Here is a 54546-nt window from a genome sequence, read left to right as displayed (position 1 = left end):
GACCCGCAGCGCTGGCGGGAGCATGACTTTGCCGGCAGGCTTGTCGAATATTTTGAGAAATATCCGCAGGCCGAGCGTTTCGATCAGGATTTTCTTGCCTGGCTCTTCGATGGCGCATGGACGGAGCTGAGCCCGCGTTTCAATTTTCAGGCGTCGGTGCTCGGTTTCGGTATGTTTGCGGCAATTGATCCGGTGTTCGTGCATTTCTGTCAGTATGAAAAGCCCTGGTTTGACCGGCGGGGCGACGCCGCGACCAATATCGATGAAGCCATCATCGATGTGTACGATGCGCTTCTCGAAGAGGCTGGCTGCGACGCCGCAGCGCTGGCGCGCCCGCTCACACTGACGGGGCCGCAGCGCTTCAAATTCTGGCTGCGCAGAAAGATGGCGGCGCACGGTTTTCCTTCACGCAAGGAGCGGCGCGTGGGGCGGGAACGGCAGCGCCGCATCGGTGTGTTCGCCGACTATGTTTCCGCGCGCCTTTCCGAAGGGCGCTTCGCCGACATGGCGGCCAAGGCGCTGCCCGATATCCGCGACGAGACCTATTTCGATGGCCGCTTCTTCAGGACCCGTCTCGACAGGGATGCGCTGCTTGCGAAGCAGAGTGCGTCCTGAACGCTCCCTCTCCCTAGCCACGCCCCCTGTAGGGCGGGACGCCCTGATCAGGGATCCACACGCCCTTTGGAGGTTCTCCGGTCTGGTAGAACACGTCGATGGGCATGCCGCCGCGCGGATACCAGTAGCCGCCGATGCGCAGCCAGTGGGGTTCCAGAAGGTCGCAGAGGCGGCGGCCTATGGAGACGGTGCAGTCTTCGTGAAACGCGCCGTGATTGCGAAATGCGCCGAGATAAAGCTTTAGCGATTTGCTCTCCACCAGCCAGCCGGCCGGCACATAATCGATCACCAGATGGGCGAAGTCGGGCTGGCCCGTGAGCGGGCAGAGCGAGGTGAATTCCGGCGCAGTGAAGCGCACGGCGTAGAGCGCATCCTCCTGCGGGTTGGGCACGCGTTCGAGCACGGCTTCTTCGGGGGATGCGGGCAGTTCGGTCTTGCCGCCCAGAAGGGTCAGATTGTCGTAGATGGTCTTGTCGGTCATTGCGGTCGCTTCCTTTCAGACGCCGCGCCGGTTGCCCCACAGGAGCACGTGAAGCTGCGGCAGGATGTGGGGGGAGAACCAGCGGTCGGCAACGGTGCGGTCCACCAGCCAGCGCATGCGCTCCAGAACGCCTTCCATGTCGATGGCGGCATCCTCGGCCTCGGTCTCTGGCGGCGGCGGGGTGTGGTTGCAGGGCTGGAGGTAGAGGGGCAGGGCGGGGTAGCGGTCCGCCACATGCCGCGCCCAGCGATAATCGGCCTCGTCGAAGATGACGATCTTCATCGCCATGGGCGCATTGCCGGCGGCGGCGATGCAGGCGTCGAAACGCTCCCAGTTCACCGTCTCGCCGGAGGAGGGCGGCTTGGGGCTCAGAACCAGCATGTCGAGCTTTGCGAACCAGTCGCGGGCGACGGAGCCCTGTGTTTCGAGCGCGAAGCGATAGCCCTCGGCGCGGCCCGTATCGATCAGCCGTTCGAAGGGCTGGATCGCCGGGTTGCCGCCGGACAGCGAAACCATGACGGGCGTGCCGCCGGAGAGGTCCCTTATGCGGTCCATTACATCCTGGCTCTGCATTGGCAGCCAGTCATGACGATAGACGTTGTCGACGGCGTGGAGGCTGTCGCACCAGCGGCAGCGATAGTCGCAGCCACCGGCGCGGACGAACACGGTCGGCATGCCGATCAATGCGCCTTCGCCCTGGATCGTGGGGCCGAAAATCTCGGCGATGCGCAGCGTGCTCATGGCCGGTATTCCGCCCAGGTCTTGGGCGTCTCGCTCACGCGCACCGCCGTCACCTCGCTCCAGCGCGTCCGGCACCAGTCGAAAAGCGCCTTGGCCAGAAACTCGGCGGTGACGCCGTCATGGCCGAACACCTCGTTCAGGTGCCGGTGGTCGAGCGTGTCGTCGATATGGTCTTTAAGGGGCTTGAGCTCGCGGTAGTCGCGGACGAAGCCGTGATTGTCGAGCCGCTCGCCGGACAGTTCCACCACGACGATGTAATTGTGCCCGTGCAGCCGGGCGCAGGGGTGGTCGTCCGGCAGGTTCGTCAGGCGGTGCGAGGCGGAGAAGTGAAACTCCTTGCTGACCCTATACATGGTCTACCTCCCCGGTGGCCCTTTGTGTGGCGGCAAGCCAGAAGTCCGGATCGTCATAGAGGGTGGGGTCTGGAACGCCGGCCTCGTGGAAGGCCTCGCGCCGCTCCACGCAGGTGCCGCAGCGCCCGCAATGGTTTTCGCCGCCCTTGTAGCAGGACCAGGTCTCGGCAAAGGTCGTTTCAGCGCGCGCGCCCTCGCGCACAATGTCGCCCTTGGAGCCGTTCACGAAGGGCGTGTAGAGGCTGACCGCGCCCATGCCTTCGAGCGCGGCGTCCTGCATGGCCTGAAACGCATCGATGAAGCCCGGCCGGCAATCGGGATAGATGAAGTGATCGCCGCCATGAACGGCGGCGGCCACGGCATCGGCCCCGCGCGCTGCGGCAATGCCGAAGGCGATGGTGAGCATGATGGCGTTTCGGTTGGGCACCACCGTCACGCGCATGGTCTCCTCGGCATAGTGACCATCCGGCACGTCGATGGCGTCGGTGAGGGCGGAGCCCGCCAGATGCCGGCCGATGGCGGAAATGTCGAGAAGGTCGTGGGGGACGCCGAGCCGGGCGGCTGCCTTTGCCGCGTAATCCAGCTCCTTGCGATGTCTCTGGCCGTAATCGAAGGAGATCAGGCCAATAAGGTTTTGTTCCCGCGCCACCTTGTGGGCAAGGGAAACGGAATCGAGTCCGCCTGAGCAGACGACGAGCGTTTTCATGATCGGGTTCCTTGTTTTAATGACCGGGTAGGCTGCGACCGGTGCCGGAACTCTCCGGCGGCTGGAGGCGTATCAGACCTTCAGCCCAAAGAAAAGCGGCGATCGGTTTCCCGACCGCCGCCTGGTTTTGTGAGCCTCTATCCGCGCAGCTGCGCGGTGCGCGGCAGGTCGGAGAGGATCTCCGCACCGTCGGCGCGCATGATGACGATCTCTTCCAGCCGCAGGCCGAACTTGCCGGGCAGATAGATGCCGGGCTCGATGGAGAACACCATGCCTTCGTCCAGAACCGTCTCGGAGGTGGCGGTCATGTAGGGCGGCTCGTGAATGTCGATGCCGAGCCCGTGGCCGGTGCGGTGGGGGAAAAAGTCGCCATAACCGGCCTCGGTGATCACGTCGCGCGCGGCCTTGTCGATGGTCTTTGCGGTGACGCCGGGCTTCGCAGCGGCAAGAGCCGCGGCAACCGCCTGCTCGACGATGGCGTAGACCTTCTCAAACTCCGCATCGGGCTTTCCGTAGTAGCCGACGCGCGTCATGTCGGAGGGGTAGCCGTCCAGCCGGCCGCCGGTGTCGATGAGAACCGCGTCGCCTTCCTTCAGCTTCGTGTCGCCGGTGTGGTGATGCGGGAATGCGCCATTGCCGGCAAAGCAGACGCTGGTGAACACCGGCACCGCACCCGCCGCCTTGTAGACGTCGCGGATGGCTGCGGAAATTTCCAGCTCGGTGACGCCGGGCTTCAGCGCATCGAAACCGGCCATGGCGGCCTTGTCGTTGAGCACCGCGCTCGCCTTCAGGCGCTTGTACTCGTCTTCGTCCTTGCGGGCGCGCAGATGGCCGACCGTGTCGTCGGTGAAGCGGCGCTTTGCGCCCGGCAGCGCGTCGAGCAGGAGCAGCGCGAAATCGGCGCGCATCGTCTCGTCGATCACCACGCTCGGGGTCTCCGGCAGGTTCGATGCCTTGAGAAGCCCGGCAAGGGCGGCGTCCGGGCCGTCATCGTCGCGCCAGGGGAAGAAGGGCAGGCCGGTCTTCTGTCGCGAGCTGTCGACATTGAGCGCGGGCATCAGGAAGCCGGCATGATCCTTCGAGATCAGAAGCATGACGGGGCGTTCGTCGCCGTGCGGGTCGAGGCCGGCAAGGTAGACCATGTGGCTGGACGGGCCGATGGCCACCAGGTCGGTGCCGGTTTCGCTCATGCGCTGGCGCAGTGCCTCAAGCCGCCGGGCGGAGGTGTTGGACATCAGAAACTCCTGAAAAGAATGGCGCTATGCAAAGGAAAGAGGCCGCCCCGGCTGGCGGGGCGGCCTCGATTGGTGCGGCGTTCGTCAGTCTTTCGTGACGAGCCGGTAGTAGACGAAGTCGGAGGTGGCGCCGTTGACGTAGCCGTTCACCTTCTCGTCCATGGCGACCTGGTAGGCAGCCTGGAACATGATGACGATCGGCGACTTGGCCTGCACTTCCTTCTGCAGCTCGACATACATCTCGTTGCGCTTGTCAGCGTCGGATTCGGCCAGAGCGGCAGCGGTCTTGTCGTTCATCTCCGTCGGCACGGCCCAGGCGTTCCGCCATGTGGTGGTGGCCTGGTAATTGTCGTCGGAATTGTCGCGGTTATAGGCGAAGGCCTTCGCGTTGGAGTGCGGATCCATGAAGTCCGGGCCCCAGTAGAGCAGCATCGCCTCGTGGCTGCGCTCACGGTACTTGGTGATGACCTGCGAGCCCGTGCCGGGGATGATGTCGAAGTTGATGCCGGCTTCCGCAAAGCTTGCCTGCAGCGACTGCGCCATGTCGGTGAACGGCGTCGAGTTGATGACGTCGAGCGTGACCTTGATCGGCGTTTCGATGCCGGCGTCGGCGAGAATCTGCTTCGCCTTTTCCGGATCGTAGGTGTAGGGCGTCTCGTCATAGGAGCCGGGGAAGCCCTTCGGCCAGAAGGCCTGGTGGATTTCCATCTGTCCCTTGAGGAAGCTGTCGGCCATGCCCTCATAGTTCACGAGGTAGCGCGCGGCCTCCCAGACGGCTTCCGGCTGCAGCGCTTCGGTCTTCTGGTTGAAGGACACGAAGTGCACGGCGGCCTGCGGGTAGGTCTCGACCTTGATGTTGTCGGCCTTGATGCCGTTGATCTGGTCCGGCGTCAGGTTGCGGGCCATGTCCACGTCGCCCGACTGCAGGAGAAGCTGCTGGGTCGCTGCTTCGGCCACGTGACGGATGATGACGTTCTCGACCTTCGGCGCACCCTTGAAGTAGTCGGCGTTGGCGCCCATGCGCACCAGCTCGCCCGGGCGGTAGGCGGTCAGCTTGAACGGGCCGGAACCGGCGGAGTTCGCGTTGAGCCACTTGTTGCCCATGTCGCCGTTTTCTTCATGCTCCATGACCGTCTTTTCATCGACGACGGAGGCAGGGCGGGCGGCCAGAACGTTCAGCACGAAGGCGGGGGAGAAGTCGCCCTCATATTTGACGACGACCTTGTCGCCATCGGCGGTGACCATCGCGTCGACATTCTCCGGCGTCCAGCCGAGCTGGGTGAGAATGAAGGCCGGGGTCAGGTTCAGCTTGATGACGCGGGCGAACGAGAACGCCACGTCTTCCGCACGGACCGGATTGCCCGAATGGAAGGTCGCGCCGTCGCGCATGGTGAAGGTGATTGTCTTGGCTTCCGGATCGGCTTCCCACTCGGCTGCGAGGCCGGGAGCGAGCACCGTCGGGTCTTCGGCGTCGTACTGCACGAGACGGTCATAGATGTTGGTGACCAGCTCGCCCGACGAGAACTCGTAGGCCTGCGCCGGATCGATGGCGACGATGTCGTCGATGTTCTGCGCGACGACCAGAACATTGTCCGGCGTGGCTGCGAGCACATGCTGCGACAGCGGCATGGTGAGAGCGGCGGCAAGGAGCGCCGTTTTGAAGAGCTTCATTGTTTTCTCCTCCTTATGGATCAGGAATTGCTCTTGGTCTTGCTGGTTGACGAACCGGTTCCCGACCGGGAGCCTTTGGGGCTGCCCTTGTCCGGAGAAACCAGTTCAATGCGGTTGGTCGCCTGGCCATTGGCGCCGAACACGGTCAGCGTGCCGGTCCACAACAGGCGTGCGGGACTGTCGGTGCCGTTCTTCCAGGCGTGCGGGGTGTTGCCCCGGTAATGCAGGCTGTCGCCGGCCTTCATCTCCATCTCTTCGCCATCGAGATACTGGGTGATGGAGCCTTCGAGGACGTAGATCATCTCTTCGCCCTCATGGCTCACCGTCTCCGAGGCGTAGCCGGGCGGTACGGTGAGCAGGAAGGAAGAAAGCTGGCTGCCGGGAAACTCGGTCCCGAGCCGCTCATAGACGATGGGCGATCCGGCGATGGAAAACTGCGGGCGGCTTTCGGCCCGCGTCAGGCCGTCTTCGGCGCGGGGCTGGGAGACGAAATAGTCGAGGCCGACGCCAAGCGCGCGGGCAATGCCGGCAAGCGAACCGAGCGTCGGCGTGGCGTTGTCGCGCTCCACCTGGCTCAGATACCCAACGGAAAGACCGGCCGCCTTGCCAAGCTGCTGAAGCGTGAGGCCGAGCTGGCGGCGGCGTGCACGAATAAGCACACCAATCCTGGTGTCGACTTCGGGTGTGGCGCGGACCGTTGGGCTGCTCAAAGATTTTTCCCCCACAAAAATTTTTTTGATGTAATCAGATTTTTTTGTATGATCCAAGCACTTTTTTGACTGACTTGGCAGGGCGCGGGACGAGTTTGAGCGCCCCAAAGTTGCATGAAAACAAGACGTTGGCGTCTGGTTTGTCTCACGGCAGGCCTGCCGGCCAGCCAAGGGACAGGAGGCGCGTTTGGGGCGTCCATCAACAAAAACAGCGGCCAGAGAGCAAACAAGCCATGGCATTTGAACCATCCACAGGGGCTGCCAGCGCGCGTTTGAGCATGCTGGCCAGCCGTGCCTGGGAAGGCGTTGCGAGCGTCCTGCGTTTCGCTGTCGTCGTCGCCGGCACTTTTCTCGGCCTTCTGGCCATCACCTTCTTCATCGGTCGTGTTGTGCCGATCGATCCCGTGCTCTCGGTCGTTGGCGACCGGGCGACACAGGAAGTCTATGAGGCGGCGCGTCAGGCCATGGGGCTCGACCGGCCGCTCATCGTGCAGTTCTTCGCCTATGTGGGCGACGTTCTGACGGGCGATCTCGGCATGTCGATCTCCACCGGGCGTCCGGTGGTCGACGATCTGGCGCGCGTCTTCCCCGCGACGCTGGAAATGGCCACCATCGGCATCATCATCGGCGTCGTGCTGGGCGTGCCCATGGGCGTTGTCGCCGCCACGCATCAGGGCAGCTGGATCGACCAGGTGATCCGCGTGCTCGGCCTGCTCGGCTATTCGGTGCCGGCCTTCTGGCTCGGCCTTGTCGGTCTGGCGATATTCTATGCTGGGCTTGGCTGGGTTGCCGGTCCGGGCCGCGTCGATATCTTCTATGACGGCCTGCTCGATCCCGTGACCGGGCTCTATCTGGTCGACAGCGTGATCGCCGGTGAGTGGGATATCTTCTGGAACGCGCTCGACCATCTGATGCTGCCGGCGTCGATCCTCGGCTTCTTCTCGCTGGCCTATATCGCCCGCATGACGCGCTCCTTCATGCTCGACCAGCTCGGGCAGGAATATGTGACGACCGCGCGGGTTAAAGGCGTGTCCGAGCGCCGCGTCATCTGGCGGCATGCGTTCTATCCGATCCGCATCCAGCTCATCACCGTGATCGGCCTGTCCTATGCGGCGCTGCTGGAAGGTTCGGTGATGATCGAGACCGTGTTCTCGTGGCCGGGCATCGGCAACTATCTTACGACCGCGCTTCTGACCGCCGACATGAACGCCGTTCTCGGCGCGACGCTGGTGATTGGCGCCGTCTTCATCATGATCAACAAGATTTCCGATGTGCTTTACCGCATCCTCGACCCGAGGGCACGCCGATGATTGACTGGCTTCTCGACGATTCCCCGACTTCGCGCCTGCAGGCCAATATGGGCCGCGCATGGCGCGTCTGGACCGCACTGTTACGCAATCCGCTCGCCGTTGTCGGCGCGCTGATCGTGCTGGTGCTGGTCGTCATGGCGATCTTCGCACCGCTGATTGCGCCCTACTCCCCCGTTGGGCAGGATCTCGCAAACCGCCTCATGCCGCCCTCCGCCGAACACTGGATGGGCACGGATGAGCTTGGTCGCGATATCTATTCGCGCGTCGTCTACGGTGCGCGCATCACGCTCTTGATCGTCACCATGGTGGCCGTCATCGCCGCTCCCATCGGCCTCGTGGTCGGTGCGGTGTCCGGCTATTTCGGCGGCTGGGTCGACCGCGTCCTGATGGGCGTGACCGATATCTTCCTGTCGATGCCGAAGCTCATTCTGGCGCTTGCCTTCGTGGCGGCGCTTGGACCGGGCATCGAAAACGCCATCATCGCAATCGCCATCACCGCATGGCCGGTCTATGCGCGCATCGCACGCGCGGAGACGATCACCTTCCGGGATTCGGAATTCATCTCGGCGGTCAGGCTGCAGGGCGCTTCTGCAACGCGGGTCATTCTGCGTCACGTGCTGCCGCTCTGCGCGTCCTCGACCATCGTGCGCGTGACGCTCGACATGGCGGGCATCATCCTCACCGCCGCCGGCCTCGGCTTCCTCGGCCTCGGCGCGCAGCCGCCGCTTCCCGAATGGGGCGCGATGATCTCGCGCGGGCGCAACTTCATCCTTGATCAGTGGTGGGTCGCCACCATGCCGGGCTTTGCGATCATTCTCGTCAGCCTCGGCTTCTGCTTCCTGGGTGACGGTCTGCGTGACGTGCTCGATCCCAAGCAGGGAGAAAAGCAATGAGCGCACCGCTGCTTGAAATCGAAAACCTGACAGTCACCTTCCCGACGTCCAGGGGACCGGTCGACGTGGTGAAGGGCATTTCCTTCTCGCTTGGCCGCGAGCGCCTGGGCATCGTCGGCGAATCCGGTTCCGGCAAGTCGATGACGGGCCGGTCGATCCTGCGGCTCATCCGCAAGCCGGGCCGCGTGACGGCGGACCGGATGACCTTCGACGGCATCGACCTTCTGTCGCAGAGCGAACGGCAGATGCGCGAGCTTCGCGGCGCGCGCATCTCCATGGTGATGCAGGACCCGAAGTTCTCGCTGAACCCGGTGATGACCATCGGCGAGCAGATTGGCGAGGCGCTGCTCACCCACAAGAAGCTGCCGCGCAGCGAGCTGAAGGCGCGGGTGCTTTCCATGCTGGAAGCCGTGCGCATCAACGAGCCGGAGCGGGTGGCGAACCTCTATCCGCACGAGGTTTCGGGCGGCATGGGCCAGCGCGTCATGATCGCCATGATGCTCATCCCCGAGCCCGACCTTCTGATCGCCGACGAGCCGACTTCGGCGCTCGACGTTTCGGTGCAGGCGCAGGTGCTCGACATCATCGACGATCTCGTGACCGGCAAGGGCATGGGGCTGATCCTCATCAGCCACGATCTGAACCTCGTCTCGCGCTATTGCGACCGCATCCTCGTGATGAACAGCGGCGAGATCGTTGAATCGTGCAAGGCCAGCGATCTGCACAAGGCGACGCACCCCTATACGAGGGGGCTTCTTGCGGCCATGCCGCGCATGAACGAGGACCGCGACGAACTGCCGGTTCTCGACCGCAGCACCTGGACCACGGGAGCGGGCACATGAAGAACGCCGCAATTCATCTCGAAAACCTGTCGATCAGCTACGGCAAGACGCCGGTGGTGTTCGATGTCAATTTCTCGGTGTCCGAGGGCGAGAGCTTCGCGCTGGTGGGCGAGTCGGGTTCCGGCAAGTCGACCATCCTGAAGGCGATCAGCGGGCTTGCGCCCGACTGGACCGGCAAGATCTCCGTGCTTGGAAAGCCGCGCGGCCATGCGCCGGACCGCGAGTTCGCAAAAGTCTGCCAGATGGTGTTTCAGGATCCGTACGGATCGCTGCACCCGCGCAAGACGGTGGATGACTGCCTGGCCGAGCCGCTTGCCGTGCATGGCATCGGCGGACGCGACACGCGCGTGAAGGACATGCTCGACGCGGTCGGTCTCGACCAGCGTTTCCGCTTCCGCTTCCCGCACCAGCTTTCGGGTGGCCAGCGGCAGCGCGTGGCGATTGCCCGTGCGCTGATGCTGGAGCCGCGCGTGATGCTGCTCGACGAGCCCACCTCAGCGCTCGACGTGTCGGTGCAGGCGGAAATCCTGAACCTCCTGAAGAAGCTTCGCCGCGAGCAGGGGCTCACCTATCTGATGGTGACCCACAACCTGCCCGTGGTCTCCTTCCTCTGCGACCGGATGGCGGTCATGCGTCATGGCCGTGTTGTCGAGATCGCAGAGGTGGATGCGTTGAAGACGGGTCGGCTTTCCGATCCCTATTCGCGCGAACTCTACGCCGCCAGTGGCGGCACGCTCCAACCCGCATAACAGAGACTGAAAATGACCGACTACACCGGCCCGCTGGCCGAATTCGACCGTGCGCTTTCACTCGCCACGACCCCGGATGCACCCTTCGATGCGCTGCTGGAGCTGACGCGTGCCGTGGTCGGCACGAAGCTGTTCACCTTCATGACGGCAGACATGAAGACCGAAACGGCAAGCCGTTCCTACACTTCGCATCCGGAAGAATATCCGGTGTCCGGCACCAAGCCGATCCATTATGACCGCTGGTTCGAGACGGTGCACAAGAAGCGCGAATGCTTCGTCGCCAACACGCTGGCCGACATCGACACCGTGTTCCCCGACGCCACGCTGATCGGTGAACTCGGCTGCGGTTCGGTCATCAACCTGCCGGTGGTGCTGGGCGATACGCTGGTCGGCACCGTCAACATCCTCGATGTCGAGCATCACTACACGCCCGAGCGCGTGGCGCTTGCAAAGGCCTGGCTCTCGGTGCCGGCAAAGGCTGCGTATCTCGCCAGCCGCCAGCTGCAGGGCTGACACTGTTTCCGCCCTCATGGTCAGCCTGTCGGACCATGAGGGCGGAATTTCTTTACGACACCGTGCGGTGTGAAACGGGCATCAGATCCTGGATCGCCCGGAACCGGTCAAAGTCCTTGCGCTCACTTGCCGACCACGCCGTCTCGGCCATGGCGGAGATGCGCGGATAGACCAGATGTGCGAAGAGGCCGGGCGTCGCCAGGTTCTCCGACCAGAGGCACGTCTGCACACCGGCGAGCTGATCTTTCAGTGCATCCGGCCAGTCGCCGCCCGGCTCATAGTCATAGGCGTCGCGCAGCGTCACGGTTCCGGCCCAGCTTGCGCCGGGCTCCCACCATTCCGTCGAACGGGCAATGTCGAGATAGTAATGCTCGGCAGGGGCCAGCACGACCTGATAGCCCTGTTCGGCCAGAGCGCGGCCGCTCTTCGATTCCTTCCATGCGACAAGCAGCGCGCCGTCCACATCGAGACCGCCGCCAAGCGCGGCCTCTTCCCAGACTGCGATATCGCGACCGCGCTCGCGCAGCATCTCCTGCACGCGTTTCAGGAAATAGGACTGCAGCGAGAAGGTCTCGACCTTGCCGAACAGTTTTTCACCCAGTGCGCGGGCGAGCGGGGATTCCAGCCATGCGCCCTCGGCCACTTCGTCCGCGCCGGCGTGGATGTAGCGTGCCGGGAAGATGTCCACCAGCGTGTCGAACACATCGCCGAGGAAGGTCCAGGTGGCGTCGACCGCGGGGTTGAGCGCGTTGTTCGGGAAGTATTGCACCGAGCGATAGTAGATGCGGTTCTCACCCGGATCGCAGAGCTGGGGCAGCGCGCGCAGCACGCAGTAGCAATGGCCGGGAATGTCGATCTCGGGAATGATCTCGATGCCGAGCCCCGCGCCATGGGCGACCAGCGCGCGCATGTCGTCGCCGGTGTAGAAACCGCCGGAACGCTCTGCCGGCGTGCCGAGAAGCGGCGGCAGGATTTCGTTGCCGCCGCGAAACGCGGTGCGCTCTGTCAGCGCGGGCCAGCCCGGAATTTCAAGACGCCACGCCTCGTCATCGTTCAGGTGGATGTGGAAGTGGTTCAGCTTGTTCCAGGCGAGGCAGTCGAGGAAGTCGTTCAGATCCTGCATCGGATAGAACTGGCGGGCGACGTCGAGATGCGCGCCGCGCCAGCCGAAACGCGGCCTGTCGCTGATCGCGCCGCTGGCCGGCAGGGTGAACTCGTCCGGGCGCTGGCGCGCGCCGCGCAGCATCTGTCCCAGCGTGATGAGGCCGTGGCGGAAGCCGTTTTCATCACCGGCGCTGAGCGCGATGTCTTCCGCGTTGAAAGTGATCGCATAGGCGCCATCGCCCAGATCGGGACCGGCCGTCGTCGTCACCACATGTCCGCCATCCTGGCCGAACAGCGGGGCCTCACCGGCGAAGAGGCGGCCTGCAAGCGCGCTGACCACCGAGAACGCTTTCTGCGCATCCGGCGTGGCCCCGGCTGCGAGCACGAAGGGGGCAGCCGTGTCACGCCGGCCATCCACCTGAACGTCCAGCGGTGCGGGAATGACGGAGACGGGGGCCGCCCCTTCCGGCAGCGCGGTCGGCTCGAGTTTCTCCCAGTTCGGCTCGCCGGGAACGCCATTCAGCGTCATTGGTTTGACGTCCACGGGGCAGGTGGTTCCGTCTTTCAGAATGAGATGTGCGCTCTTGGGGCCATAGGTGTAGTGGCGCAGCACATGGCTCAGCCGGTCTGCCCGAATGACCCAGCTTTCGCCCGGCGCAAGCACTGCGCCGCTCGGCTGGAGGAACACGTGGTAGTTGGAAAGCTGGTCGGCAAGCGTCGCCCCCTCGATCTCGCAATCGGGATGAATGCGGAAGAGCGAGGTGGTGGCGAGCTGCGCGCCGCTGATGGGCGCGCCTTCGGTCATTTCGAGCTTCAGCTCGATCACGCGGCGCTCTGCGTCCCAATTGGTCAGCAGGCGGCAGGCATGGCTGTTCGGCATCGGTGTTCCTCCCGAAAAAGAATGCGTGGATTGATGGATTTCAGAGATCGGCGGCGGTGGGCTGGTCCTGCCGCTGCCGGGGTGAGTTGGCGATCCGCAGATGCTCACGCAGGCGCGCGAGATCGGCGGCGAGTTTCTGCGCTTCGGCCTGCCGGTCGGCAGCCTCCGCGCGGGCAAGGGTGAACTCGGCCGAGCGCACCACATCGCGCCAGCGCGGGTTGAGAGGCAGCGTTTCGATCAGCAGATATTTGTCGAGCGTGCGGGTCTGCAGCGATGTCTTGTCGAGGCTGACGCGCCAGATGCCGCTCTCCTCGGCAAATTCGATCCGCTCCTTGCCGGTCACGTCGCGCCACAGGTTGAGGCTGCCCGTCATCACCTGAACGATGAGGGCACGATAGGCTTCATCCGATGCCGGGCCCGGCTCGGCCTGCGCTTCGCCGGCCATTACCGGCAGCGCGCTGTCGATGGCTCCGCGCACCGAAACGAGCAGGTTCTCGGCCTCCAGCGAGGCGTCGCTCAGAACGAGCGCCATACCCGCGCCCGCTTCGGGCTCCAGCTCGAACGCATTGATGGTGAATTCGCGTCCGCCCAGATGCAGCGTGGCGCTGCTTTCGCCATCCACCCGGCACTGGCTGTCGAGCAGCGCGGCCATGTCCGACGGCAGCAGGAGAGACAGGGGCGTGGCGCGGTCGAGCGGGCGACCGAAGATCGTCTCCGCAGCCCGGTTGGCATAGGTGATGATCGTCTTGTCGTTGACGCAGACAAGACCGGCTTCCAGCGCGTCGAGCAGGCGCGCCATGCGGCGCTGCGACAGGCGCAATGCGTCTTCGACCTGGATGCGGCGATCCACCTCGTCGCGCAGTTCCTGATTTTCCTCCGCACGGCTGCGGGCGCGCGAGGCGTCGATCAGGGTGGAGATGCGCGTCAGAAGCTCATCCTTGACGAAGGGCTTCACCACATAGTCGTTCGCACCCGCCTCGAAGCCGGCGATCATGTCGCGCGTGCGGCTGCGCGCCGTCACCATGATGATGGGCAGGTCGATCAGCGAGAACTGGCGGCGCAGCCTGCGCGCCACTTCGAGGCCCGAGAGATCGTCCATCATCACGTCGAGGATGAGAAGGTCGGGCTTGTGTTCCAGAACGGCCTCGATGCCATCGCGGCCATTGTCGGCGCAGATGACGCGATAGCCCTGCGGCAGGAGCACGTTGCGCAGAACCTGTAAATTGATCGGCTCGTCATCCACCACAACGATGGTCTGCGCATTGGCGTCGCCGCGCTCGGAGACGGAGGTCTCGAAGGCATCGAGCGCATTGATGGTCTGGTGCAGGCCGCCGGGATATTTCCCGCGCGCCTGTTCTGCCGCATCGGCGCTGGCGGCGGGAAGCTGCAACACGAAGCGCGAGCCCTTGCCCGGTTCGCTGGTCGCGGTCAGCGTGCCGCCGAGCAGGGCTGCAAGATTGCGCGCGATGGCGAGGCCGAGGCCGGTCCCGCTCTTCTTCTGTGTGACGTCGCCGGATTCGGCCTGTTCGAGCGGCTGGAAGATGCGTTCCAGATTCTCGGGCGAGATGCCGCGTCCGGTGTCTTCCACGGCGACGGAAACCGTCGCGCTGTCGCCTTCACCCTCGTGCCATGCGGTGACGTGGATGTGCCCGTCATCGACATATTTGATGGCGTTGCCGATGAGATTGTAGAGGATCTGCTCAAAGCGCACCGGGTCGGCGATTACCGGCGGCGTCACATCGGGAATGTCCACCCTGAGGCTCACCGGCTCGCCGGAAAGCAGCGGCTCGGAGAGAAGCAGAACCTGGCGCACGCTGGTGGCCACATCGACGCCCTGAATGTCGAGCCGCATGCGGCCCTGACGGATGCGGTAGAGGTCGAGCAAATCGTCCACGAGGCGCGACAGGCGGCGGGCCGAGAAGGTGATGAGCTGAAGCTGGTTGCGTTGTGTCGGTGCGATGTCGCCGGCCGCACCCGCAGCCAGTGTTTCGGAGATGCCGATAATGCCGTTGAGCGGTGTTCTCAGCTCATGCGAGGTGTTTGCGAGGAACTGGTCCTTCATGCGGTCGGCCTGTTCCAGCTCCGCATTCTTCTCGCCGATCTCGCGGATATGCACTTCCAGTTCGCGGTTCTTCTGGCTGATGAGCTGAAGCTGATCGCGCAGCGCATCGCGCATGCGGGCGACGGAATGGGAGAGCCTCGCGAATTCCGTCGGCTTGTCGAATTTCGGCAGGCTCATGTCCAGCGCGCCATCGGCCACGGCCTCTGCCGCATCGGTGACGGATTTCAGGGGGCGGGTCTGCGAGCGGGCGAGATAGTAGGATAGAAGCAGGATCAGCGGCAGCGCGAGTGCGGCCAGCGCCAGGATGAGGTTGCGCAGTCTGGTGCTCGCTGCGAAGGCCGATGCGGCGTCTGCATCGACGGCGAAAAGCCAGGTGGCGTCGGGCAGGAGAAGATGCGTCCATGCCGAAAGGACGGGTGCGCCGAGCAGTCCCGTTTCGAGCATCGTCACACCGCTTTTCGCTTCCATCTCCTCCGGCACGCTGGCGCTCACGCCGGTCTTGAGGGCAGGGGCCGAAGAGGCGATGACGGCGCCGCGCGACGAGATGAGGCTGAGCGTGCCGTTGACGCCTTCATGCCCACCCAGAAGGGCGGCAAGCTTGCTGGCGGGCAGGCGCAGAATGGCCGCGCCGCTGGCGCGTTGATAAAGGCTCACGCGAACAGCGAAATAGGCGGCGAATTCGCCGGTGCGCGGATCGCGCGCAAAATCGTAAAACACGATGTGCCGGTCGTCGGGCGCAGAGCGCAGCTCCATCAGCGCCCTGGAAAGCGTTGAATCGCCTTTGGTCAGGAGGCTGCCCAGATAATCGTCCTTGAAAACGGAATAGACGACCCGCCCGCGCGCATTGACGAGATAGACATTGTCGAACTCGGAGCTTTCAACAAAGGTCAGATATTCTTCGTGGAACTGGCTGTGCGCATTGGCGTAGGCGAGGGCTTCGCGCAGGAGCCGGTCATGGCTGGGCGCTTCGGCCCGCGCCGGCTCGTTCGGCCCGACCTCGAACAGGCTGCGCAGCTCCTCCGCCGCCTGCTCCTCATCGGGCGCCATCTGGCTCATGGCGTAGCTGAAACCGTAAAAATCGCCAATCGAGTAGCGCGCTATGTTGGTCTGGGCGAGGCTTTCGGCCTGCCGCTTGGCGAAAGACACATATTGTGTCAGTTCACTGGTCTTGGCATCGCGCGCAAAGGCGATCTTCTCGAAGGTTTCGCGTGCAATGTTTGCGTTGACGAGGGAGTAGAAGGCGGCAGCGCTGATCGCCAGCGGCACGATTGATACCGCAAGCAAGACCAATAAGAGCCGCGCCTGGAAACCGGCCGGTAAAATCCTGCGCCAATTCATGTAATCCTCCCGAGACGGCAAAAAGCACGCCTTTCAATGAATACGCTAGCGAAAGCCGAAGGCTCCGCCAAGACCGCGAGCCACGCCCGAAGGCGAATGCAACGAAACTGACGAAATTTACGAAATAGACGGTGGCATTAGATTGGTCCTATCTACCAGAATGACTGGACTGTTCTTGCCGGCGCGTGTCGCGCCAGGGTGGAGCCTTTGGCGGAGCAGTAGAAGAGGGCGGACGGTCCGCCCGGACTCTTGAGGGAGGAAAGCATGAAACATTCGTTGACGGCCGGGCTGGTCCTTGCCGCCGGTATTCTGCAGATGCAAGCGGCCGCGGCTGAATCCGTTCTCACGGCCCTGCCGATCCAGCGCACGGCGTGGATTGAAAACTACAATCCCTTCAACCAGTCCTCGCGACTGCCTTCGGTCAACGACTTCATCTACGAGCCGCTGATCATCTTCAATACCCTGAAAGGCGGTGAGCCGAATTATCGGCTGGCGACGGGTTATGAATTCTCCGAAGATCTTAAGACGCTGACAGTCACCCTGCGCGACGGCGTGACCTGGTCCGATGGCGAGCCCTTCACGGCCGATGACGTGGTGTTCAGCCTCAATCTGGTGAAGGAGAACAAGCCGCTCGACATCTATGGTCATGGCAAGCTCGTCGATACGGTCGAGGCTGTGGACGACAAGACCGTCCGCTTCCAGCTGAGCGATGCCAATTCCGGCGCGATCTACTCCATCGTCCGTCTGGCGATCGTGCCCGAGCATGTCTGGTCAAGCGTCGAGGACCCGGTGACCTTCACCAACCCGAACCCGGTCGGCACCGGTCCGCTGACGGAGATCCGCCGGTTCACGCCGCAGGAATACATCCAGTGCCGCAATGAAAAATACTGGGATGCGGAGACCCTCAAGGTCGACTGCATGCGCTTCCCGCAGATCGCCACAAACGATCAGGCGCTGGCGGCTGCCGCCCGTGGCGAACTGGACTGGATGGGCTCGTTCCTGCCCGACATCGAAAAGACCTTTGTCGGCAAGGATCCCGAGAACCACAAATACTGGTTCCCGGCCGGCTCGCTCGTCATGTTCAACGTGAACATGGAATCGAAGAACGAAGGCAACCGCGAAGCGTTCAGCGACGTGGATTTCCGTCGCGCCGTTTCCATGTCGCTTGACCGTGAAGCCATGGTCGACATTGCCGGTTACGGCTATCCGACCATCAACCAGTATCCGTCCGGTCTCGGTCAGGCCTACCACTCCTGGAACAATCCGGAAGTGGATGCCGAGTATGGCAAGTTCACCCGCTATGATGTCGAGGGCGCCAAGGCGCTTCTGGCCGAGGCGGGTTACAAGGACACCGATGGCGACGGCAATCTGGAAACGCCGAGCGGCAAGAAGATCTCGTTCAACATCATCGTGCCGAATGGCTGGACCGACTGGATCAACACGGTGCAGCTGGCGGTGGAAGGTCTGACGGCGATCGGCATCGAGGCCCAGGTGGCCACGCCCGAGCATGCGGTCTGGTCGGAAAGCCTGATCAACGGCAATTACGACATGGCCATGAACGCCTACTTCACCGGTGTCACGCCGCATTACCAGTATGATCTGGGCCTGCATTCGCAGAACCAGGGCAAGACCCGCTTCGGCGCGACGCGTTACTACAATGAAGAACTCGACGGCCTGCTGGACTCCTTCTTCCAGACCGTTGATGCGGAGAAGCAGCGCGCGATCATGAACGACATTCAGATGGAAGTCGGTCGTGACATGCCGTTCATCGCCGTGTTCAACAACCCGCTCTGGTACCAGTACAACACCAAGCGCTTCACGGGCTTCTTCAGCGCCGAGAATCCTCAGGCCAAGCCCGTCGTTCACGACGAGACGCCGGAGCGTCTCCTTCACCTGCTCTCCCTGCGTCCGGTCGAAGATTGATCCGATCCTCGATCTGACTGCATCCTCCCCCCTTCTCCCCGTTCGCGGGGAGAAGGGTTCCACGGAGGGGAAAACCGGGAGCTGACGCGGGGCCTTCGCCCCGCTTTCAGAAAAGGCGCCGTGGCCTTCGGGCCGTCTGACGGCGCACAGAGCAGGGGGACACCATGCGCTTCATTCTGCGCCGGCTGGCGTTCTATCTCGTTGCCTTTTTGGTGGCGGCCACATTCAATTTCCTCATACCGCGGCTGATGCCGGGCAATCCGGCAGACGTCATGCTGGCCCAGGCCCAGGGCACCATTCCACCCGAGGCGCGCGAGGCGCTGATGGAGACATTCGGCTTCATCAACGAACCCCTGTATCTGCAATATCTCAAATATCTGGGCTCGATCTTCACCTGGGATTTCGGCCTTTCCGTCAAATACTACCCGACGCCGGTGTTCGACCTGCTTGCCCGCGCGCTGCCGTGGACACTGTTCCTCACCGGAACGGCGACGCTTCTGGCCTATGCGCTCGGCACGCTGTTCGGCATTCGCGCCGCGTGGCGGCGTGGCAGCGGGTTCGACAGTTTCATGTCCCCGCTGGCGCTGGCGCTGCAATCCATCCCGCCGGTGGTGATCGCGATCACGGCGATGTTCCTCTTCTCCGTCTCGCTCAACTGGCTGCCGGCCGGCTATGCATTCGACCCTTCGCTTGAGCCGTCGCTCAGCGGGCCGTTCCTGTCCTCCGTGTTCTTTCACGCGCTGATGCCGGTCCTGTCGCTCAGCATCGTTCTGGTGGGCGGCTACCTCATCACCATGCGCAACAACATGATCGGCCAGCTCGGCGAGGATTACGTGCATCTGGCGGAGGCGAAGGGGCTTTCGGATGCCCGCGTGCGCTACAATTATGCGGCGCGCAACGCCTTCCTGCCGTCCATCACCGCCTTTGCGATCAGCCTTGGCTCGGTGTTTGGCGGCTCGCTCATCACCGAGGTGGTGTTCAACTATCCGGGGCTCGGAAACCTGCTCTACATGGGGGTGATCGCCCGCGATTTCCCGCTCATTCAGGGCCAGCTTCTCATCATGACGCTCGCCATGCTGAGCGCAAACTTTGCCGTCGATATCGCCTATGTGGCGCTCGACCCGCGCTTGAGGAGGGCGTGATGCTCAATCTCCTGAAGGTCTTCGTGCGCAACCGCAAGGCAGCCTTTGGCGTCTTCATCGTCGTGTTCTACGTGGTGGTGGCGCTGGCCGCGCCGCTCATCACCGACCACGATCCCAACAAGCGCGTGAGCCGTCCGCATCAGCCGCCGAGCGCGGAATATGTGATGGGCACCACCCGCATGGGCCGCGATGTCTACACCCAGCTCGTGTGGGGTACGCGCACTTCGCTCATGGTCGGCATTCTGGCCGGGCTCATCGTCACGCTGATCGGCACCGTGGTGGGCCTGACCGCCGCCTATTATGGCGGCGCGACGGACGAGACGCTCAATTTCGCAACCAATGTGGTGCTGGTGCTGCCGCAATTGCCGCTGCTTCTGGTGCTGGCGGCGTTTCTCGGGCAAGTGGGGCCGCTCTCCATCGCCATCATCATCGGCCTGACATCATGGGCGTGGGGCGCGCGCGTGACACGCGCACAGGCCATGACGCTGAAGAACCGCGAGTTCATTCAGGCTTCCCAACTCATCGGCGAGCCGGTCTGGCGCATGATCCTGGTGGAAATGCTGCCGAACCTTCTGTCGATCATAGGTTTCAACTTCATCGGCAGCGTGATCTTCACCATCATCACCCAGGCCACGCTGGAGTTCCTCGGGCTCGGCGATCCGCTCTCCGTCTCGTGGGGCACGATGCTCTACAACGCAAAGAACGCCTCGGCGATTACCGTGGGCGCATGGTGGGAGATGGCCGCACCCTGCGTCGCCATCGTCATCATCGGCGTGGGCCTGTCGCTGCTCAATTTCGGCGTCGACGAGATTTCCAATCCGCGGCTGCGCACGCTGGGCGCCATCGGCAAGGCCATGAAGCTGCAGAAGAAGCTCGACCGCGCGCGTCTTGCGGAGAAGGAGGCATGAGCATGGAGACCGCAAAGCCACTTCTTTCGGTGCAGAATCTGTGCGTCGACTACCTGACGCCGAATGGCACGTTCCGCGCCGTGCGCAATGTCTCGCTCGACATCGGGCAGAACGAGATCCTCGGGCTTGCCGGCGAAAGCGGGTGTGGCAAGAGCACCATCGCCTTCTCGATCATGCGGCTCCACCGGCCGCCGGCCTTCATCAGCGATGGCAAGATCCTGTTCGAGGGTGAGGATGTTCTCGCCTTTTCACGCCGCCGGCTCGAGGCCTGGCGGTGGAGCGGGGCGTCCATGGTGTTCCAGAGCGCGATGAACTCGCTCAACCCGGTGCTGACGGTGTTTGAGCAGTTCCGCGACATGCTCGCCCGTCACGAGAAGATGGGGCGCGACGCGGCCCGCGTGAAGGCCGGTGAAATGCTGGCCATGGTGGGCATCCCCGAAGACCGGCTCGATTCATTCCCGCACCAGCTTTCCGGCGGCATGCGCCAGCGGGTGGTGCTCGCCATGGCGCTGACGCTCAAGCCGCGCCTCGTGGTCATGGATGAGCCCACCACCGCGCTCGATGTGGTGGTGCAGCGCGAGATCCTGCAGGAGATCGTGGCGCTGCGCAAAACGCTCGGCTTCTCGGTGCTTTTCATTACGCATGATCTGGCGTTGATGGCGCAGTTCGCCGACCGCATCGCGATCATGCTGGAAGGGCGCATCGTCGAGCAGGGCGAGGCGCGCAGCCTGGTGGCCGATCCGCAGCACGAATATACGCGCAAGCTCTGGGCAGCCATGCCGCGCATTGAGGGAGCAGCCGCATGAACGCCCCGCTTCTGTCGCTTGAAGGCGTGTCCAAGACCTTCCATGTGCGCCCGGTTCTGGGCGCGGTGCGCCGCGTGGATGCGCTGCGCAATGTCACCTTCTCCATCGAGCCGGGCAAGGCGCTGGCGCTGGTCGGCGAAAGCGGGTCGGGCAAGAGCACCTGCGGGCGCGCCGTCATCCGCCATTTCGAGCCGAGCGCCGGCACCGTCCGGTTTCGCGGCGAGAACATTTTTGAGAACCGCACCCGCAGCGGAGACCGCGCCTATCTGCGCGCGGTGCAGATGGTGTTTCAGGACCCGTTCTCCTCGCTCAACCCCACCCACACGATCCGTCACCATCTCGAACGCCCGTTGCGGCTGCATGGCGGGACGGCGGATCTCGAAGCGCGGCTTCGCCAGACGCTGGCCGATGTGGAGCTTGATCCCGACACCACGCTTGAGAAGTTCCCGCACCAGCTCTCCGGTGGCCAGCGCCAGCGTGTCAGCTTTGCCCGTGCGCTTGCGGTGGGCGCGGAGCTGATCGTTGCCGACGAGCCCACCTCCATGCTTGATGTGTCGATCCGCAAATCGGTGCTCGACCTGATGCGGCGCTTGAAGGAAGAGCGCAACATTGCCTTCCTCTACATCACGCACGATATCGCGACCGCTCACTACATCGCCGAGGAAACGGCGGTGATGTATGCCGGGCAGGTGATGGAGCGTGGCCCGTCCGATGCGGTCATCCGCAATCCGCGCCATCCCTATTCGCGCCTTCTCATTTCCGCCGTGCCCGATCCGGCGAAGCGTTTCGACGACGCCGATGGCGACGGGCTTGCCTTTACGCGGCAGGCGGAGGCCGTGCGGTCACGTGCGGCGCGTCCCATCTCCGGTTATCGTGAAGTTGCGCCAGACCATTTCGTTGCCTATTCGGATGCAGACCATGACTGATATGCTCGTGCCCCTCTACAAGCTCCCGCCGGCCAGACCCGTGGCCGAGGGCATTGTCATTCGCCGCGCCATCGGGCCGGAAATGCATGTCGTGTGCGATTTCGCCGAGAAGCATTTCAGCCGCAACTGGGCCAGCGAATGCGCCGTGGCCATGGCGGCGCAGCCGGCCAATGTTCTGGTCGCGGTGGAAAACGGAAAGCTTCTGGGCTTTGCCTGCTACGACGCCACGGCGAAGGGCTTCTTCGGCCCGACCGGCGTTGACGAGGCCGCGCGCGGGCGCGGCGTCGGGGCGGCGCTGCTCATGGCCACGCTTCAGGCGATGCGCGATGCGGGCTATGTCTATGGCGTGATCGGCAGCGCCGGGCCGATCGAATTCTACAAGAGCCAGTGCGGCGCAATCGAGATTCCCGATTCCACCCCCGGCATCTATGGCGACATGCTGCGCTGAGCGGTTCGCGCTGCGGCATGAGGTCGTGGCCGGTCAATCTTGCCGATTTGATTGGTCCTGACCCTATGCCTCGCCCGAAAATGATTTATACGTGGCGCCGAAACGCATCCTTTGAACTGGTGGGTGAAAATGTCGAACCGCGTTGCCTGGCACGAACTGTCGAAACTGTCTGCTGAAGAGCGCAAGACGCTCCTCACACGAACGGAAGACGACCTCACCCATTTTCTGGAGAATGTCGCGCCCATCATCGAGGCGGTGCGCAAGGAAGGCGATGTGGCGCTGGCCCGCTTCGCGCGCATGTTCGACAAGGCGCAGGTCGAGCCGGACGCGATCGCTGCGACGGAAGAGGATTTCGACGCCGCGTTCAAGACGCTCGATCCGGAGATGATCGAGACGCTGGAATTCTGCGCCGACAACATTCGCCGTTTCCACGAGGCGCAGCGCCCGCAGGAAATGTGGATGAAAGAAATCCGCCCCGGCGTTCTGGTGGGCGAGCGCGCCACGCCCATTGACAGCGTTGCGCTCTATTCGCCGCGCGGCAAGGGCACCTTCCCCTCCATGACGCTCATGACGGCGATCCCGGCCGTGGTGGCCGGCGTGCCGATGCCCATCGTGCTCACCCCGCCCGGACCGGACGGCAAGGTGGATGCGGCGACGCTGGTTGCCGCGCGCATTGCCGGCGTGAAGCATGTCTACAAGGCCGGTGGCGGTCAGGCCGTTGCTGCTGCCGCATTCGGCACGGACACGGTGCCGCGCTGCGCCAAGTTCGAAGGCCCCGGCAGCCCGTGGATCGCCGCTGCCAAGCGGCTGCTTCAGGGGCAGATCGCCTCGCGGCTTCCCGCCGGCCCGACCGAGAGCATCGTGCTTGCCGATGAGAGCGCCGATCCCGAGATCGCGGCGCTCGACCTGCTGGTCGAGGCCGAACACGGCAGCGACAGCTCCAACTTCTTCGTCACCTGGTCGCGCGAGGTTGCGGAAAAGGTGCGCGATGCGCTGCCGAAATACTGGGCGGAGATGAGCGCCGAGCGCGTGCGCTACTCCTCCGATGTTCTGGGCGGCACAAGCGGTGGCATCGTTCTGGCGGACACGCCGGAAGAGGCGTTCGCCTTCGTCAACGATTACGCGCCGGAGCACCTTCAGATCCTGTCCAAGACGCCGTTCGAATATCTGTCGCACGTGCGCAATGCGTCGGAAATCCTGCTGGGCGAATATGCGGCGGGGTCCATGGCCAATTACGCGATGGGGCCGAACGCGGTCCTGCCGACGTCGGGCATGGCGCGGGCGCATTCGCCGCTCGGCGTGCACGACTTCATGAAGACCTCGTCGATCGGTCACGTGACCGCACAGGGCTATGCCGAGTTTGCGCCTCATACGCTGCGCTTTGCCCGTTATGAGGGCTTCGATGCGCATGGCAACGCCGTTACGCGGCTGCGCAACAACCACGTCGAAAAAGGCGAGTAGGCAAGTGCGGGAACAATGACGGGCGCGCCGGGCTCCGGTGCGTCCTTCGCTCATCGCGCTTCCTTGCCTCGCGGCCAATGGGTGTCCCACATGCTGCCCCTGTCTTCGCTTGGAGAGCGCATAGCGATCCTCGGTCCGTCCAATGCGGGCAAGTCGACGCTGGCCGTCGCCCTTTCTGAAAAACTTGGCGTGCCGCCGGTTCATCTCGATCAGTTGCAGCACCTGCCAAACACCGACTGGCAGCCGCGACCGGAGGCCGAGTTCGCGGCACTGCACGATGCGGCCATTCTTGAAGATGGCTGGGTGATGGAAGGCAATTACTCGCGCCTGATGCCGCAGCGTCTGGCGCGGGCAACCGGCGTCATTCTGGTCACGTCCAGCCCGTGGCTGCGCATTGCGCGCTATTTCAGACGGACGCTCGCCAACCGGTCTGATCGCGCGGGACATCTGGAAGGCGCGCAGGACAGCGTGAAGTGGGCGATGATCCACTGGATCCTCGTGAAGACCCGCAACAGCGACGCCAAATATGCCGAGGTCGTGCGCGGCTCCGGTCTGCCCGCCGTCGAGTGCCACACGGCGGGTGCGCTCAATACGCTTTACAAGGACTGGGATCTACCGGCACCGCGCTAGGCATGCTTCACGCAGCGAACCGTTTTGCGCCCAGCAGGAAGATGACGCCCATCGCCAGATCCACCGCGCTCATGGCGACACCGGCAAACGCGACTTCACCAAGAGACCAGGCGGCTGTCATGAGGCCGAAGAACACGATCTTGCTGACACCGAAGATCACGATCACCGGTGTGTGAAGTGTCGTCGCGCGGGCCTGCCAAAGGCCGACAAGGGCAAACAGCAGAATGTTCGTCGCGATGAAGCCTGAATACAGGAAGGGCACATCCGTGGGCAGCGCCGCCATGCCGCCGAACCGTGCGGGGAACATGAATGTGGCGAAGCCCATGAGATTGTAGAAAAACGTGAAGAACAGCGTGTTGCGCAGAAAGCGTTCAGACATTGCGTGGGTCCGGTTCCGGGGCGAAGGATAAGCGCCGGTGAAAGACGCGGGGGCAGGTTTTTTGTCTTTCACCGGCGGCAGGATCAGGAGGCCATCAGGGTGAGAAAGTTGGGCTGGCCGTTCGATGCGGTCAGGCCGCCATCGACCGGCAGAATGACGCCGGTGATGAAGCTTGCCTGATCGCTGGCGAGAAAGGCCACCGCGTTTGCGACCTCGAAGGGCTCGACGATCCGGCCCATGGGGATGCGATCGGCAAAGGCCTCCAGCGCGCCGCGCTTGCCTTTCAGGCCGTTGACCAGGCGCGTGTTCGCCGTAGCAGGGGCCACTGCGTTGACGCGCACGCCTTCCGGCCCGAGTTCCAGCGCCATGCCCTGCGTCATCAGCGTCACGGCACCCTTCGAGGCGTATGTAGCCATACATGCCCCAGTCGGCGCGCATGCCCGAAACGGACGACATGTTGACGATGTTGCCTCCCGACCGGCGCAGGGCGGGAAGGGCGGCAAGAGAGACGTGACGCAGGCCGCTGACATTGATGGCCAGCATGGCTTCGAAATCGTCGTCGCTCAGCGTGTCCACCGTGCCCGGATTGGCCACGCCGGCATTGTTGACGAGAACGTCGATGCGCCCGAAGCGCGTCACGGTTTCGGCTATCAGGCGTTCTGCTTCCGCCTTCACGGAGATATCCGCAGCGACGGCCATGGCCCGTTCCGGGCCGAGTTTTGCGACCATCTCATCAAGGTTGGACTGTTCGCGGCCGTTGACGACGACCGAGAATCCGTCTTCGGCAAGACGTATCGCGATGGCGCGGCCAAGGCCAGTTCCGCCACCGGTGACGATGGCGACTTTGTTGTCGGACATGATCCTGTCCTTTCAGTAGGGGGTTGGGGGGGGCAATAGGGTTTGAGGGTCTGGTCAGGCGGCTTCGATAAGCTTCCTGAGTTCATCTTCATCGCGGCGGGAGAGCGAGGTCGTGTGGATTCTGCCCTTGCCCCGATAGGCGCTCAGACCGTCCATCACCTTGTCGATTGTCACATCGCGGACGAGCACGAACACCATGGCCTCGTCCTTCTCCAGGCTTGCAGCGACATCGCGCATGAAGCGGTCATCGATGCCGATATCCGTCAGCTTGCCGGCCAGTGCGCCGGTGCCCGCGCCGATCACGAGGCCGGCCAGGGGGGCGAGGAAAAGGAAGCCGATGAGCGTGCCCCACCAGCCGCCGCTCAGGGCGCCGGCCCCGGTCAGGCTGACGGGCTGGTGCAGTTTGGGCTTGCCCTTCTCGTCCTTGGTCACGACGACAATGTCGTCCAGGGCGAGCAGATAATCGGACTGCATGGCAGCCAGATCCGAACGCAGGGCGAAGGCCGTTGCATCATCCTTGAAACTGATCGCGACAAGCTTGGACATTATGATCTCCTTGGTCAGACAATTTCTTCGGCAGCCTCATCGCTGCCCGTGACCTGAAGATCGGTGTTGTCATGCCAGAAAGCCAATTATCGGATTTTTGAATAGGCATAAAATATGTTATGTCTCGAACATGTCGATCACGCATCTGAGAAGCTTCGTCGAAGTCTACCGTCAGGGTTCGGTCAGTCGGGCCGCGCATGAGCTTGGGCTCACCCAGCCAGCCGTCACCGGGCATATCGCCAGTCTTGAAGCGCAGCTTGAGCGCAAGCTTTTCACGCGCCACGCCCGTGGCGTGACGCCGACGGTCATTGCCGACGAACTTGCCAGCCGCGTCACCGGCGCCATCGATGTGGCGGAGAATGTTCTGGCGGAGGTGCGGGCGCGCTCCATGCGCGTTTCCGGCACGATCCATCTGTGCGGCCCGTCGGACATTCTGTCCGATCTCATTACCGACCGGATCAAGACCCTGATGCACAGCAATCTGGCGGTGCAGCTTCACCCCGCCGTTGATGACGAGCCACCCCGCATGCTGGTCGAGGGGCGGTCAGACTTCGCCTTTGCGGTCAAGGTGCCGGACGATCCACGGATCGAGGCTGCGCTCTATGGCCGTGAGGAACTGCTGCTGGTGGCTGCGCCTGAGGTCGTGGAGCGGATCGGGCGTGAAACGGCGCTATCGGAAGCGCTGCAGGAGGTTCCGTTCCTCTCCTATGATCTGCAGCGCTATATGATCCGCATGTGGATCGAGCACAATCAGATGTCCATCGGCAATGCGGAAGAGGCGGTTACGACGCCCGATCTGAGAGCGCTCAGGAACTTCGTGGTTGAAGGGTGCGGATGGAGTGTTCTGCCGCGCTATCTGGTGGCCGTGCATCTGCGCTCCGGTGCGCTGGACGTGATCGCAGGGCCACGCGGCAATCCTGAAATCGCCTATTACCTGCTGTGGCTCAAAAGCGCGATGCGCAATCCCAGAACGGCAAGGGCCAAGGCGCTGCTTTTGCAGCCGCCGGGCGATGGTGAGGTTCTCTAGGCCTTCGCCACGCATGATCCGCAATTGCCGCGGATCTCTATCGTGGTCTTGGCCGGCTTGAAGCGGTGGCTTCTGGCCCAGCCGTCGAGCCGGTCCTTCACGATCTCGTCGGAAAACTCTTCCACCTTGCCGCAGGCCTCGCAGATGGCAAAGGCGATCAGTTCCTGCTCATGGCAGTTGGGGTGTGCGCAGGCGACGAAAGCGTTCAGGCTTTCCAGCCGGTGCACAAGGCCCATCTCGGTCAGCTTGTCGAGCGCACGATAGACCTGCAGTGGCGCGCGCAGGCCATCGCCGCGCAGCCGGTCGAGGATCGTGTAGGCGCTGAGAGGAGCCTCTGCGCCGGAGAGCGTTTTCATCACCAGCGCCTGGTTGCGTGTCAGGTCGGCACTCATGGCTTGGTCTCCGTTGCGCGATCGTCGGTTCCTGCCCGTGGCGACGGCATGAGGCTGACGAGAAACAGCGCCAGCGCAGCCACCACGATGGAAGGTCCGGACGGTGTATCGAATTGCAGCGACGCCGTCAGCCCACCGATGACCGAAAGTGCACCGGCAATGGCGGCCAGAACGGCCATCATCTCCGGTCCTCCGGCAAAGCGGCGGGCGGTGGCGGCGGGAATGATGAGCAGCGCGGTGATGAGCAGAATGCCCACCAGCTTCATGGCGATGGCGATGACCGCCGCCATGAGCAGCATGAAGATCAGCCGCGAGCGCTCGGGTTTCAGCCCCTCGGCCTGCGCGATGTCGGTGTTGACGGTGGCCGCCAGAAGCGGCCGCCAGAGCCAGATAAGCAGCCCGAGAACAACCGCGCCGCCGCCATAGATGACGGCGATGTCGAGTTTCGAGACGGCGAGAATGTCGCCGAACAGAAAGCCCATCAGATCCACGCGCACCCACGTCATGAAGGCCACCATGACGAGGCCGAGCGCCAGTGTCGAGTGCGAGAGAATGCCGAGCAGGGCGTCGGTGGAAAGCGCGCGACGCCGCTCCATGATGATGAGCGCCACCGAGGCGAGCGCGGCCACCAGAAACACGCCGACCATCAGGTTGATTTCCATGACCAGCGACAGCGCGACGCCCAGAAGTGCGGAGTGCGCCATGGTATCGCCGAAATAGGCCATGCGCCGCCACACGACGAAACAGCCAAGCGGGCCGGTTACCAGGGCGAGCCCGACACCGGCCACCAGCGCGCGGGTGAAGAAATCATCGAGCATTGTTTGCTCCCTTCGCCGGCGTGTCGCTGGCGCACGCATGGTCGTGATGGTGGTGACCATCCTCGGGATGGCAGTGCTCGGTGATGGTGCCATCGGCATGGCGCACACGCCCGTCGGCCAGATGCGTGTGGTCGTGGTGATGGCGGTAGAGCGCCAGCGCTTCCGCCGCACGCGTGCCGAAAAGTTTGCGGTATTCGGGGCTGTCCATGACGCTTTGCGGCGCGCCGCGGCAGCACACATGGCCGTTCAGGCAGATCACCGTATCCGTGTCGGCCATGACGATGTGCAGGTCGTGCGAGATCATCAGGATGCCGCAGCCGGTGCGGTCGCGGATCTCGCGAATGAGTTCGTAAAGCGCGGCCTCGCCGGTAAAGTCGACGCCCTGAACGGGCTCGTCGAGCACCAGCAGGTCCGGCTTGCGCAGCATGGCGCGGGCCAGAAGCGCGCGCTGAAACTCGCCGCCGGAAAGGGCGGCCACCTGGCGTCCCGCCAGATGCGCCACGCCCGCTGCCGCGAGCGCTGCCTTGATCTCGGCGCTGCCGGCTGGCGCGGTCAGCGTCATCAGGCGCTCGACGGTCAGCGGCAGCGTCCAGTCGATGGCCACTTTCTGCGGTACATAGCCGACCCTGAGACCCGGCGCGCGATGCACATGCCCTTCGTTCGGCTGGATGACGCCGATGGCCGTCTTCGCGGTGGTGCTCTTGCCCGAGCCATTGGGGCCGATCAGCGTGACGATTTCGCCGCGCCGCACCGAAAGGTCGACGCCGCGCACCAGCCAGCGCCCGCTGCGGCTCACGCCGGCATTGTGCATCTCCACCAGCATTTCACCGGCGGTTTCGGGGGAGGGGCTTTGTTTTTTCAGCATGTGATTTTTCCGACTTGTCAGCGGATATGGCACACGTTATAGCGTAACGCAAGGATATGTAATGTCATAACATTCACCGAGGCGGTGAAGGTTGGGCTTGCATGCCATGTCCGTCCGTTCAATGCCTACAGGAGCCTTCCATGAAGTCGTTTCGCCTTTCGCTCGCCGCAGCCGCATCCTCCCTTGCGCTGTTGACGCCGGGCGCATTGACCGGAGCTTTCGCCGCCGACATGGAGGTCGTCACGTCCATCAAGCCCGTGCACTCTCTCGTGGCCGGGGTGATGGAGGGCGTAGGCGAGCCGGCGCTCATCCTGCAGGGCGCCGGTTCGCCGCATACCTATTCGATGCGCCCGTCGCAGGCGCGCATGCTGGCCAATGCGGATCTGGTGTTCTGGGTCGGGCCGGGCCTTGAAGTCTTCCTTGAAAAGCCGCTGGAAACGCTGGCCGGCGAGGCGACGCAGGTGGCGCTTTCCGACAGCGAGGGCCTGACCCTGCTCGAGATGCGCGAGGGCGGCGCGTTCGAAGCGCATTCGCATGACGACGATCATGATGACCATGACGACCATGGCCACGAAGCGGAAGAAGACGGGCATGATCACGCCCATGATCATGGTCCCGACGCGCATCTCTGGCTTGACCCGGACAATGCGAAGATCATGGTGAGCGCCATTGCCGAGGCGCTCAGTGCGGCCGATGCGGAGAACGCGTCTGCCTATGCGGCCAACGCCGCCGCACTCAACGAGCGCATCGCGGCGCTCCAGACCGAGCTTTCCGCCGAGCTGGAGCCCGTCAAAGACCGTCCCTTCATCGTGTTCCACGATGCCTATCAGTATTTCGAAAAACAGTTCGGCCTTGCGGCAGCCGGTTCCATCACCGTCAGCCCCGAGATCATCCCCGGTGCGCAGCGTGTCGATGAAATCCGCACCAAGGTGCGTGAGCTTGATGCGGCCTGCGTCTTCGCCGAGCCCCAGTTCGAGCCGCGTCTCGTGGAGGTGGTCACCGAAGGCACTGACGCGAAATCCGGTGTGCTCGATCCGCTGGGCGCCGAGATCGAAGATGGCAAGGATCTCTATTTCGAGCTGATGCGCGGCATGGCGGCCTCGCTGAAGACCTGTCTCACGAAATAGGTTCAGGGGCATGGAGGCGATTGCTTCCAGGCCCGCTCATCCGGCCGGGTTCCGAGCCCATTACCAGCTCGGCCGGATGACGGCCCCTCGCCAAAACCCTTTCAGTAGCCGCTCGCCTCTGGGGTGGCCCGAGTTTCCAGACTTGCCTGCGCCCGGTTCTCTACCGGGGAGAAAGCCGGCATTTGCTTGTCCAATTCTAGTAACGTTATAACAAATAGGAGAGAAACGATGCGTCCTTCCATAGTCCTTCTGCGTGCAGGGCTTTTGAGCGCAGGTGCGGCGCTCGCCGCGCTGCATCCGGCCCACGCCGATGAGCACGAGGCCTGGCGGCTGTTCGTCGCCGACCATTCCGCGCCGGAGCTTCGTGTGCTCGATGCGGAAAAGGGCGAGACGATTGAAACCTTCTCGCTCAAGTCTCCTGCGCGCGTCTACGCCACGGAGAGCAATGAGACCGTCTTTGCCGTCCAGCGTGACGCCAACACGGTGACGGCGTTCTCCAGCGGCATCCATTTCGACGATCACGGCGATCATGCCGACATGGAAGTCAGCGCTCCCAAGGCGCTCGACGGTTCCGTCGATGGCGACCGGCCGGTGCATTTCGTCTCCCATTATGGCGAGATCGCCCTTTTCTTCGATGGCGAGGGCGTGGCCCGCGTGGTTTCGGAGAAGCAGGTGCAGGACGGCAAGCCCGAATTCCGCGAGCTGAAGACCTCCGCACCGCACCATGGCGTCGTCATTCCCTATGGCGCGCACGCCATCGCGACCGTTCCCAACAGCAAGGACCCGAGCGAGCTGCCCGAGGGTGTGCAGGTGGTGGACGCCAAGGGAGAAGCCGTGGGGGATGCCGCTGCCTGCCCGGGCCTGCATGGTGAAGCCACCTCCGGCAATATCACGGCCATTGCCTGCGATACGGGCCTGCTCCTGGTTTCGGGAAGCCGCAGTGCCGCGCCCGTGATCCAGCATCTCGCCTACACGAAGTCGCTGCCCGAGGATCTGAAGGTCTCGACGCTCGCCGGCGGCAAGGCGCTGCAGTACTTCCTCGGCAATTTCGGCAAGTCGAACCTCGTCCTGATCGACCCGGAAGACGAAGATGCCTTCCGCCTGATCGAACTGCCGGTGCGCGCCGTGCACTTCGTTGTAGACCCGGTGCGTCCGAAGTTCGCCTATGTCTTCACCGAGGATGGCAAGCTGAACCGCATCAATGTGCTTTCGGGCAAGATCGACAAGTCGGTTGAGCTGACGGCAGCCTATTCGATGGATGGCCACTGGTCCGATCCGCGTCCGCGCATCGCCGTCACCGGCGACGAGGTCATGGTCACCGATCCGCTCAAGAGCGTTATCCGTGCGGTCGACGCTGAGACCTTCGAGAAGGCGCGCGACATTGCCGTTGAGGGCATGCCCTACAACATCGTGGCCGTCGGTGGTTCGGGCGAGCAGCACGAAAACCACTGATCCAGGATTGTGTTAGAATGAAAAAAGCCCCGGCATTGCCGGGGCTTTTTGCTTTGGGGCAGGGATGTCTCAAAGCGCGGTTAGTGGGCGCGGTCAGTGGCGCGAAAGCCAGTCGTCGATCTCGCGCTCGGCCTCTTCCTGCGCTTTGCCGTAGCGCTCCTGCAGCTTTCCGGCGAGTTCCCGTCGGTTGCCGCGCACCACGTCGAGATCGTCATTGGTGAGCTTGCCCCAGTTCTGCTGGACCTTGCCCTTGAACTGTTCCCAATTGCCTTCGATCTGATTCCAATTCATGACTTATCCTTCCGCATCTCTGCGGAGTGCACTCCGGTTTGTCTTCATCGGCCTAGGTGTTTCAACAATGCGCGAGCGGTGATGAAGTTCCCGCCTTTTCATCGCCGCGCCCAAATTGAAGCGCAGCGTCGCAGGACCTAAATCAAGCGGGAAAGGAAGCGATCATGGAAAGCCAGCCCGCCCCCTTTGTGCCGCCGGCGCCCAGCCCGCGCACCAAGCCGCCCTCCACGCTCGAGATGATGCGGATCGTCTATCGCAATCCGCTCGAACTGTGGGGCGAACCTTCCTACAACGAGCCGTGGATCAACATCGAGAACACGATTGGCGGGCCGCTGGTCATCGCCAATGATCCGGGGCTGATCCGGCATGTGCTCGTCGACAATGCGAAGAACTACAAGATGGCGCGGGTGCGCCAAAAAATCCTTCGCCCGATTCTGCGCGATGGTCTTCTTACGGCGGAAGGGGCCGTGTGGCGGCGTTCGCGCAAGGCCATGGCCCCGGTCTTCACGCCGCGCCACATTGCCGGTTTCGCAAAGCCGATGCTGGAGCGCAGCCGCGCCTTCGTCGAACGCTATGAAGATGCGGCAGGGCCGGTGGATGTGTCGCGCGACATGACGCTCCTGACCTTCGACATTCTGGCCGAGACGCTTTTCTCCGGCGAAATTGCGGGCGAGCCGGGCAGTTTCGCCGAACAGGTGGATCGCCTGTTTGAAACCATGGGCCGCGTCGATCCGCTGGATCTTCTGGGCGCGCCGGACTGGCTGCCCCGCATCACGCGCCTTCTGGGGCGCAACTCGCTCACCTTCTTCCGCAACATCGTGGCCGAGACCATGGCTCTACGGAAAGAGAAGATGGCGCGCGGCAGCGATGTGCCGGAAGACTTCCTCACGCTTCTCCTGCGCGCCGAAGGGCCGGAAGGGCTGACGCGCGAGGAGATCGAGGACAACATCATCACCTTCATCGGCGCCGGTCACGAGACCACGGCGCGGGCGCTGGGCTGGACGATCTACTGTCTCGCCGAAGCCCCCTGGGAGCGCGAGAAGGTGGAAGCCGAGATTGATGCGGTGCTCGCCCGCGAGCCCGATCCGGTCAACTGGCTCGACGCCATGCCGCTGACGCGCGCCGCCTTCGAGGAGGCGTTGCGGCTTTATCCGCCTGCACCTTCGATCAACCGCGAGGCAATCGCGGAGGATCGCTACCAAGACCTGACCATCGTGAAGGGGGCGCAGGTGCTTGTCATGCCATGGACGGTGCATCGCCACCGGGCGCTGTGGGACAATCCCGAGGCCTTCATCCCGTCGCGCTTCCATCCGGGCAACCGGGAGACGCTCGACCGCTATCAGTATCTGCCCTTCGGCGCGGGGCCGCGCGTGTGCATCGGGGCCACTTTCGCCATGCAGGAGGCCGTCATAGCGCTCGCCATCCTGCTTTCCCGCTTCCGCTTCGACACGCTGCCGGAAACGAAGCCATGGCCGGTTCAGAAACTGACCACCCAGCCACAGGGCGGCCTGCCCATGCGCGTGAGCCGGCGCTGAGGAGGCGCTAGGGGTGAAAACTATCCCCCCTGAAACACATTCTCCACATGGACCGGCCAGCGGCGGGGGAGGATGGCGACGAGATCGAAGCGTAGCGAAAGGCGGGCGTGGTCGGGCTGGCGGCCAAGCCACAGATCGGCGGCGTGTTCGATGCGGATCTGTGCCTGATAGCCGACCGCGTCCATTGCCTGCTCCAGCGTCGGCCGCGCCTTGACCTCGACAATCGCAACCACATCGCCGCGCCGGGCGATCAGGTCTATCTCGCCGAGTTTCGTGCGGTAGCGCCGGGCCAGAATGCGGTAGCCCTTGAGACGCAGGGCCATTGCTGCGAACCATTCGCCGCGATGGCCGAGCCTGTAGGCCTTGCGCCGCGCCTCAGCCGGCATCGCTTTCGGCCTTCAGCGCCAGAAGCCTCTGATAAAGTTCGGATTTGCGGCCGCCCGTCATGCGCGCCGCCTCGCCGGCGGCCTTGGAGGCCGACATTTCGGTGGAGAGCGACAGAAGCAGCCGGTCGACATCCTCGGCGCTCACGCTTTCCTCTTCCTGCGGCGGCTCGATGCAGACAACGACCTCGCCCTTGGGTGCGCCGGTTTCGGCATAATGTTCGGCCAGTTCGGCCAGTGTGCCGCGGCGGAATTCCTCAAAAGTCTTGGTGAGTTCCCGCGCGACGCAGGCGGAGCGGTCCGTTCCCAGTGTTGCCGCCATGCTGGCAAGGCTGTCGCCCAGCCGGCGCGGGGATTCGAAGAAGATCAGCGTGGCCGGCGTCTGGCGGAAGGTTTCGAGCCGCGCGCGGCGCTGGCCTTCCTTGACCGGCAGAAAGCCGCCGAAGAGAAAGGCATCCGTTGGCAGGCCGGAGGCTGAAAGCGCCGTCAGCACCGCCGAGGGGCCGGGAATGGGAACGACGCGCAGCCCCTTTTCAACGGCCTGATCGACAAGCCTGTAACCGGGGTCGGAGACAAGCGGCGTGCCGGCGTCGGAGATCAGCGCGACGCTCTTGCCATCCCCGATGGCGGCCAGCAGGCGGGGCCCTGCCTCGCGCGCATTGTGCTCGTGATAGGCGGTGAGGCTGTGGCTGATGCCATAGCGCGCCATCAGCACGCGCGAGACGCGGGTGTCTTCACAGGCAACGATGTCCGCGCCCGCCAGAATGTGGAGCGCGCGCAGCGTGATGTCGCCCAGATTGCCGATGGGCGTCGCCACCAGATAGAGCGCGGGCTCCAGCGGGTCGGCGCCGATACGGGCGTTGCCGACGACGAAACTTTTCTCCACGCGCGGGTTATCCATAGCTCATTGGTCCTTATTCGCTCATCTCTTTGACATGCCGACATGAGGGTTGCAAAGTCGCGCGCTCAATTTGGGACGGATGCGGTAATGAAGTTATGGACAATGCCCGGTCGCAGGGCCGGGTTTCTCACGGGCGCGCTTGCAGCGCTTCTGGCGCTTGGCGGCTGCATGGGCAGCGATGTGCCTTACGGCGTGCCGCAGACGAATGGCCAGAGCGGCTTCAACCAGCCCTTCGCGGACAACGCCCCGCGTCAGCCGGCCACGGGCGAGGTGATCGGCTCGGGCGATACGCGGGTGGCGCTTCTCCTGCCGCTGACGGGTGAGGGCAACGCAAGCCGCATTGCCGCCGAACTCAAGAACGCGGCCCTGCTGGCGATGGATGACAGCGGCATGCAGACGCTGGAACTTGTCGTCAAGGACACGGGCGGCACGACCGAAGGCGCGACCGCCGCCGCCACGCAGGCGCTGACGGAAGGCGCGTCTGCCGTTCTGGGGCCGCTGTTCTCGGCCAATGTTCGCGCTGCAACACCGGCGTTGCAGGCAACGCAGACGCCGATGATCGCATTCTCGTCGGACCGCGCGGCTGCTTCGCCGGGCGTCTACCTCAACTCATTCCTGCCGCAGGGCGTCGTGAACCGCACGCTCACCTATGCCGCCGGTCAGGGCGTGCGTTCCGTTGTGGCGATCCTGCCGGAAGGGGCGGCGGGCGACCTCGCCGAGGCCGAGGCGCGGCGCACCATGCAGCAAACCGGCGGTGAGCTGACGGCGGTGGCGCGCTACGCCTATGACAACATGTCCGTCTATGAAGCCGTGCAGAGTGTGGCTGATGCCGTGCGGGCCGCCGATGCGGTGTTCATTCCCGATGGCGGCAGCAGCCCGGCGACCATCGTCACCACCATGACGGAAACCGGCATCGACGTTTCCAACAAGAAGATCCTGGGAACCGGGCAGTGGACGAGCGCCAACCTCGCCGATCCTGCGCTTCAGGGCGCGTGGTTCGCCGATACGGATCAGGCGCGCGTCAACACCTACAAGCAGCGCTATCAGGCGCGCTTCGGGGCCGAGCCCTCGCTCACATCGGCGCTCGCCTATGACACGGTCGTTCTGGTGGCCAACATTGCAAAGGGCGGCGGCGGCGTTCAGCGCCATGCGCTTGAAACGCCGGTCGGCTTCAATGGCTATACCGGGCTGTTCCGCTTCAATGGCGATGGCACGACCGAGCGCGGCTATGCGGTCTACGAGGTGCGTGAGGGCCGTCCGCAGGTCATTGATGCCGCGCCAACCCGGTTCGGCGGGGCTTTCTAGATCGGTTTTTGATCGAGCGTCTGCTCAGTCTGCTGCGGCGAAATGCGCGATCTGGTCGGCATGCGCCTTCGCAAAGGCCGGGCGGGCGGTGGCGCGCGCAACATAGGCGCGGCAGGCCGGATAACCCGCCAGCCCGTCGAAACGGTCGACCAGTCGCAGCACATCGGCCATGGCGATGTCGGCGATGGAAAAGCTGTCCGCCAGCCATTCGCGCTCAGCCAGAACGCTCTCCATGTGCTTCAGGCGGGCGTTCAGGAAGTCGTTGAGGGGCTTCCAGCCGGGCGTGTCGCCGGCAAGGCCGTGAAACTGAAAGATCGTCCAGGGCAGGCTTGCCGCCTCGACCGAGTTCAGCGCTGCAAACAGCCAGGCGATGGTTTCACTGCGGCCCTTTTCATCCGTGGGCATCAGCACATCGCTCTTTTCGCCAAGATGCAGCAGGATCGCGCCGCTTTCGAAGATCGAGGTGTCGCCATCCGTCAGCCACGGCACCTGCCCGAAGGGCTGGTGCGAGAAGTGCCCGGGCTGCCGGTCGCTGAACGCTGCGCTTTCCACGCGGTAGGGCAGGCCGGCCTCTTCCAGAGCCCATCTTATCCGCAGGTCCCGCACATAGCCGCGCGGCAGCTCGGGCACCCAGTCGAACGTCGTCAGCGTCAGCTCTGCCATTGATTGTCTCCTCTTCCCAGGCCCCGAGCTATAGCGGGCCACCGGCGAGGCAACAAGGCGAGGCGGCGGCAGGCGCATTCGCTCCTGCCATATGCTGCAATCGGTTTGTGAGAACCGGGAACGCCGGCCTATTCGCGCGCCAGATCGGCCACGACCGCATCCAGTACGATCATGCCCTGCGGGGTGGCGCGCAGGCGGGTGTTGCCGATGGGCTCGACCAGTCCCTCTTCCTGCAACACGGCAATGCGGCTGTTTGAAAGCGCGCGACCGGAAAGCGCCTCGTAGCGCGGAAGGTCGATGCCCTCGACAAGGCGCAAGCCCATCAGCAGGAACTCGTCGGCTTCTTCGTCATGCGTCAGCACCTCGCCGCCGATCACGCCATGGCCCTTGGTTTCCACCCGCTCCAGCCAGGTTTCCGGCATCTTCTCGGTGAAGGTGACATGGCGGCGGCCATTCTCGATGAAACGGCCATGGGCGCCGGGGCCGACGCCGACATATTCGCCATAGCGCCAGTAAACGAGGTTGTGGCGGCTTTCCGCGCCGGGGCGGGCGTGGTTGGAAATCTCATAGGCCGGCAGGCCGTGCGCCGCCGTCACCTCCTGCGTGATCTCGTAGAGCCGCGCGGCGTGGTCGCCATCGGGCATGTCGAGCTTGCCGGCGGCATGCAGAAGCTGGAAGCGCGTGCCTTCCTCGATGGTGAGCTGGTAGAGCGACAGGTGGTCGGCGGCGTGGCCGATGGCCTGTCTGAGCTCTTCGGCCCAGGCTTCCTCGCTCTGGCCGGGACGCGCGTAGATCAGGTCGAAGGAAAGGCGCGGGAAGGTCTCGCGGGCAAGGCCGATGGCCTTCAGCGCCTCTTCCACATTGTGCAGACGGCCAAGAAACTTGAGGTCCCGGTCGTTGAGCGCCTGCACGCCGAGCGAAACCCGGTTGACGCCGGCAGCGCGGTAGCCGCGAAAACGGTCGGCTTCCACGGAGCTTGGATTGGCCTCCAGCGTCACCTCGATGCCGTCGGGAACGCTCCAGTTGGAGGCGACCGCGTCGAGCAGCGCTTCAACCGTGCGCGGCTCCATCAGCGAGGGCGTGCCCCCGCCCAGAAAGATGCTGGTGACGGTGCGCGGCCCGGTACGGGCGCGCATGGTGGCAAGCTCGCGCTCAAAGGCGGCGGCAAAGCGCTCCTGATCCACCGGCTGGTGGCGCACATGGCTGTTGAAGTCGCAATAAGGGCATTTGGCCGCGCAGAACGGCCAATGCAGATAGATGCCGAAGCCCGGCGTCCTATCGAGCGGGGTGATCACGCGGCGCCCAGCCTTGCCCGGGCGAACTTCTGGAACGCGCGGGCGCGGTGGGAGAGGGCGTGCTCGTCGCCGGGCTTCCAGCCGTGCTTCTCCTCGGCCGTCATCTCGCCGAAGGTGACTTCATAGCCCTCGGGCTGGAACACCGGATCATAGCCGAACCCGTCCGTGCCGCGCGGCGGCCAGACCAGATGGCCTTCGGCTTCACCGCGGTAATATTCGGTCTCGCCATCGGGAAAGCACAGGCAAAGCGTCGCCACGAAGCGGCCGGTGCGCTTTTCCGGCGTGTCCGCGCCAGCTTCGGCAAGCAGTTTTTGCGTCTTCTCCATCGCCATCATGAAGTCGCGACTGCCGTCATCCTTCGTCGCCCAGTCGGCGGTGTAGACGCCGGGTGCGCCGTCCAGCGCATCCACGCAGAGGCCGGAATCGTCCGACAGCGCCGGCAGGCCGGTGGCCTCGGCGGCGGCAAGCGCCTTGATGCGGGCGTTCTCTTCAAACGTCGTGCCTGTTTCTTCCGGTTCGGGCAGGCCAAGCTCGGCAGCCGAGCGCACCGTGTAGCCGAACGGGGCCAAAAGGTCTGAAAACTCGCGAAGCTTGCCCTTGTTATGGCTGGCGAGCACAAAGGTCTTGTTGTCGATCGGTCTCAAGTCAGTCCCCAGATGCGCGGTTCGGCGAATTCGAGCGAATTGCCGGAAGGATCGCGGAAATAGATCGAACGACCGCCACCCGGCCATTCGAAATCCGCCTCGATGGCGATGCCGGCCGCTTCGAGATGCGCCTTCCAGCGGGCAATCTCTTCGGCAGTTGCGGCAAAACAGAGGTGGCCCTGTCCGCGCGCGCCGTGCGGCGGCACGGGAAGCCGGGCGTCGGCTGCGGGCGGTTCGGCGGTTGCCGCCGGGTTGAACAGCAGCAGCACGGTCTGCCCGCAGCGAAAGAACACATGCCTGCCCTCGACCCTGGCAATCCGCTCCAGCCCGAGCGCCTCGCCATAGAAGCGCTCGGCTTCGGCAAGGTCACTTACATAGAGCGCGGCTTCCAGTATGGCCGGGGGTTGCATGGCTCGGTTACGACCCTTTCGGGATCAGAGCATCGGACCGAAAGTGGAAACCGGTTTTCGGTCTATTCCGATGCTCCATCTAATGTTCAGATCGTCCTTTGTGCGTCCGAATGGGACGCACGGCGATCCAGCTCAGGAGATTGCCATCTTCTGCATGTCCACGAGCTTGGTGATACCCTTGCGGGCAAGTCCCATCAAGGCTGCGAACTCGTCCTCGGAGAAGGGCTCACCTTCAGCCGTGCCCTGAATCTCCACGATGCCGCCCTTGCCGGTCATCACGAAGTTGGCGTCGGTCTCGGCAGCCGAATCCTCGGGATAGTCGAGGTCGAGAACGGGCGTTCCATTGTAGATGCCGCAGGAAATGGCGGCCACATGGTCCTTGAGGACCTTGTCGCGGCTGACCATCTGGCGTGCTTCCATCCACGAAAGGCAGTCCGAAAGGGCGATGAAACCGCCGGTGATGGCTGCCGTGCGGGTGCCGCCATCGGCCTGGATCACGTCGCAGTCGACGGTGATCTGCTTTTCGCCAAGCGCCTGCAGATCAACGACCGAGCGCAGCGAGCGGCCGATCAGACGCTGGATCTCGAGCGTGCGGCCGCCCTGCTTGCCGGAAGAGGCTTCGCGGCGCATGCGGTCGCCGGTGGAGCGCGGCAGCATGCCGTATTCCGCCGTCACCCAGCCCTGGCCGGAATTGCGCAGCCATGGCGGAACGCGCTCTTCAAGGCTGGCCGTGCACAGCACATGGGTGTCGCCGAAGCGCACCAGACACGACCCCTCAGCGTGCTTGGAAAAGCCCCGCTCGAAGCTGACGGCACGCATTTCATCGGGTTCGCGTTTGGAAGGGCGCATGGGCGGTTCTCTCCAGTGTCATTTGGTGTTGGCGGCTTGTAGCTTCGCGGGTGCGTCAACGCAAAGGAAATCCGGAAACGACTGGAAATCCAGCTGTGCGCGCACCTTCATGACTGTTGCCATCCATGGGATGCCGCTTATATTCGACATATCAGAGGCCGCGAATGACGAAACCAGTCTTGGACAGAGATTTTCACGAACACGCACTGCAATCGCTGGATTCCCGCTCCCGCGAGATTTTCCGCGTCATCGTGGAATCCTATCTGAGAGACGGCGACCCGCTGGGTTCGCGCAGCCTTTCGCGCATCCTCTCCACGCAGCTTTCGCCGGCCACCATCCGCAATGTGATGAGCGACCTGGAGCATCTGGGCCTCATTTACGCGCCGCATGTTTCTGCCGGCCGCATGCCCACGCAGCAGGGGTTACGCTTCTTCGTCGACGCCTTCATGGAAATCGGCGACCTGTCGGACAATGAGCGCCGCATCATCGAAACGCAGGTCAAGGCGTCGAGCAGCGGTCATTCGCTCGATCACATGCTGACGGAGGCGAGCCAGCTTCTGTCCGGCCTTTCGCGCGGTGCGGGACTGGTGCTCGCCACAAAGTCGGAAGCAGCGCTCAAGCACATCGAATTCGTGCAGCTTGAGCCGCGCAAGGGGCTTGCCGTGCTCGTCTCGCAGAATGGCGACGTGGAAAACCGCGTCATCGATCTGCCGGAAGGCGTCACCATCTCGCAATTGCATGAGGCGTCCAACTTCCTCAATGCGCATATTCGTGGCCGCACGCTCGCCGAAACGCGGACCGAGCTGTCGCGCCTGCAGGAAGAAACACGCGCCGCGCTCGACACGCTCTCGCAGGAGCTGGTGGAGCAGGGGCTTGCCGTGTGGGCGGGGACCGAGAGCGGCCAGCCGGCGCGGCTGATCGTGCGTGGCCGGGCAAACCTTCTGGAAAACCTGACGGCGGAGGCCGATCTGGAGCTTCTGCGCCGGCTGTTCGAAGATCTGGAGACCAAGGAAGGTCTCATCCAGCTTCTCGACATGGCCGAGGAAGGGTCGGGCGTGCGCATCTTCATCGGTTCGGAAAACCGGCTCTTCTCGCTTTCCGGCTCGTCGCTTGTGGTTGCGCCCTACCGTGATCAGGAATCGCGCGTGATCGGCGCGCTTGGCGTCATCGGCCCCACGCGGCTCAACTATGCCCGCATCGTGCCGATGGTCGACTATACGGCCCAGATCGTGGGGCGCCTTCTGCGTTAGCGGATTAAGTCACACCGGAAGCCAGTACGCGATTGCGTCAGCCCACCCCTTGATTTTGCCCGCACGAACCTCGATATCGGACGCAATATCCGAACAATTCTAGAACCATAGACGGACTGTCATGACCAATCAGGCTAAGGACAACGAAGCAACCAGACCCGGAACGGCCGAGGAGCAGGACCTGAAGGCGTCCGAAGCGCACGCCGGCGGCGAGGCGGTTTCGGAAGAAGACGTCCTGGTGCGGCTGGCCAGGGAAAACGAGGAGCTGAAGGAGCGCGCCCTTCGCCTCGCGGCCGAAATGGAAAACCTGCGCAAGCGCACCGCACGCGACGTCGCCGAAGCGCGCAGCTATTCGATCGCCGGCTTCGCCCGCGACATGCTGACGGTTTCCGACAATCTGCGCCGTGCGCTCGAAGCGGTGCCGGCGGAAGCCCGTGCGGCTGCCGAGAGCGGACTTGCCTCGCTGATGGAAGGCGTCGAGATGACGGAGCGCTCCATGCTCTCCACGCTGGAGCGCCATGGCGTTAAGCAGCTCGACCCGAAGGGCGAGCGTTTCGACCCGCATTTCCATCAGGCAATGTTCGAGGTGCCGGACCCGACAACCCCTGAAAACACCGTCGTTCAGGTGGTGCAGCAGGGCTTCGTGATCGGCGAGCGCGTTCTGCGCCCGGCCATGGTCGGCGTCGCCAAGGGCGGCCCGAAGGCCGGCGCGGTGCAGAATGGCGAGAATGCTTCGGCAGAGCCCGGTCCGCCCAATCCGCAGGCCGAACGCGACGCGTAAGGCGTGATTTGTTCATCGCCGCGGGGCATCGCGCGCCCGCGGCGACAGACCTCTCCTGCACCTCTTTCCGGGCGCAAAAATCGCTTTGTAGCGGCGCTTGCTTCCTATTCATCCGCCCTTCGGCTATCCAGAGTGCCGGGGAGGGCCAGATGGATCCTATTCAGCTTCTCGATTATGCGGGTGTTGCGGTGTTTGCCGCCACAGGCGCGCTTGCGGCCTCACGCAAGGAACTCGACCTTATCGGTTTCATGTTCCTGGCCGGTGTGACGGGCACAGGCGGCGGCACGCTGCGCGATCTCGTTCTGGGCGTTCCGGTCTTCTGGGTCGAAAACCACATCTACATCGTCGTCTGCGCCGTCGTGGCGCTGCTCGTCTTCTTTGGCGCGCCGCTGGTGGAATATCGCTATCGGCTGCTTCTGTGGCTCGATGCCGCCGGCCTTGCCGCCTATTCGGTGCTGGGCGCGGCCAAGGGGCTTGAAGCGTCCGGTTCGGCCATCGTGGCGGTGGTGACGGGCATGCTCACCGCAACATTCGGCGGCGTGTTGCGCGATGTGCTGGCGGGCGAACCGTCGGTTCTCATGCGTCCGGAAGTCTATGTCTCTGCCGCACTCGTCGGTGCCAGCGTGTTCACCGTGGCCGATCTGGCAGGTGTGCAGGGCGCTGTGGCGGCCCTGATCGCCGTCACCGCCGCTTTTCTGGTGCGCGGCGGCGCCCTCAAATTCGGCTGGACGATCCCGCGCTATCGTTCGCGGCCGGGCCGTCCGCCGGAAGAGCTAGAGTAGTGCCCTAGATCAGGCCAGCCTGTTCGGCCTCGTAGCGCAGGTCTTTCTGCGGGCGCGGGCCATACTGCTGGATGACCAGACCGGCGGCGAATGAGCCCAGCCGGCCGCAATCGGCGAGGCTGCGCCCGTTCGTGTAGCCGTAGAGAAAGCCTGCCGCATAGAGATCGCCTGCGCCGGTGGTGTCCACCAGCTCGTCGATGGCAATGGCGTCGACCGGGATCGTCTCATCCCTGGTGACGATGATCGAGCCCTTCTCGGAGCGGGTCACGATCGCCATGCTTGTGTCTCTGCGGATTTCTTCCAGTGCACTGTCGAAGGACGCGGTCTGGTAAAGCGACAGAAGCTCGTGCTCATTGGCGAAAACGATGTTCACGCGGCCTGAACGCATCAGTTCCAGAAACTCGTCGCGGTAGCGGTCGACGCAGAACGGGTCGGACAGCGACATGGCCACTTCACGGCCTGCGGCATGGGCCGCGTCGGCGGTCATGCGGATCGCTTCCTTGGCGCGCGGCGGGTCCCACAGATAGCCCTCGAAATAGGTGACCTTGGAACCGCTGGCCTTTTTCTCTTCCACGTCTTCCGGGCCAAGCTCCACGCAGGCGCCCAGATAGGTGTTCATGGAACGCTCGCCATCCGGGGTGACGAAGATCATGGAGCGGGCTGTCGGCGGATGCCCGTCGAGCGGCTTGGTGTCAAAGGCGACGCCCAGCGCGCGAATGTCGTGCGCGAAGATCTTGCCGAGTGCATCGTCGGAGACCTTGCCGAAATAGGCAGCCTTGCCGCCGAAGCCCGCAATGCCGGCCGCCGTGTTGCCGGCGCTGCCGCCGGAAGCCTCGATGGCCTGTCCCATGCGGTCATAGAGCAGGGTGGCGCGGTCGACATCTATGAGGTTCATCGCGCCGCGGATGATGTTGTTGTCTTCCAGAAACGCTTCGTCGCAACGGGCGATAATGTCGACAATGGCGTTGCCGATGCACAGCACGTCATATTCGCTCAAGTTCAGATCTCCAGATATGCAAGGGAAGCGTTGTTGGCTCAAATCTCCGGGCGGTTTAGCGGTTTGACCGGGATTTGCAAGCCATCGGTGCGAACCGTGCGCCTTGCACCGGCCTTGAGCGCACCCTATCTCGAAGCGGCAGACACACCGTGAAAGGCCCTTTACCCGTATGATCCTTGATGCGGCGCGCGCCGCCATAAGCCGTCTTTTCTCCCGTGAGTTCCGCAGCGTGTTCTTCAAGACGCTCGGTCTGACGCTTCTCGTGCTTGTCGGCGTGTGGCTCGGCACAAAGGAACTGTTCGAGTATTTCGCGCTGCCGTGGTTCGATGCGTTCTTCCCGGATATGCCTTCATGGCTGGGCTGGCTGAGCTTCGTCGCGGCGATTGCGGCGGGGCTTGGACTTGCGGCCGGGCTTGCGCTTCTCATCGCGCCGGTGACCGCCGTGATCGCCGGTCTCTTCCTCGACGATGTGGCCGAGGTGGTGGAGAAGGAAGACTATCCGCAGGACCCGCCCGGCAAGGCGCTGCCGCTTGGCGCGGCCATAGCCACATCCATCAAGTTTTTCGGCGTCGTCATTCTCGGCAACATCATCGCGCTCCTGCTGCTTCTGGTGCCGGGCGTGAACATTCTCGCCTTCTTCCTCGTCAACGGCTATCTGCTGGGGCGTGAATTCTTCGAATTCGCCGCCATGCGCTTCCGCAGCGAGGCGGATGCAAAGGCGCTGCGCCGCCGCCATGCGGGCACCATCTTCCTTGCTGGTCTGGTGATCGCGGGCTTCCTGGCCGTGCCGATCCTCAACCTGCTGACGCCGCTGTTTGCGGCCGCCATGATGGTGCACCTGCACAAGCTGATTTCGCAGGAAGACGCGGCAAGAACCGCGCGCGGGGTGGAGTTGCGCGGCTAGAGCGCTTCCGCTTCTTCTGGAATTGCTGGATCAGGCCTGCGGAGCCAGCTCCACCAGCGGGGCGGGGATTTCGTTCGTCTTCTCCGCCGACTTGCAGATATCGGCGATCACGCAGGCCACGCAGTCGGGTTTGCGCGCCTTGCAGACATAGCGCCCGTGCAGGATCAGCCAGTGATGGGCGTGGCGCATGAACTCCGCCGGAATGATCTTCACCAGCGTGTCCTCGATCTGCTCGGGCGTTTTGCCCGGCGCAAGCCCGATCCGGTTGCCGATGCGCAGAATATGCGTGTCGACGGCCATGGTGGGCTGTCCGAACGACATGTTGAGCACCACATTGGCCGTCTTGCGCCCGACGCCCGGCAGGGTGACCAGCGCCTCGCGATTGTCGGGCACCTGTGACCCGTGATCGCGGATCAGCGCCTCGCTCAGCGCGATGACGTTCTTCGCCTTGTTGCGCCACAGGCCGATGGTGCGGATGTATTCGCCCACCTGCTCCTCGCCGAGCGCCAGCATTTTCTCCGGCGTGTCGGCCACCTTGAAGAGATCGCGCGTCGCCTTGTTCACGCCGGCGTCGGTTGCCTGTGCCGACAGGACCACCGCCACCAGAAGCGTGAAGGCGTTGACATGCTCCAGCTCGCCCTTCGGCTCCGGGCGCTGCACCGAGAAACGGCGGAAGATCTCGTGGATCTCCTCTGGCGTGTAAACGGTCCTGCGGCGACGGGTGCGGCCTGGTTTGCGGGGTGCTGCAATTTTCTTCTTGGGCTTTTCCATGTGCCTTCTATAATCGGGATCATGGCTGAAACAAACACCGCAGACGCACCTGTTTTTCAGGCGTTGCTCACGCCTTATCGCTCGCTGAGCGGGCGCGGGTTTGCCGTTCTTATGGGCCTTCTCCTGCTTGTGTGGCTGACCATCGGCGCGGTCTTCCTGCGGATCGGCGCATGGCCGGTGTTCGGCTTTTTCGGGCTCGACATTCTGGCCATCTATGTGGCGTTTCGGGTGAACTACCGCGCCGCGCGGGTGCGCGAGGAAGTGCGCCTGTCGCGCACCAGTCTCGACATTCGCAAAGTGCCGCCCTCCGGCAAGGCGGAGGAGCATCATTTCAACCCGTTCTGGACGCGGTTCCGCATCGACCGTCACGACGAGATCGGTATCACCGACATGGCGGTGGAAATGCGTGGCGAGCGGGTCGAACTGGGCAGCTTTCTGAACCCCGACGACCGTGAAAGCTTCGCCACCGCATTCGGGCAGGCGCTGGCCACCGCCAAGGGGCGCTGAGCTTTGCAGGAAACGGGTGGTGCGGATGCGCTGAAACCGTCATTGTCGGCTTCGATAGAGATTTGACGAGGTGCGGCGCGACAGCGGCCGGCGCCGGGAATGGACGCCATGAACATGCAGACCGCGCTTTTGCAACGCGATGTGACCCCGGAGGGCAGCGATTACGAGATCGTGCGCCGGGTCATCGAAAAGATCAGCCTCGATTATCGCGACCAGCCCTCGCTGGAGGAAATCGCGCAGGAGGTGGGCGACACGCCGACCGGCCTGCAAAAACTCTTCACGCGATGGGCGGGGCTTTCGCCCAAGGCGTTCCTGCAGGCGGTGACGCTGGATCACGCGCGGCGGCTTCTCGATTCCGGCATGCCGCTGCTTGATGCAGCCCTTGAACTGGGCATGTCGGGGCCGGGCCGTCTGCACGATCTGTTCGTGACCCATGAGGCGATTTCACCCGGCGAATACAAGGCGCGCGGGGCAGGGCTCACCATGCGCTACGGGTTTCACATTTCGCCCTTCGGTCAGGCCCTGATCATGGTCACGGAACGCGGCCTTGCGGGCCTTGCCTTCTGCGATGCGGGCGAGGAGCGTGCGGCGTTCGAGGACATGGCCTCGCGCTGGCCCAATGCCGATTATGTGGAAGACATGGCCGCCACCGCGCCCTATGCGGCGCGCGTGTTCGAGCCGTCGCGCTGGCGTGCCGACGAGCCGCTGCGCGTGGTGCTGATCGGAACCGATTTTCAGGTGCGGGTCTGGGACGCGCTTCTCAAGATTCCGATGGGGCGCGCCTGCGCCTATTCCGACATTGCCGGCACCATCGGCAAGCCCAGCGCCTCGCGTGCGGTTGGTGCTGCGGTGGGCGCCAACCCGGTTTCCTTCGTGGTGCCGTGCCATCGCGCCGTCGGCAAGTCGGGTGCGCTCACGGGCTATCACTGGGGCCTCACGCGCAAGCGCGCCATCCTTGGCTGGGAAGCGGGGCAGCTTTCGCAGGACAGCCAGCCGGCCTGACCCCGCAAAGACGTCTCTTGAGTGCGCATCGGAACAACCGAAAAACCGGATTCCACTTTTCGGCCCGATGCTCTACTTTCCGGCGCGAATAAGCGCGGGAGACAGTCTTGATCGTCATTATCGGTTCCATCAACCTCGACCTGATCGCCACGGTGCATCGGCTGCCGAAGCCCGGCGAAACGGTGCCCGGCGACACATTCGTCACTGCGCCGGGCGGCAAGGGAGCGAACCAGGCGCTGGCCGCACGGCGGGCCGGCGCGCGCACCCGCATCGTCGGTGCGGTGGGCAATGATCCGTTCGCCGGCGAGGCGCTGGAGCTTCTGGAGACGGCGGGCGTCGATCTCTCCGCCGTGCACCGGGCCGAAAGCGCCACCGGCACGGCCCATATCCTCGTTGACCGGGAAGGCGAAAACACCATCGCCGTGGTGCCGGGCGCCAATGCCGATGTTCTGCCCGGCCATGTGGCGCAGGCCGCACTGGCCGCCGGTGACCATGTGCTTCTGCAACTTGAAATCCCGATCAAGACCGTTGCGGCCTCCATCGAGGAAGCGCGCAGGGCCGAGGCCATTTCGGTGCTCAACACCGCGCCCTACCGGCCCGAGGCGGCGTTGCTGCTTGCCGATGCGGATTACGTGGTCGCCAATGAGACCGAGTTCGACCTCTACGCCGATGCGCTGGGACTTGAAGGCGCAGACCGGCGCGCGCGCATGGAAGCGTTCGTGGCAAAGACCGGCCGCACCGTCATCGTGACGCTGGGCGGCGAGGGGGCATGGGCGGCAACGCCGGACGGTTTCGTCACCTGCCCGTCGATGAAGATCACGCCGGTCGACACGGTCGGTGCGGGCGACACGTTCTGCGGCTATCTGGCGGCAGGGCTGGCCGAGGGGCTGAAACTGGAAGCCGCACTGCGTCAGGCAGCGGCGGCAGGCGCGCTTGCCTGCCTGAAACCCGGTGCGCAGCCTGCCATTCCGCTGCGCAAGGATGTGGACGCGGCGCTCGCCTGAGCGTTCAGCAGTCAGGTGTTTTCACCTGACTGCAACCCGACCTAAAGCCGCGCAAGCCGCTCCGTCAGGAGCGTGAAGAAGCCGTCATCGTCGATGTCGCGCATCACGAGCGCGTTTTCCGGGCGGTCCGTCACCCGCCACCAGTCGATCACCGTCATGCCCATGGTCAGCTCGGAGCCGGTCTCCACGGTGACATTGCAGCTGCGCCCCGTGAAGAGTTCGGGCTTCAGAAGATAGGCGATGACGCAGGGGTCGTGCAGCGGCCCGCCATCGGTGCCGTATTTCTCTTCATCGAAGCGCTCGAAGAATTCCAGAAGCTCGGCGCATGCCGCGCCGACCTTCGTGTCGAGCGCGCGAATGGCCGCGATGCGGGCGCGCGTGGTCAGCGCCTTGTGGGTCACGTCGAGCGGCATCATCACGACCGGCACGCCCGAGCGCAGCACCACATCGGCCGCATGCGGGTCCACATAGATGTTGAATTCCGCCGTGGGGGTGACATTGCCGCCCTCGAAGAACCCGCCGCCCATCAGCACGATCTCGCGGATGCGCGTGGCGATCCGCGGTTCACGGTTCAGCGCCAGCGCGATGTTGGTGAGGGGGCCAAGCGGGCAGAGCGTGATCTCGCCTTCGCCATGGGCCATCAGCGTGTCGATGATGAAATCGACCGCATGGCCATCCTGAAGCGGCATTTCGGGTTCCGGCAGATCGGGACCGTCAAGGCCGGTGCGGCCATGCACATGCTCCGCTGTCACCAGATCGCGCACCAGCGGGCGGATCGCGCCGGCGAAAACCTTCGTCCCGGGCTTTCCGGCCAGTTCGCAGATCTTGCGCGCGTTCTTCTCCGTCAGCGCCAGCGGCACATTGCCGGCCACGGCGGTGATGCCCAGCACGTCCAGCTCGGGGCTGGCCAGCGCCAGTAACAGGGCAAGAGCGTCGTCCTGACCGGGATCCGTGTCGATAATAATCTTGCGCGCCGCCGTCATGCAGTTGCTCCAAAATGCTTGAAACGCAGGGTTTGAGCGACCATATCAGTTGCAACGGAGAAAATGCCATTCGGGTTTTCTTCTATCCACGTCGCTCTTTGAGGACTGTAATAAATGACGCGTATGACGCCTTTCTCGAATCCGCTCCTTTTAGGGTTCGACAGCATGGAAAAAACGCTCGAGCGCATTGCGAAATCGGGCGATGGCTACCCGCCCTACAATATCGAGCGCATCCGCGCCGAAGGCGGGCAGGGCGTGAGACTCCGCATAACACTGGCCGTAGCGGGCTTCGGTGCGGATGATCTGGACGTCACAACGGAAGAAAACCAGCTCATCATTCGCGGCCGACAGACCGAAGAAGGCGAGCGTGAGTACCTCCATCGCGGCATTGCCGCGCGCCAGTTTCAGCGCATGTTCGTGCTGGCGGAAGGCATGCGGGTGCTGAACGCCGATCTCAAGAACGGCCTCCTGTCCATAGATCTGGACCGACCCGAGCCGGAACGGCTGGTACAAAAAATAAACATTTCCGTGAAAGACTGACATACTGGTCTTATTCGGGAGGAAACCGGGCGGGCTGACCCGTCCCGGAACCTTGGGCTCTTCAGCGGGTTGGTTTCCAGGGGAAACGCCTGCGTTAAGGAGGCTTCGATGACCGAACATGAAAGCAAGATCGCCATTACCCAGCAGCAGCTCGCCCACATCGGCGAGGGTGCAGTGGCCTATATGCGCGAGATGGATGCCGAAGACCTGCAGGGCAAGTTTCCCGGCATGCCTGACCTGAAGCCGGGCACACGGCTCTGGGCGCTTTTCGGCGCAGACGGTCAGCCCATCTTACTGGCAGACGCCCGCGACACAGCGCTCGCAGGCGCGATGCAGAACGATCTGGAGACCGTCAGTCTCCACTGACCGAACACGTTCTGCGCGGAAACAGGCGACGCCGCTTCCGCGCAGATGGAAAGCCACTGTCAAAAGTCACAGTTACGTGACGGATTTCGGTGAGAGATTGCCGGTAGCCGTCTCCTTTTCGTCTTGACAGCCGGGCCGATCTTCCAGGGAATGGCGCAGGCACTTACATCGTGATTGCCGTCAAATCTGGAGGAAGGCCATGCCGGCCAGCAGCAGGACGTTTCCGCTAATTGATGTTTGGGGCAAACCGGAAGAAAGAGGCCGCCAGATCGGTTCGGCCTTGAATGAGCGGATCGCCCGTACGCTTTCTATCTACAAAACCTATTTCGACCGCCCCGAAGGCGAAATCCTCGCGGCGGCAGCGCAGTTTCGCGATGTGATCGCTGCTTTCGATCCGCGCGCCTGCGCCGAGATGGATGGCATCGCCGATGGTGCGGATGTCGATCCTCTCTGGATCGTCGCGCTCAATGCGCGCAGCGAGCTTCTCTCCGCACTCTCAGCGTCCGAATGCACCGTGGTGCAATACACCGGAACGCCCTTTGTGGGGCAGAACTGGGACTGGTCGGAAAAGCTTGAAGAGCTGGTCGTTCTCATTCGCTCGGAAGATGAACGCGGCAAACGCTTTCTGACAATGACCGAGCCCGGCATGCTGGCCAAGGTCGGCCTCAATGATGCGGGCTTCGGCGTGTGCCTGAACTTCCTGCCGACGCCCAAGCCCACGCGCGGCGTGCCTTCCCACATTCTCCTGCGGTCACTTCTCGACGCCGGCTCCTGGGCCGATGTGGAAGAGACGCTGGAGCGGGCAGGGGTGGGGCGCTCGCTCAATCTTCTGGTCGCCGGCAGGGACGGCCGCGCCATCAATATCGAGTATGAGGGCGACGCGGCGCGGCGCATGGAGCCGGGTGGTACGGCGACCACGCACACCAATCACTACGTCACCTGCAAGGCCCCGGTCGATGCCGAGCTTCTGGAGAATTCCACGGCGCGGCTTGAGCGCATTCGCGCGCTGACGACGCCGGGAACGCCGGCTGATCTCGCCCGGCTGAAAACCGTTCTTTCCGACAATGCGCATCCCGAACACGCGATCCTGGCCCCCTACAGGGACAGTGACGGGTTTCTGGGGCGCAAGGGCACGATCTGCACCATCGCCATGGATCTGGCCGAGCGGCGCATGCACATCCGTCGGGGCAATGATCCGGCGGTTCCCTTCGTCGAAATTGCGGTCACGCAAAAGGAAACGGCCTTCTCGATGTGAGAAGGCCGTTCCGGCATTTTGCCTGTCGTAGACGATCAGGCTTGTCGCAGACGATCAGGCGGCGTTGGAAGCCGGCGTCTGCGCCAGGAAACTGTGAATGGCGGCAGCATCCTTGGTGCCGCGGATCTTGGCGGTGTTCTCGGCATCGCGCAGCACGCGCGCAATGCGCGACAGCGCCTTGAGATGGTCAGCGCCGGCGCCTTCCGGCGCAAGCAGCAGGAAGACCAGATCGACGGGTTGATCGTCGATGGCTTCGAAGTCGACCGGCGTTTCCAGGCGTGCGAACACGCCGGTGATGCGGTCTATGCCGGGCAGCTTGCCGTGCGGAATGGCGACGCCATTGCCCACACCGGTGGAGCCCAGGCGTTCGCGCTGCAGGATCGTGTCAAAGATCTCGCGCTCCGGCAATCCGGTTACCCCAGCCGCCTTTTCGGCAAGAAGCTGCAGAAGCTGCTTCTTCGAATTGGCCTTCATCGCCGGGATCACCGCTTTCTGGTCGATCAGATCGCTCAGATCCATGTCTTATGCATCCTTTGCTTTGTCTGTCCGCCGGCCATGCTCGATGGCCGGCGCTGACGCTGGCACGGAACTTATGCGCTTGCCACTACCGACGGATCGATCCAGCCGATGTTGCCATCGGCGCGTCGGTAGACAATGTTCACTTCGTTGCTTCCGGCATTGCGGAACACGAAGACGGGATTGTCCTTGGTGTCGAGTTCGATGACGGCGGTAGCCACAGACATGGTCTGCAGGGCCATCTTCGATTCAGCAACCACGGTCGGCGCGTAGTCTTCCGGGACCTCTTCTTCATCTTCGGCCACCGGGGCCATGACGCGATAGGCAATGTCCATCTGATCGACATGCTGGCCGTTGTTGTGGGACTTAAGCCGGCGCTTGTAGCGGCGAAGACGCTTTTCGATGCGCTCTGCGGCAGCATCAAAAGCGGCTTGCGGCTCCTGCGCCTGACCCGTGCCCTGCAACACCATGCCAGTGTCGAGATGGATCATGCAATCGGCGGCAAAACGAGAACCCGACTTTTCTACCGTAACGCGACCAGCAAACCCACCGTCGAAATATTTGTCGACGGCTTCGCCGATGCGTCCCTCGATACGCGAGCGAAACGCTTCGCCGATGTCCATATGTTTTCCGGAAATACGTAAGCTCATCTGAATACAGACCTTTCCTGATCAGACACCGAACGAATCGAGTTTATACGTGTGGCTTGCATGTACAAGGTGCCGCGGCGGATTGTGATCTCGGTCTGCCGCGTTTCCCTTCTTCGTTTGCTGGCACTACGGACAAAAGTCTAAAAGGCTCTCAGGCCTGTGGTCCATGCGGGCGGGCTTCTAGTGTTTTCCGGCGGTCTTGTCAATTCGACCGGGGTTTCGGGTCAGGAGCCGGCCCCTGCCGCCGCCAGCATCTTCTTCTCGCGCCTGCGTTGTACCGAAGAGGGAATATTGAGCGCTTCCCGGTACTTGGCGACGGTGCGGCGGGCTATGTCGATGCCCTCCGAGCGCAGCATATCCACAAGAGCGTCGTCGGAAAGTACGGCGGCCGGTTTCTCCGCGTCGATCAACGCACGGATGCGGTCGCGCACGGATTCTGACGAGTGTGCATCGCCGCCCGACGCCGATGCGAGAGCGGAGGTGAAGAAGTAGCGCAGCTCGAACGTGCCGCGCGGGGTCATCATGTATTTGTTGACCGTGACGCGGCTGACGGTGGACTCGTGCATGCCGATGGCTTCGGCCACCGTGCGTAGATTGAGCGGGCGAAGATGGCTCACGCCGTGGACGAGGAAGGCGTCCTGCTGGCGCACGATCTCGGACGCCACCTTGAGTATGGTTCTGGCCCGCTGGTCGAGGCTTCGCGCCAGCCAGTTGGCGCTTTGCAGGCATTCGCTCAGGAATTCGCGCTCATTGTCGCGCGCCTGGGGAGAAATCTCGGCATAATAGGGCTCGTTGACGAGAACGCGCGGAAGGGTCTCCGGGTTCAGCTCCACCGCCCAGCTTCCGTCGCTTGCCGCCCGCACCACGATGTCGGGCACGACCGGATCGGCGGTGCCGCCGGAAAACGCCATGCCCGGCTTGGGATCAAGCATGCGGATCTCGGCCAGCATGTCGGCCAGATCCTCGGCATCCACCCCGCAGAGCCGGCCGAGCGTGCGGAAGTCGCGCTTTGCCAGAAGGTCGAGATTGTCGACCATCGCCTTCATGGCCGGGTCGTAGCGGTCCTGCGCAATCAGTTGCAGGGCAAGGCATTCAGCCAGATCGCGCGCGAAAATGCCGGGCGGGTCGAAGGTCTGGCAGGTGGCGAGCACGGCGTCGACCGTTGCGGGCTCCGCGCCGATGCGTACGGCAATCTCCGCCGTTTCGACAGCCAGATAGCCCGCCTCATCGAGGCCATCGGCCAGTTCATGAGCGATGAGCAATTGCGCCGGGTCTGAAAAGGCGAGCGCGATCTGACCGTTCACATGGTCGCGCAGCGTGGTTGCGGCGGCGGTGGTGCTTTCGAGGTCGAAGGCGCTGCCGCCGGAGCCTTGCAGGCCGTTTCCGCCGGCGGATTTCCACTGGGCCGAGAGGTCGGCGCTGATGCGCTCCTGCGTGCCGGGATCGTCGGGGAACAGGTTTTCGAGCGAAGAATCCAGTTTTTCCGAGATGGATTTTGCGGTGTTTTCGCGTTGTTCCTGCTCGTTTTGCCAGGTTTCGGCGCGTTCTTCCGAATTCTCTTCGCCCCGTTCCAGAAGCGGATTGCGCTCGATTTCCGCGTCGAGAAAATGCTCAAGCTCCACATGCGTCATCTGCAGCAGTTTGATGGACTGCAGAAGCTGCGGCGTCATGACCAGCGATTGTGTCTGACGCAGATGGAGTTTTGGCGCGAGCACCATGAAGTTTTGGCCCCTGTTCGGTGCGGCAACAATGTTGCCGCAGAACGGGATTCAATTGGCCCGACTTTTGCTTGTCAAGCCAGAAAGCAGTGAAGCCGCAGCTTAGAGCGTGAAGCCTTCGCCCAGATAGAGGCGACGCACATCGGCATTGCCGACGATCTCGTTGGGGCGGCCGTGGGTCAGAACCTGACCGGCATGGATGATGTAGGCCCGGTCGATCAGGCCCAGCGTTTCACGCACATTGTGGTCGGTGATGAGCACGCCGATGCCGCGCGCCGTCAGGTGACGCACGAGCTGCTGAATATCGGTCACGGCGATGGGATCGATGCCCGC

General features: G+C 63.6%; 59 protein-coding genes and 1 pseudogene (2 of these 60 running past the window's edge). 29 read left to right on the top strand and 31 right to left on the bottom strand.

What is annotated here, in order from left to right; all coding sequences use genetic code 11:
* Positions 1-615, top strand: partial view of a glycosyltransferase family 8 protein gene (locus JYP46_RS16695; protein ID WP_206548748.1) — the 3' portion only. The gene continues 486 nt to the left of window position 1, outside the view; only the last 615 of its 1101 coding nucleotides appear in the window; its start codon lies beyond the left edge, outside the window; its stop codon occupies positions 613-615.
* 13 nt (positions 616-628) lie between these two features.
* On the opposite strand, the gene queF is transcribed toward JYP46_RS16695, so the two are convergent.
* The 7 genes from queF to JYP46_RS16660 all read right to left on the bottom strand — a co-directional run bounded on the left by queF (position 629) and on the right by JYP46_RS16660 (position 6512).
* Positions 629-1096: a preQ(1) synthase gene (gene queF, locus JYP46_RS16690; RefSeq protein WP_206544408.1), complete on the bottom strand. Its 468-nt coding sequence runs from the start codon at positions 1094-1096 to the stop codon at positions 629-631.
* Between the two features lie 15 nt (positions 1097-1111).
* Positions 1112-1837, bottom strand: a complete 726-nt coding sequence (gene queE / locus JYP46_RS16685) for a 7-carboxy-7-deazaguanine synthase QueE (RefSeq protein ID WP_206548747.1) — start codon at positions 1835-1837, stop codon at positions 1112-1114.
* Positions 1834-2190, bottom strand: coding sequence for a 6-carboxytetrahydropterin synthase QueD (gene queD / locus JYP46_RS16680; protein ID WP_206548746.1), 357 nt, complete (start codon positions 2188-2190; stop codon positions 1834-1836). The genes queE and queD overlap by 4 nt, the downstream gene beginning before the upstream one ends.
* On the bottom strand, positions 2183-2896 hold the full coding sequence (gene queC, locus JYP46_RS16675) for a 7-cyano-7-deazaguanine synthase QueC (RefSeq protein ID WP_206548745.1): 714 nt from the start codon (positions 2894-2896) through the stop codon (positions 2183-2185). Before queC ends, queD begins: the two co-directional genes overlap by 8 nt.
* A gap of 137 nt (positions 2897-3033) precedes the next feature.
* A complete protein-coding gene (locus JYP46_RS16670; protein WP_206548744.1) occupies positions 3034-4131 on the bottom strand; it encodes a M24 family metallopeptidase in 1098 nt (365 codons plus the stop codon).
* A gap of 84 nt (positions 4132-4215) precedes the next feature.
* Complete coding sequence (locus tag JYP46_RS16665; protein ID WP_206544412.1) at positions 4216-5802, bottom strand: ABC transporter substrate-binding protein; 1587 nt, start codon at positions 5800-5802, stop codon at positions 4216-4218.
* A 20-nt stretch (positions 5803-5822) separates the two neighbouring features.
* On the bottom strand, positions 5823-6512 hold the full coding sequence (locus JYP46_RS16660) for a helix-turn-helix domain-containing protein (protein ID WP_206544413.1): 690 nt from the start codon (positions 6510-6512) through the stop codon (positions 5823-5825).
* A gap of 278 nt (positions 6513-6790) precedes the next feature.
* On the opposite strand from JYP46_RS16660, the gene JYP46_RS16655 reads away from it, so the two are divergent.
* From JYP46_RS16655 to JYP46_RS16635, 5 genes are read left to right on the top strand one after another with little or no spacing between them, the layout of a single operon-like run.
* A complete protein-coding gene (locus JYP46_RS16655) occupies positions 6791-7822 on the top strand; it encodes an ABC transporter permease (protein ID WP_222474217.1) in 1032 nt (343 codons plus the stop codon).
* Entirely contained in the window at positions 7819-8715 is an 897-nt protein-coding gene (locus JYP46_RS16650; protein WP_065817307.1) for an ABC transporter permease, read from the top strand. Before JYP46_RS16655 ends, JYP46_RS16650 begins: the two co-directional genes overlap by 4 nt.
* Positions 8712-9557, top strand: coding sequence for an ABC transporter ATP-binding protein (locus tag JYP46_RS16645; protein WP_113153892.1), 846 nt, complete (start codon positions 8712-8714; stop codon positions 9555-9557). Before JYP46_RS16650 ends, JYP46_RS16645 begins: the two co-directional genes overlap by 4 nt.
* The gene (locus JYP46_RS16640) at positions 9554-10306 is read left to right on the top strand and encodes an ABC transporter ATP-binding protein (RefSeq protein ID WP_206548742.1); all 753 of its coding nucleotides are present in this window, start codon (positions 9554-9556) and stop codon (positions 10304-10306) included. Before JYP46_RS16645 ends, JYP46_RS16640 begins: the two co-directional genes overlap by 4 nt.
* A gap of 12 nt (positions 10307-10318) precedes the next feature.
* Positions 10319-10819 carry a GAF domain-containing protein gene (locus JYP46_RS16635; RefSeq protein WP_113153894.1) on the top strand — a complete coding sequence of 167 codons (501 nt, stop codon included), beginning with the start codon at positions 10319-10321 and terminating at the stop codon, positions 10817-10819.
* 52 nt (positions 10820-10871) lie between these two features.
* Here JYP46_RS16635 and JYP46_RS16630 read toward each other — a convergent pair whose 3' ends face one another.
* Positions 10872-12803, bottom strand: coding sequence for a beta-N-acetylhexosaminidase (locus JYP46_RS16630; protein ID WP_206548741.1), 1932 nt, complete (start codon positions 12801-12803; stop codon positions 10872-10874).
* 40 nt (positions 12804-12843) lie between these two features.
* Positions 12844-16203 carry a hybrid sensor histidine kinase/response regulator gene (locus JYP46_RS16625; RefSeq protein ID WP_206548740.1) on the bottom strand — a complete coding sequence of 1120 codons (3360 nt, stop codon included), beginning with the start codon at positions 16201-16203 and terminating at the stop codon, positions 12844-12846.
* 264 nt (positions 16204-16467) lie between these two features.
* Here JYP46_RS16625 and JYP46_RS16620 point away from each other — a divergent pair, with 264 nt between their 5' ends.
* From JYP46_RS16620 to JYP46_RS16585, 8 genes are all read left to right on the top strand, one after another.
* The gene (locus tag JYP46_RS16620) at positions 16468-18126 is read left to right on the top strand and encodes an ABC transporter substrate-binding protein (RefSeq protein WP_206548739.1); all 1659 of its coding nucleotides are present in this window, start codon (positions 16468-16470) and stop codon (positions 18124-18126) included.
* 164 nt (positions 18127-18290) lie between these two features.
* Positions 18291-19268: an ABC transporter permease gene (locus JYP46_RS16615; RefSeq protein ID WP_113153898.1), complete on the top strand. Its 978-nt coding sequence runs from the start codon at positions 18291-18293 to the stop codon at positions 19266-19268.
* Positions 19268-20176: an ABC transporter permease gene (locus JYP46_RS16610; RefSeq protein WP_206544418.1), complete on the top strand. Its 909-nt coding sequence runs from the start codon at positions 19268-19270 to the stop codon at positions 20174-20176. Before JYP46_RS16615 ends, JYP46_RS16610 begins: the two co-directional genes overlap by 1 nt.
* Positions 20173-20982: an ABC transporter ATP-binding protein gene (locus JYP46_RS16605; RefSeq protein WP_206548738.1), complete on the top strand. Its 810-nt coding sequence runs from the start codon at positions 20173-20175 to the stop codon at positions 20980-20982. The genes JYP46_RS16610 and JYP46_RS16605 overlap by 4 nt, the downstream gene beginning before the upstream one ends.
* Entirely contained in the window at positions 20979-21908 is a 930-nt protein-coding gene (locus JYP46_RS16600; RefSeq protein ID WP_113153901.1) for an ABC transporter ATP-binding protein, read from the top strand. Before JYP46_RS16605 ends, JYP46_RS16600 begins: the two co-directional genes overlap by 4 nt.
* The gene (locus tag JYP46_RS16595; RefSeq protein WP_206548737.1) at positions 21901-22356 is read left to right on the top strand and encodes a GNAT family N-acetyltransferase; all 456 of its coding nucleotides are present in this window, start codon (positions 21901-21903) and stop codon (positions 22354-22356) included. The genes JYP46_RS16600 and JYP46_RS16595 overlap by 8 nt, the downstream gene beginning before the upstream one ends.
* 129 nt (positions 22357-22485) lie before the next feature.
* On the top strand, positions 22486-23817 hold the full coding sequence (gene hisD, locus JYP46_RS16590; RefSeq protein WP_113156135.1) for a histidinol dehydrogenase: 1332 nt from the start codon (positions 22486-22488) through the stop codon (positions 23815-23817).
* Between the two features lie 90 nt (positions 23818-23907).
* Complete coding sequence (locus JYP46_RS16585) at positions 23908-24447, top strand: P-loop NTPase family protein (protein WP_206548736.1); 540 nt, start codon at positions 23908-23910, stop codon at positions 24445-24447.
* 7 nt (positions 24448-24454) lie between these two features.
* Here JYP46_RS16585 and JYP46_RS16580 read toward each other — a convergent pair whose 3' ends face one another.
* From JYP46_RS16580 to JYP46_RS16570, 4 genes and pseudogenes are all read right to left on the bottom strand, one after another.
* Entirely contained in the window at positions 24455-24826 is a 372-nt protein-coding gene (locus tag JYP46_RS16580) for a hypothetical protein (protein WP_206548735.1), read from the bottom strand.
* An 83-nt stretch (positions 24827-24909) separates the two neighbouring features.
* On the bottom strand, positions 24910-25242 hold the full coding sequence (locus JYP46_RS22235) for an SDR family oxidoreductase (RefSeq protein ID WP_268968712.1): 333 nt from the start codon (positions 25240-25242) through the stop codon (positions 24910-24912).
* 55 nt (positions 25243-25297) lie between these two features.
* A pseudogene (locus tag JYP46_RS22230) lies at positions 25298-25684 on the bottom strand (SDR family oxidoreductase); the annotation flags it as partial.
* Between the two features lie 54 nt (positions 25685-25738).
* Positions 25739-26230 carry a DUF1269 domain-containing protein gene (locus JYP46_RS16570; protein WP_206548734.1) on the bottom strand — a complete coding sequence of 164 codons (492 nt, stop codon included), beginning with the start codon at positions 26228-26230 and terminating at the stop codon, positions 25739-25741.
* A gap of 130 nt (positions 26231-26360) precedes the next feature.
* On the opposite strand from JYP46_RS16570, the gene JYP46_RS16565 reads away from it, so the two are divergent.
* Positions 26361-27257: a LysR family transcriptional regulator gene (locus JYP46_RS16565; protein WP_206548733.1), complete on the top strand. Its 897-nt coding sequence runs from the start codon at positions 26361-26363 to the stop codon at positions 27255-27257.
* On the opposite strand, the gene JYP46_RS16560 is transcribed toward JYP46_RS16565, so the two are convergent.
* From JYP46_RS16560 to JYP46_RS16550, 3 genes are read right to left on the bottom strand one after another with little or no spacing between them, the layout of a single operon-like run.
* Positions 27254-27649, bottom strand: a complete 396-nt coding sequence (locus tag JYP46_RS16560) for a Fur family transcriptional regulator (RefSeq protein ID WP_206544427.1) — start codon at positions 27647-27649, stop codon at positions 27254-27256. The genes JYP46_RS16565 and JYP46_RS16560 overlap by 4 nt on opposite strands.
* Positions 27646-28467 (bottom strand): zinc ABC transporter permease subunit ZnuB, encoded by an 822-nt coding sequence (gene znuB, locus JYP46_RS16555; RefSeq protein WP_206544428.1) that lies wholly within the window; start codon positions 28465-28467, stop codon positions 27646-27648. Before znuB ends, JYP46_RS16560 begins: the two co-directional genes overlap by 4 nt.
* On the bottom strand, positions 28457-29332 hold the full coding sequence (locus tag JYP46_RS16550; protein WP_206544429.1) for an ATP-binding cassette domain-containing protein: 876 nt from the start codon (positions 29330-29332) through the stop codon (positions 28457-28459). The genes znuB and JYP46_RS16550 overlap by 11 nt, the downstream gene beginning before the upstream one ends.
* A 140-nt stretch (positions 29333-29472) precedes the next feature.
* On the opposite strand from JYP46_RS16550, the gene znuA reads away from it, so the two are divergent.
* Complete coding sequence (gene znuA / locus JYP46_RS16545; protein WP_206548732.1) at positions 29473-30459, top strand: zinc ABC transporter substrate-binding protein ZnuA; 987 nt, start codon at positions 29473-29475, stop codon at positions 30457-30459.
* A 228-nt stretch (positions 30460-30687) separates the two neighbouring features.
* A complete protein-coding gene (aztD, locus tag JYP46_RS16540; RefSeq protein ID WP_206548731.1) occupies positions 30688-31911 on the top strand; it encodes a zinc metallochaperone AztD in 1224 nt (407 codons plus the stop codon).
* Positions 31912-32004: 93 nt separating this feature from the next.
* On the opposite strand, the gene JYP46_RS16535 is transcribed toward aztD, so the two are convergent.
* On the bottom strand, positions 32005-32202 hold the full coding sequence (locus JYP46_RS16535; protein WP_206544432.1) for a CsbD family protein: 198 nt from the start codon (positions 32200-32202) through the stop codon (positions 32005-32007).
* A 164-nt stretch (positions 32203-32366) separates the two neighbouring features.
* Between JYP46_RS16535 and JYP46_RS16530 the strand changes: the two genes are divergently transcribed.
* Positions 32367-33737 carry a cytochrome P450 gene (locus JYP46_RS16530; RefSeq protein WP_206548730.1) on the top strand — a complete coding sequence of 457 codons (1371 nt, stop codon included), beginning with the start codon at positions 32367-32369 and terminating at the stop codon, positions 33735-33737.
* A 20-nt stretch (positions 33738-33757) separates the two neighbouring features.
* Here the strand turns inward: JYP46_RS16530 and JYP46_RS16525 are convergent, their stop codons facing one another.
* Positions 33758-34123 (bottom strand): YraN family protein, encoded by a 366-nt coding sequence (locus JYP46_RS16525; RefSeq protein WP_113153913.1) that lies wholly within the window; start codon positions 34121-34123, stop codon positions 33758-33760.
* Positions 34113-35021, bottom strand: a complete 909-nt coding sequence (gene rsmI / locus JYP46_RS16520; protein ID WP_206548729.1) for a 16S rRNA (cytidine(1402)-2'-O)-methyltransferase — start codon at positions 35019-35021, stop codon at positions 34113-34115. Before rsmI ends, JYP46_RS16525 begins: the two co-directional genes overlap by 11 nt.
* An 87-nt stretch (positions 35022-35108) precedes the next feature.
* Between rsmI and JYP46_RS16515 the strand changes: the two genes are divergently transcribed.
* Complete coding sequence (locus JYP46_RS16515) at positions 35109-36326, top strand: penicillin-binding protein activator (RefSeq protein WP_206544435.1); 1218 nt, start codon at positions 35109-35111, stop codon at positions 36324-36326.
* 24 nt (positions 36327-36350) lie between these two features.
* On the opposite strand, the gene JYP46_RS16510 is transcribed toward JYP46_RS16515, so the two are convergent.
* The 5 genes from JYP46_RS16510 to rph form a co-directional block, all read right to left on the bottom strand.
* Positions 36351-36989 carry a glutathione S-transferase family protein gene (locus JYP46_RS16510; RefSeq protein WP_206548728.1) on the bottom strand — a complete coding sequence of 213 codons (639 nt, stop codon included), beginning with the start codon at positions 36987-36989 and terminating at the stop codon, positions 36351-36353.
* A 128-nt stretch (positions 36990-37117) separates the two neighbouring features.
* Entirely contained in the window at positions 37118-38284 is a 1167-nt protein-coding gene (hemW, locus tag JYP46_RS16505) for a radical SAM family heme chaperone HemW (RefSeq protein ID WP_206548727.1), read from the bottom strand.
* A complete protein-coding gene (gene rdgB, locus JYP46_RS16500; RefSeq protein WP_206544438.1) occupies positions 38281-38928 on the bottom strand; it encodes an RdgB/HAM1 family non-canonical purine NTP pyrophosphatase in 648 nt (215 codons plus the stop codon). Before rdgB ends, hemW begins: the two co-directional genes overlap by 4 nt.
* A complete protein-coding gene (locus JYP46_RS16495) occupies positions 38925-39338 on the bottom strand; it encodes a VOC family protein (protein ID WP_206544439.1) in 414 nt (137 codons plus the stop codon). Before JYP46_RS16495 ends, rdgB begins: the two co-directional genes overlap by 4 nt.
* Before the next feature lie 132 nt (positions 39339-39470).
* Positions 39471-40187 carry a ribonuclease PH gene (rph, locus tag JYP46_RS16490; protein WP_113153919.1) on the bottom strand — a complete coding sequence of 239 codons (717 nt, stop codon included), beginning with the start codon at positions 40185-40187 and terminating at the stop codon, positions 39471-39473.
* Between the two features lie 164 nt (positions 40188-40351).
* Here rph and hrcA point away from each other — a divergent pair, with 164 nt between their 5' ends.
* The 3 genes from hrcA to JYP46_RS16475 all read left to right on the top strand — a co-directional run bounded on the left by hrcA (position 40352) and on the right by JYP46_RS16475 (position 43000).
* A complete protein-coding gene (gene hrcA, locus JYP46_RS16485; protein WP_113153920.1) occupies positions 40352-41437 on the top strand; it encodes a heat-inducible transcriptional repressor HrcA in 1086 nt (361 codons plus the stop codon).
* A 121-nt stretch (positions 41438-41558) separates the two neighbouring features.
* Positions 41559-42218 (top strand): nucleotide exchange factor GrpE, encoded by a 660-nt coding sequence (grpE, locus tag JYP46_RS16480; RefSeq protein ID WP_206544440.1) that lies wholly within the window; start codon positions 41559-41561, stop codon positions 42216-42218.
* Positions 42219-42367: 149 nt separating this feature from the next.
* Positions 42368-43000, top strand: coding sequence for a trimeric intracellular cation channel family protein (locus JYP46_RS16475; protein WP_206548726.1), 633 nt, complete (start codon positions 42368-42370; stop codon positions 42998-43000).
* 4 nt (positions 43001-43004) lie between these two features.
* Here the strand turns inward: JYP46_RS16475 and JYP46_RS16470 are convergent, their stop codons facing one another.
* Positions 43005-43997, bottom strand: a complete 993-nt coding sequence (locus JYP46_RS16470; protein ID WP_206544441.1) for an adenosine kinase — start codon at positions 43995-43997, stop codon at positions 43005-43007.
* Between the two features lie 169 nt (positions 43998-44166).
* On the opposite strand from JYP46_RS16470, the gene JYP46_RS16465 reads away from it, so the two are divergent.
* Positions 44167-44901: a sulfate transporter family protein gene (locus JYP46_RS16465; RefSeq protein ID WP_206548725.1), complete on the top strand. Its 735-nt coding sequence runs from the start codon at positions 44167-44169 to the stop codon at positions 44899-44901.
* Positions 44902-44931: 30 nt separating this feature from the next.
* On the opposite strand, the gene nth is transcribed toward JYP46_RS16465, so the two are convergent.
* Complete coding sequence (nth, locus tag JYP46_RS16460) at positions 44932-45672, bottom strand: endonuclease III (RefSeq protein ID WP_113153925.1); 741 nt, start codon at positions 45670-45672, stop codon at positions 44932-44934.
* A 21-nt stretch (positions 45673-45693) separates the two neighbouring features.
* On the opposite strand from nth, the gene JYP46_RS16455 reads away from it, so the two are divergent.
* From JYP46_RS16455 to JYP46_RS16445, 3 genes are all read left to right on the top strand, one after another.
* On the top strand, positions 45694-46179 hold the full coding sequence (locus JYP46_RS16455) for a DUF2244 domain-containing protein (protein WP_206544444.1): 486 nt from the start codon (positions 45694-45696) through the stop codon (positions 46177-46179).
* Positions 46180-46287: 108 nt separating this feature from the next.
* Positions 46288-47181: a methylated-DNA--[protein]-cysteine S-methyltransferase gene (locus JYP46_RS16450; protein ID WP_206544445.1), complete on the top strand. Its 894-nt coding sequence runs from the start codon at positions 46288-46290 to the stop codon at positions 47179-47181.
* Between the two features lie 107 nt (positions 47182-47288).
* A complete protein-coding gene (locus JYP46_RS16445) occupies positions 47289-48185 on the top strand; it encodes a ribokinase (protein WP_206548724.1) in 897 nt (298 codons plus the stop codon).
* A gap of 41 nt (positions 48186-48226) precedes the next feature.
* On the opposite strand, the gene JYP46_RS16440 is transcribed toward JYP46_RS16445, so the two are convergent.
* Complete coding sequence (locus tag JYP46_RS16440) at positions 48227-49168, bottom strand: nucleoside hydrolase (protein WP_206544447.1); 942 nt, start codon at positions 49166-49168, stop codon at positions 48227-48229.
* A 114-nt stretch (positions 49169-49282) separates the two neighbouring features.
* On the opposite strand from JYP46_RS16440, the gene JYP46_RS16435 reads away from it, so the two are divergent.
* From JYP46_RS16435 to JYP46_RS16425, 3 genes are all read left to right on the top strand, one after another.
* Entirely contained in the window at positions 49283-49708 is a 426-nt protein-coding gene (locus tag JYP46_RS16435) for an Hsp20 family protein (protein ID WP_113153929.1), read from the top strand.
* Positions 49709-49816: 108 nt separating this feature from the next.
* The gene (locus JYP46_RS16430; RefSeq protein ID WP_113153930.1) at positions 49817-50074 is read left to right on the top strand and encodes a BQ00720 family protein; all 258 of its coding nucleotides are present in this window, start codon (positions 49817-49819) and stop codon (positions 50072-50074) included.
* 199 nt (positions 50075-50273) lie between these two features.
* Positions 50274-51329, top strand: coding sequence for a C45 family autoproteolytic acyltransferase/hydrolase (locus tag JYP46_RS16425; RefSeq protein WP_206548723.1), 1056 nt, complete (start codon positions 50274-50276; stop codon positions 51327-51329).
* A gap of 54 nt (positions 51330-51383) precedes the next feature.
* Here JYP46_RS16425 and ptsN read toward each other — a convergent pair whose 3' ends face one another.
* From ptsN to lptB, 4 genes are all read right to left on the bottom strand, one after another.
* On the bottom strand, positions 51384-51848 hold the full coding sequence (gene ptsN / locus JYP46_RS16420) for a PTS IIA-like nitrogen regulatory protein PtsN (RefSeq protein WP_113153932.1): 465 nt from the start codon (positions 51846-51848) through the stop codon (positions 51384-51386).
* 71 nt (positions 51849-51919) lie between these two features.
* The gene (gene hpf / locus JYP46_RS16415; protein ID WP_113153933.1) at positions 51920-52495 is read right to left on the bottom strand and encodes a ribosome hibernation-promoting factor, HPF/YfiA family; all 576 of its coding nucleotides are present in this window, start codon (positions 52493-52495) and stop codon (positions 51920-51922) included.
* Between the two features lie 224 nt (positions 52496-52719).
* Positions 52720-54213: an RNA polymerase factor sigma-54 gene (rpoN, locus tag JYP46_RS16410; protein WP_206548722.1), complete on the bottom strand. Its 1494-nt coding sequence runs from the start codon at positions 54211-54213 to the stop codon at positions 52720-52722.
* Positions 54214-54315: 102 nt separating this feature from the next.
* Positions 54316-54546 carry the 3' portion of an LPS export ABC transporter ATP-binding protein gene (gene lptB / locus JYP46_RS16405; RefSeq protein ID WP_222474193.1) on the bottom strand. The gene runs 552 nt beyond the window's last position, so 231 of the gene's 783 nt are visible here — the last part of the coding sequence; its start codon lies beyond the right edge, outside the window; its stop codon occupies positions 54316-54318.

This window comes from Nitratireductor aquimarinus (assembly GCF_017255295.1).
GTDB classification, from domain to species: Bacteria; Pseudomonadota; Alphaproteobacteria; order Rhizobiales; family Rhizobiaceae; genus Nitratireductor; species Nitratireductor aquimarinus.
This window is presented reverse-complemented; position numbering and strand designations above follow the sequence as displayed.

Bases quoted from the DNA above. Each gene is read 5' to 3' on its own strand.
- JYP46_RS16615 (WP_113153898.1), top strand. From the start codon at position 18,291: ATGCGCTTCATTCTGCGCCGGCTGGCGTTCTATCTCGTTGCCTTTTTG.
- rpoN (WP_206548722.1), bottom strand. From the start codon at position 54,213: ATGGTGCTCGCGCCAAAACTCCATCTGCGTCAGACACAATCGCTGGTC.
- hisD (WP_113156135.1), top strand. From the start codon at position 22,486: ATGTCGAACCGCGTTGCCTGGCACGAACTGTCGAAACTGTCTGCTGAA.
- aztD (WP_206548731.1), top strand. From the start codon at position 30,688: ATGCGTCCTTCCATAGTCCTTCTGCGTGCAGGGCTTTTGAGCGCAGGT.
- JYP46_RS16585 (WP_206548736.1), top strand. From the start codon at position 23,908: ATGCTGCCCCTGTCTTCGCTTGGAGAGCGCATAGCGATCCTCGGTCCG.
- hrcA (WP_113153920.1), top strand. From the start codon at position 40,352: ATGACGAAACCAGTCTTGGACAGAGATTTTCACGAACACGCACTGCAA.
- rph (WP_113153919.1), bottom strand. From the start codon at position 40,187: ATGCGCCCTTCCAAACGCGAACCCGATGAAATGCGTGCCGTCAGCTTC.
- JYP46_RS16425 (WP_206548723.1), top strand. From the start codon at position 50,274: ATGCCGGCCAGCAGCAGGACGTTTCCGCTAATTGATGTTTGGGGCAAA.
- JYP46_RS16630 (WP_206548741.1), bottom strand. From the start codon at position 12,803: ATGCCGAACAGCCATGCCTGCCGCCTGCTGACCAATTGGGACGCAGAG.
- JYP46_RS16605 (WP_206548738.1), top strand. From the start codon at position 20,173: ATGAGCATGGAGACCGCAAAGCCACTTCTTTCGGTGCAGAATCTGTGC.
- JYP46_RS22235 (WP_268968712.1), bottom strand. From the start codon at position 25,242: ATGGCTACATACGCCTCGAAGGGTGCCGTGACGCTGATGACGCAGGGC.
- JYP46_RS16570 (WP_206548734.1), bottom strand. From the start codon at position 26,230: ATGTCCAAGCTTGTCGCGATCAGTTTCAAGGATGATGCAACGGCCTTC.
- JYP46_RS16455 (WP_206544444.1), top strand. From the start codon at position 45,694: ATGGCTGAAACAAACACCGCAGACGCACCTGTTTTTCAGGCGTTGCTC.
- JYP46_RS16535 (WP_206544432.1), bottom strand. From the start codon at position 32,202: ATGAATTGGAATCAGATCGAAGGCAATTGGGAACAGTTCAAGGGCAAG.
- hpf (WP_113153933.1), bottom strand. From the start codon at position 52,495: ATGAGCTTACGTATTTCCGGAAAACATATGGACATCGGCGAAGCGTTT.
- JYP46_RS16435 (WP_113153929.1), top strand. From the start codon at position 49,283: ATGACGCGTATGACGCCTTTCTCGAATCCGCTCCTTTTAGGGTTCGAC.
- ptsN (WP_113153932.1), bottom strand. From the start codon at position 51,848: ATGGATCTGAGCGATCTGATCGACCAGAAAGCGGTGATCCCGGCGATG.
- JYP46_RS16495 (WP_206544439.1), bottom strand. From the start codon at position 39,338: ATGCAACCCCCGGCCATACTGGAAGCCGCGCTCTATGTAAGTGACCTT.
- JYP46_RS16525 (WP_113153913.1), bottom strand. From the start codon at position 34,123: ATGCCGGCTGAGGCGCGGCGCAAGGCCTACAGGCTCGGCCATCGCGGC.
- JYP46_RS16670 (WP_206548744.1), bottom strand. From the start codon at position 4,131: ATGTCCAACACCTCCGCCCGGCGGCTTGAGGCACTGCGCCAGCGCATG.
- znuB (WP_206544428.1), bottom strand. From the start codon at position 28,467: ATGCTCGATGATTTCTTCACCCGCGCGCTGGTGGCCGGTGTCGGGCTC.
- grpE (WP_206544440.1), top strand. From the start codon at position 41,559: ATGACCAATCAGGCTAAGGACAACGAAGCAACCAGACCCGGAACGGCC.
- queC (WP_206548745.1), bottom strand. From the start codon at position 2,896: ATGAAAACGCTCGTCGTCTGCTCAGGCGGACTCGATTCCGTTTCCCTT.
- JYP46_RS16580 (WP_206548735.1), bottom strand. From the start codon at position 24,826: ATGTCTGAACGCTTTCTGCGCAACACGCTGTTCTTCACGTTTTTCTAC.
- rsmI (WP_206548729.1), bottom strand. From the start codon at position 35,021: ATGGATAACCCGCGCGTGGAGAAAAGTTTCGTCGTCGGCAACGCCCGT.
- JYP46_RS16600 (WP_113153901.1), top strand. From the start codon at position 20,979: ATGAACGCCCCGCTTCTGTCGCTTGAAGGCGTGTCCAAGACCTTCCAT.
- queF (WP_206544408.1), bottom strand. From the start codon at position 1,096: ATGACCGACAAGACCATCTACGACAATCTGACCCTTCTGGGCGGCAAG.
- JYP46_RS16665 (WP_206544412.1), bottom strand. From the start codon at position 5,802: ATGAAGCTCTTCAAAACGGCGCTCCTTGCCGCCGCTCTCACCATGCCG.
- queE (WP_206548747.1), bottom strand. From the start codon at position 1,837: ATGAGCACGCTGCGCATCGCCGAGATTTTCGGCCCCACGATCCAGGGC.
- JYP46_RS16595 (WP_206548737.1), top strand. From the start codon at position 21,901: ATGACTGATATGCTCGTGCCCCTCTACAAGCTCCCGCCGGCCAGACCC.
- JYP46_RS16640 (WP_206548742.1), top strand. From the start codon at position 9,554: ATGAAGAACGCCGCAATTCATCTCGAAAACCTGTCGATCAGCTACGGC.
- JYP46_RS16510 (WP_206548728.1), bottom strand. From the start codon at position 36,989: ATGGCAGAGCTGACGCTGACGACGTTCGACTGGGTGCCCGAGCTGCCG.
- JYP46_RS16450 (WP_206544445.1), top strand. From the start codon at position 46,288: ATGAACATGCAGACCGCGCTTTTGCAACGCGATGTGACCCCGGAGGGC.
- JYP46_RS16655 (WP_222474217.1), top strand. From the start codon at position 6,791: ATGCTGGCCAGCCGTGCCTGGGAAGGCGTTGCGAGCGTCCTGCGTTTC.
- JYP46_RS16430 (WP_113153930.1), top strand. From the start codon at position 49,817: ATGACCGAACATGAAAGCAAGATCGCCATTACCCAGCAGCAGCTCGCC.
- JYP46_RS16465 (WP_206548725.1), top strand. From the start codon at position 44,167: ATGATCCTTGATGCGGCGCGCGCCGCCATAAGCCGTCTTTTCTCCCGT.
- JYP46_RS16550 (WP_206544429.1), bottom strand. From the start codon at position 29,332: ATGCTGAAAAAACAAAGCCCCTCCCCCGAAACCGCCGGTGAAATGCTG.
- JYP46_RS16625 (WP_206548740.1), bottom strand. From the start codon at position 16,203: ATGAATTGGCGCAGGATTTTACCGGCCGGTTTCCAGGCGCGGCTCTTA.
- JYP46_RS16565 (WP_206548733.1), top strand. From the start codon at position 26,361: ATGTCGATCACGCATCTGAGAAGCTTCGTCGAAGTCTACCGTCAGGGT.
- nth (WP_113153925.1), bottom strand. From the start codon at position 45,672: ATGGAAAAGCCCAAGAAGAAAATTGCAGCACCCCGCAAACCAGGCCGC.
- JYP46_RS16440 (WP_206544447.1), bottom strand. From the start codon at position 49,168: ATGACGGCGGCGCGCAAGATTATTATCGACACGGATCCCGGTCAGGAC.
- JYP46_RS16530 (WP_206548730.1), top strand. From the start codon at position 32,367: ATGGAAAGCCAGCCCGCCCCCTTTGTGCCGCCGGCGCCCAGCCCGCGC.
- JYP46_RS16560 (WP_206544427.1), bottom strand. From the start codon at position 27,649: ATGAGTGCCGACCTGACACGCAACCAGGCGCTGGTGATGAAAACGCTC.
- queD (WP_206548746.1), bottom strand. From the start codon at position 2,190: ATGTATAGGGTCAGCAAGGAGTTTCACTTCTCCGCCTCGCACCGCCTG.
- JYP46_RS16635 (WP_113153894.1), top strand. From the start codon at position 10,319: ATGACCGACTACACCGGCCCGCTGGCCGAATTCGACCGTGCGCTTTCA.
- JYP46_RS16475 (WP_206548726.1), top strand. From the start codon at position 42,368: ATGGATCCTATTCAGCTTCTCGATTATGCGGGTGTTGCGGTGTTTGCC.
- JYP46_RS16515 (WP_206544435.1), top strand. From the start codon at position 35,109: ATGAAGTTATGGACAATGCCCGGTCGCAGGGCCGGGTTTCTCACGGGC.
- JYP46_RS16645 (WP_113153892.1), top strand. From the start codon at position 8,712: ATGAGCGCACCGCTGCTTGAAATCGAAAACCTGACAGTCACCTTCCCG.
- JYP46_RS16620 (WP_206548739.1), top strand. From the start codon at position 16,468: ATGAAACATTCGTTGACGGCCGGGCTGGTCCTTGCCGCCGGTATTCTG.
- znuA (WP_206548732.1), top strand. From the start codon at position 29,473: ATGAAGTCGTTTCGCCTTTCGCTCGCCGCAGCCGCATCCTCCCTTGCG.
- JYP46_RS16610 (WP_206544418.1), top strand. From the start codon at position 19,268: ATGCTCAATCTCCTGAAGGTCTTCGTGCGCAACCGCAAGGCAGCCTTT.
- JYP46_RS16650 (WP_065817307.1), top strand. From the start codon at position 7,819: ATGATTGACTGGCTTCTCGACGATTCCCCGACTTCGCGCCTGCAGGCC.